At 64.8% G+C, this 56,123-nt stretch carries 52 protein-coding genes; 35 read left to right on the top strand and 17 right to left on the bottom strand.

Annotated elements, in window-relative coordinates; all coding sequences use genetic code 11:
• The first annotated feature begins 190 nt into the window (after positions 1-190).
• The 3 genes from E8M79_RS01130 to E8M79_RS01120 all read left to right on the top strand — a co-directional run bounded on the left by E8M79_RS01130 (position 191) and on the right by E8M79_RS01120 (position 3,107).
• Positions 191-679, top strand: a complete 489-nt coding sequence (locus E8M79_RS01130; protein WP_248304852.1) for a TRAP transporter small permease — start codon at positions 191-193, stop codon at positions 677-679.
• Positions 676-1,998 carry a TRAP transporter large permease gene (locus E8M79_RS01125; protein WP_137150090.1) on the top strand — a complete coding sequence of 441 codons (1,323 nt, stop codon included), beginning with the start codon at positions 676-678 and terminating at the stop codon, positions 1,996-1,998. The genes E8M79_RS01130 and E8M79_RS01125 overlap by 4 nt, the downstream gene beginning before the upstream one ends.
• 86 nt (positions 1,999-2,084) lie before the next feature.
• Positions 2,085-3,107, top strand: a complete 1,023-nt coding sequence (locus tag E8M79_RS01120; protein ID WP_137150089.1) for a TRAP transporter substrate-binding protein — start codon at positions 2,085-2,087, stop codon at positions 3,105-3,107.
• 69 nt (positions 3,108-3,176) lie between these two features.
• Here the strand turns inward: E8M79_RS01120 and E8M79_RS01115 are convergent, their stop codons facing one another.
• Complete coding sequence (locus E8M79_RS01115; RefSeq protein WP_137150088.1) at positions 3,177-4,940, bottom strand: sigma-54-dependent Fis family transcriptional regulator; 1,764 nt, start codon at positions 4,938-4,940, stop codon at positions 3,177-3,179.
• 438 nt (positions 4,941-5,378) lie between these two features.
• Here E8M79_RS01115 and E8M79_RS01110 point away from each other — a divergent pair, with 438 nt between their 5' ends.
• From E8M79_RS01110 to E8M79_RS01080, 7 genes are all read left to right on the top strand, one after another.
• The gene (locus tag E8M79_RS01110) at positions 5,379-6,851 is read left to right on the top strand and encodes a benzaldehyde dehydrogenase (RefSeq protein ID WP_137150087.1); all 1,473 of its coding nucleotides are present in this window, start codon (positions 5,379-5,381) and stop codon (positions 6,849-6,851) included.
• Between the two features lie 23 nt (positions 6,852-6,874).
• Positions 6,875-7,642, top strand: coding sequence for a coniferyl-alcohol dehydrogenase (locus E8M79_RS01105; protein WP_137150086.1), 768 nt, complete (start codon positions 6,875-6,877; stop codon positions 7,640-7,642).
• Positions 7,643-7,780: 138 nt separating this feature from the next.
• A complete protein-coding gene (locus E8M79_RS01100; RefSeq protein WP_171015712.1) occupies positions 7,781-9,115 on the top strand; it encodes an ABC transporter substrate-binding protein in 1,335 nt (444 codons plus the stop codon).
• A 21-nt stretch (positions 9,116-9,136) separates the two neighbouring features.
• Positions 9,137-9,865 (top strand): ATP-binding cassette domain-containing protein, encoded by a 729-nt coding sequence (locus tag E8M79_RS01095; protein ID WP_137150084.1) that lies wholly within the window; start codon positions 9,137-9,139, stop codon positions 9,863-9,865.
• Positions 9,862-10,587 carry an ABC transporter ATP-binding protein gene (locus E8M79_RS01090; RefSeq protein WP_137150083.1) on the top strand — a complete coding sequence of 242 codons (726 nt, stop codon included), beginning with the start codon at positions 9,862-9,864 and terminating at the stop codon, positions 10,585-10,587. Before E8M79_RS01095 ends, E8M79_RS01090 begins: the two co-directional genes overlap by 4 nt.
• Entirely contained in the window at positions 10,580-11,524 is a 945-nt protein-coding gene (locus E8M79_RS01085; RefSeq protein WP_137150082.1) for a branched-chain amino acid ABC transporter permease, read from the top strand. Before E8M79_RS01090 ends, E8M79_RS01085 begins: the two co-directional genes overlap by 8 nt.
• On the top strand, positions 11,521-12,525 hold the full coding sequence (locus tag E8M79_RS01080; RefSeq protein WP_137150081.1) for a branched-chain amino acid ABC transporter permease: 1,005 nt from the start codon (positions 11,521-11,523) through the stop codon (positions 12,523-12,525). Before E8M79_RS01085 ends, E8M79_RS01080 begins: the two co-directional genes overlap by 4 nt.
• Here the strand turns inward: E8M79_RS01080 and E8M79_RS01075 are convergent.
• A complete protein-coding gene (locus E8M79_RS01075) occupies positions 12,522-13,604 on the bottom strand; it encodes a hypothetical protein (RefSeq protein ID WP_137150080.1) in 1,083 nt (360 codons plus the stop codon). The genes E8M79_RS01080 and E8M79_RS01075 overlap by 4 nt on opposite strands.
• 285 nt (positions 13,605-13,889) lie before the next feature.
• Here E8M79_RS01075 and E8M79_RS01070 point away from each other — a divergent pair, with 285 nt between their 5' ends.
• Together E8M79_RS01070 and E8M79_RS01065 are read left to right on the top strand one after the other, a co-directional pair.
• Positions 13,890-14,126, top strand: coding sequence for a hypothetical protein (locus tag E8M79_RS01070; RefSeq protein WP_137150079.1), 237 nt, complete (start codon positions 13,890-13,892; stop codon positions 14,124-14,126).
• Positions 14,127-14,159: 33 nt separating this feature from the next.
• Complete coding sequence (locus E8M79_RS01065; RefSeq protein WP_137150078.1) at positions 14,160-15,074, top strand: tetratricopeptide repeat protein; 915 nt, start codon at positions 14,160-14,162, stop codon at positions 15,072-15,074.
• Between the two features lie 63 nt (positions 15,075-15,137).
• Here E8M79_RS01065 and E8M79_RS01060 read toward each other — a convergent pair whose 3' ends face one another.
• The 3 genes from E8M79_RS01060 to E8M79_RS01050 form a co-directional block, all read right to left on the bottom strand.
• On the bottom strand, positions 15,138-16,133 hold the full coding sequence (locus E8M79_RS01060) for a tetratricopeptide repeat protein (protein WP_137150077.1): 996 nt from the start codon (positions 16,131-16,133) through the stop codon (positions 15,138-15,140).
• A gap of 44 nt (positions 16,134-16,177) precedes the next feature.
• Positions 16,178-16,579: a hypothetical protein gene (locus E8M79_RS01055; protein ID WP_137150076.1), complete on the bottom strand. Its 402-nt coding sequence runs from the start codon at positions 16,577-16,579 to the stop codon at positions 16,178-16,180.
• Between the two features lie 91 nt (positions 16,580-16,670).
• Positions 16,671-16,958 (bottom strand): SH3 domain-containing protein, encoded by a 288-nt coding sequence (locus E8M79_RS01050; protein ID WP_171015659.1) that lies wholly within the window; start codon positions 16,956-16,958, stop codon positions 16,671-16,673.
• Between the two features lie 153 nt (positions 16,959-17,111).
• On the opposite strand from E8M79_RS01050, the gene E8M79_RS01045 reads away from it, so the two are divergent.
• The gene (locus E8M79_RS01045) at positions 17,112-17,750 is read left to right on the top strand and encodes a FecR family protein (protein ID WP_137150074.1); all 639 of its coding nucleotides are present in this window, start codon (positions 17,112-17,114) and stop codon (positions 17,748-17,750) included.
• Here E8M79_RS01045 and E8M79_RS01040 read toward each other — a convergent pair.
• Together E8M79_RS01040 and E8M79_RS01035 are read right to left on the bottom strand one after the other, a co-directional pair.
• Positions 17,734-19,605 carry an adenylate/guanylate cyclase domain-containing protein gene (locus E8M79_RS01040; RefSeq protein WP_137150073.1) on the bottom strand — a complete coding sequence of 624 codons (1,872 nt, stop codon included), beginning with the start codon at positions 19,603-19,605 and terminating at the stop codon, positions 17,734-17,736. The two genes, E8M79_RS01045 and E8M79_RS01040, sit on opposite strands and share 17 nt — an antisense overlap.
• Positions 19,602-20,309, bottom strand: a complete 708-nt coding sequence (locus tag E8M79_RS01035; protein ID WP_137150072.1) for a Crp/Fnr family transcriptional regulator — start codon at positions 20,307-20,309, stop codon at positions 19,602-19,604. Before E8M79_RS01035 ends, E8M79_RS01040 begins: the two co-directional genes overlap by 4 nt.
• A gap of 159 nt (positions 20,310-20,468) precedes the next feature.
• On the opposite strand from E8M79_RS01035, the gene E8M79_RS01030 reads away from it, so the two are divergent.
• From E8M79_RS01030 to E8M79_RS01015, 4 genes are all read left to right on the top strand, one after another.
• Complete coding sequence (locus tag E8M79_RS01030) at positions 20,469-20,768, top strand: SH3 domain-containing protein (RefSeq protein ID WP_137150071.1); 300 nt, start codon at positions 20,469-20,471, stop codon at positions 20,766-20,768.
• 262 nt (positions 20,769-21,030) lie between these two features.
• Complete coding sequence (locus tag E8M79_RS01025) at positions 21,031-21,789, top strand: hypothetical protein (protein ID WP_137150070.1); 759 nt, start codon at positions 21,031-21,033, stop codon at positions 21,787-21,789.
• A 51-nt stretch (positions 21,790-21,840) separates the two neighbouring features.
• Entirely contained in the window at positions 21,841-22,368 is a 528-nt protein-coding gene (locus E8M79_RS01020; RefSeq protein WP_137150069.1) for a hypothetical protein, read from the top strand.
• Between the two features lie 322 nt (positions 22,369-22,690).
• Positions 22,691-24,301, top strand: a complete 1,611-nt coding sequence (locus E8M79_RS01015) for an alpha-L-fucosidase (RefSeq protein WP_205747853.1) — start codon at positions 22,691-22,693, stop codon at positions 24,299-24,301.
• A 21-nt stretch (positions 24,302-24,322) separates the two neighbouring features.
• On the opposite strand, the gene E8M79_RS18280 is transcribed toward E8M79_RS01015, so the two are convergent.
• Entirely contained in the window at positions 24,323-24,463 is a 141-nt protein-coding gene (locus tag E8M79_RS18280) for a hypothetical protein (protein WP_171015658.1), read from the bottom strand.
• Between the two features lie 320 nt (positions 24,464-24,783).
• Between E8M79_RS18280 and E8M79_RS01010 the strand changes: the two genes are divergently transcribed.
• The 7 genes from E8M79_RS01010 (at position 24,784) to E8M79_RS00980 (ending at position 34,360) form a co-directional block, all read left to right on the top strand.
• Complete coding sequence (locus tag E8M79_RS01010; protein WP_137150067.1) at positions 24,784-26,076, top strand: extracellular solute-binding protein; 1,293 nt, start codon at positions 24,784-24,786, stop codon at positions 26,074-26,076.
• On the top strand, positions 26,076-27,038 hold the full coding sequence (locus tag E8M79_RS01005) for a sugar ABC transporter permease (protein WP_248304851.1): 963 nt from the start codon (positions 26,076-26,078) through the stop codon (positions 27,036-27,038). Before E8M79_RS01010 ends, E8M79_RS01005 begins: the two co-directional genes overlap by 1 nt.
• Positions 27,035-27,856: a carbohydrate ABC transporter permease gene (locus E8M79_RS01000; protein ID WP_137150066.1), complete on the top strand. Its 822-nt coding sequence runs from the start codon at positions 27,035-27,037 to the stop codon at positions 27,854-27,856. Before E8M79_RS01005 ends, E8M79_RS01000 begins: the two co-directional genes overlap by 4 nt.
• 4 nt (positions 27,857-27,860) lie before the next feature.
• Complete coding sequence (locus tag E8M79_RS00995; protein ID WP_137150065.1) at positions 27,861-29,879, top strand: alpha-amylase family protein; 2,019 nt, start codon at positions 27,861-27,863, stop codon at positions 29,877-29,879.
• A gap of 109 nt (positions 29,880-29,988) precedes the next feature.
• Positions 29,989-31,062: a LacI family DNA-binding transcriptional regulator gene (locus E8M79_RS00990; RefSeq protein ID WP_248304850.1), complete on the top strand. Its 1,074-nt coding sequence runs from the start codon at positions 29,989-29,991 to the stop codon at positions 31,060-31,062.
• Positions 31,044-32,105 (top strand): ABC transporter ATP-binding protein, encoded by a 1,062-nt coding sequence (locus E8M79_RS00985; protein WP_137150063.1) that lies wholly within the window; start codon positions 31,044-31,046, stop codon positions 32,103-32,105. The genes E8M79_RS00990 and E8M79_RS00985 overlap by 19 nt, the downstream gene beginning before the upstream one ends.
• 5 nt (positions 32,106-32,110) lie before the next feature.
• Positions 32,111-34,360: a glycoside hydrolase family 95 protein gene (locus E8M79_RS00980; protein ID WP_137150062.1), complete on the top strand. Its 2,250-nt coding sequence runs from the start codon at positions 32,111-32,113 to the stop codon at positions 34,358-34,360.
• Here E8M79_RS00980 and E8M79_RS00975 read toward each other — a convergent pair.
• Entirely contained in the window at positions 34,336-35,361 is a 1,026-nt protein-coding gene (locus tag E8M79_RS00975; protein ID WP_248304892.1) for a LacI family DNA-binding transcriptional regulator, read from the bottom strand. The two genes, E8M79_RS00980 and E8M79_RS00975, sit on opposite strands and share 25 nt — an antisense overlap.
• Before the next feature lie 149 nt (positions 35,362-35,510).
• On the opposite strand from E8M79_RS00975, the gene E8M79_RS00970 reads away from it, so the two are divergent.
• The 6 genes from E8M79_RS00970 to ugpC all read left to right on the top strand — a co-directional run bounded on the left by E8M79_RS00970 (position 35,511) and on the right by ugpC (position 42,121).
• The gene (locus E8M79_RS00970) at positions 35,511-36,470 is read left to right on the top strand and encodes a glycoside hydrolase family 68 protein (RefSeq protein WP_137150060.1); all 960 of its coding nucleotides are present in this window, start codon (positions 35,511-35,513) and stop codon (positions 36,468-36,470) included.
• Positions 36,467-37,624 carry a serine hydrolase domain-containing protein gene (locus tag E8M79_RS00965; protein ID WP_137150059.1) on the top strand — a complete coding sequence of 386 codons (1,158 nt, stop codon included), beginning with the start codon at positions 36,467-36,469 and terminating at the stop codon, positions 37,622-37,624. Before E8M79_RS00970 ends, E8M79_RS00965 begins: the two co-directional genes overlap by 4 nt.
• 107 nt (positions 37,625-37,731) lie before the next feature.
• Positions 37,732-39,033 carry an extracellular solute-binding protein gene (locus tag E8M79_RS00960; protein ID WP_137150058.1) on the top strand — a complete coding sequence of 434 codons (1,302 nt, stop codon included), beginning with the start codon at positions 37,732-37,734 and terminating at the stop codon, positions 39,031-39,033.
• Positions 39,034-39,262: 229 nt separating this feature from the next.
• Complete coding sequence (locus tag E8M79_RS00955) at positions 39,263-40,198, top strand: sugar ABC transporter permease (RefSeq protein WP_137150057.1); 936 nt, start codon at positions 39,263-39,265, stop codon at positions 40,196-40,198.
• Entirely contained in the window at positions 40,195-41,019 is an 825-nt protein-coding gene (locus E8M79_RS00950; protein ID WP_137150056.1) for a carbohydrate ABC transporter permease, read from the top strand. The genes E8M79_RS00955 and E8M79_RS00950 overlap by 4 nt, the downstream gene beginning before the upstream one ends.
• A gap of 16 nt (positions 41,020-41,035) precedes the next feature.
• Positions 41,036-42,121 carry a sn-glycerol-3-phosphate ABC transporter ATP-binding protein UgpC gene (gene ugpC, locus E8M79_RS00945; RefSeq protein WP_137150055.1) on the top strand — a complete coding sequence of 362 codons (1,086 nt, stop codon included), beginning with the start codon at positions 41,036-41,038 and terminating at the stop codon, positions 42,119-42,121.
• 22 nt (positions 42,122-42,143) lie between these two features.
• Here the strand turns inward: ugpC and E8M79_RS00940 are convergent, their stop codons facing one another.
• The 5 genes from E8M79_RS00940 to E8M79_RS00920 all read right to left on the bottom strand — a co-directional run bounded on the left by E8M79_RS00940 (position 42,144) and on the right by E8M79_RS00920 (position 46,780).
• The gene (locus E8M79_RS00940) at positions 42,144-44,024 is read right to left on the bottom strand and encodes a VCBS repeat-containing protein (protein WP_137150054.1); all 1,881 of its coding nucleotides are present in this window, start codon (positions 44,022-44,024) and stop codon (positions 42,144-42,146) included.
• A gap of 655 nt (positions 44,025-44,679) precedes the next feature.
• Entirely contained in the window at positions 44,680-44,931 is a 252-nt protein-coding gene (locus tag E8M79_RS00935; RefSeq protein WP_137150053.1) for a hypothetical protein, read from the bottom strand.
• The gene (locus E8M79_RS00930; protein ID WP_137150052.1) at positions 44,928-45,224 is read right to left on the bottom strand and encodes a hypothetical protein; all 297 of its coding nucleotides are present in this window, start codon (positions 45,222-45,224) and stop codon (positions 44,928-44,930) included. The genes E8M79_RS00935 and E8M79_RS00930 overlap by 4 nt, the downstream gene beginning before the upstream one ends.
• 111 nt (positions 45,225-45,335) lie before the next feature.
• Entirely contained in the window at positions 45,336-45,542 is a 207-nt protein-coding gene (locus tag E8M79_RS00925; RefSeq protein ID WP_137150051.1) for a cold-shock protein, read from the bottom strand.
• Between the two features lie 350 nt (positions 45,543-45,892).
• Positions 45,893-46,780: an MBL fold metallo-hydrolase gene (locus E8M79_RS00920; RefSeq protein ID WP_137150050.1), complete on the bottom strand. Its 888-nt coding sequence runs from the start codon at positions 46,778-46,780 to the stop codon at positions 45,893-45,895.
• A 139-nt stretch (positions 46,781-46,919) separates the two neighbouring features.
• Here E8M79_RS00920 and E8M79_RS00915 point away from each other — a divergent pair, with 139 nt between their 5' ends.
• Positions 46,920-47,309, top strand: coding sequence for a helix-turn-helix domain-containing protein (locus E8M79_RS00915; RefSeq protein WP_137150049.1), 390 nt, complete (start codon positions 46,920-46,922; stop codon positions 47,307-47,309).
• 56 nt (positions 47,310-47,365) lie between these two features.
• Here E8M79_RS00915 and E8M79_RS00910 read toward each other — a convergent pair whose 3' ends face one another.
• Positions 47,366-48,445 (bottom strand): ABC transporter ATP-binding protein, encoded by a 1,080-nt coding sequence (locus E8M79_RS00910; protein WP_137150048.1) that lies wholly within the window; start codon positions 48,443-48,445, stop codon positions 47,366-47,368.
• A 375-nt stretch (positions 48,446-48,820) separates the two neighbouring features.
• On the opposite strand from E8M79_RS00910, the gene E8M79_RS00905 reads away from it, so the two are divergent.
• From E8M79_RS00905 to E8M79_RS00890, 4 genes are all read left to right on the top strand, one after another.
• The gene (locus E8M79_RS00905; protein WP_137150047.1) at positions 48,821-50,077 is read left to right on the top strand and encodes an extracellular solute-binding protein; all 1,257 of its coding nucleotides are present in this window, start codon (positions 48,821-48,823) and stop codon (positions 50,075-50,077) included.
• A 71-nt stretch (positions 50,078-50,148) separates the two neighbouring features.
• Entirely contained in the window at positions 50,149-51,081 is a 933-nt protein-coding gene (locus E8M79_RS00900; RefSeq protein WP_137150046.1) for a sugar ABC transporter permease, read from the top strand.
• Entirely contained in the window at positions 51,081-51,923 is an 843-nt protein-coding gene (locus E8M79_RS00895) for a carbohydrate ABC transporter permease (RefSeq protein WP_137150045.1), read from the top strand. Before E8M79_RS00900 ends, E8M79_RS00895 begins: the two co-directional genes overlap by 1 nt.
• A gap of 71 nt (positions 51,924-51,994) precedes the next feature.
• Positions 51,995-52,984 (top strand): oxidoreductase, encoded by a 990-nt coding sequence (locus E8M79_RS00890; protein ID WP_137150044.1) that lies wholly within the window; start codon positions 51,995-51,997, stop codon positions 52,982-52,984.
• Here E8M79_RS00890 and E8M79_RS00885 read toward each other — a convergent pair.
• Positions 52,981-54,855: an ABC transporter ATP-binding protein gene (locus tag E8M79_RS00885; protein ID WP_137150043.1), complete on the bottom strand. Its 1,875-nt coding sequence runs from the start codon at positions 54,853-54,855 to the stop codon at positions 52,981-52,983. The genes E8M79_RS00890 and E8M79_RS00885 overlap by 4 nt on opposite strands.
• Before the next feature lie 171 nt (positions 54,856-55,026).
• Complete coding sequence (locus E8M79_RS00880; protein WP_137150042.1) at positions 55,027-56,016, bottom strand: aldo/keto reductase; 990 nt, start codon at positions 56,014-56,016, stop codon at positions 55,027-55,029.
• Positions 56,017-56,123: the final 107 nt, after the last annotated feature.

Here is a 56,123-nt window from a genome sequence, read left to right as displayed (position 1 = left end):
GGCTGGTATATGATAACTCAGGGGTTATCGATTGGCCATGACTTATCATTTTACATTCCGGGCCTGACGGCGTCTATATCAGACCAAGAGGGCCTCTCCAGACGAAAAATCGTTGGCGGGGCAGGGAGGATTGGCTTTGTTCGAGGACACGTCTGTACTCGGCCGCCTGGCCACCGGAATGGCGAAAGCCATGGCCGTTGCCGGTGGGCTGGCGCTGGTCGCCATGGTTGTTCTGGTTGTCGCCAGCGTGGTCGGCCGCGCCCTGATCTTTATCGGGCTCAAGCCCATCCTGGGCGACTATGAAATCGTCTCGATCGGCATGGGCTTTGCCGTCTTTGCCTTTTTGCCCTGGGTGCATCTCGAGCGTGGCCATGCCATGGTCACCCTGTTCACGGACAGTCTCCCAAAGGCCTTCAACCGCTGGCTGCTGGTGCTCACCGACCTGATGATGCTGCTGGTCAGCGCCTTTCTGGCCTGGCGTCTTTATGATGGCACGCTCGACAAGCTGCGCTACGGCGAGACAACCCTGCTGCTCGGCTTCCCGCTGGGCTGGGGTTATGCCCTGGGCCTGGTTGGGGCGGTGGCCTTCGTGCTGGTCTCGATCTATGTGCTGGGCCGCTCCCTGACCGACGCGCTGGCCGGCCGCGACGAACCCCGGCGTGCAGGAGCAGACCTGTGACCCCAGTCCTTCTCGGTATTTTGTCGTTTCCCGTCGTGCTGGGGCTGATCGCCTTCCGTGTGCCCATCGGGCTGGCCATGCTCGTGGTCGGCATCATCGGGTCCTGGCTGGTCACCGGCACCATCAATCCCGTTATTGCCCAGTACAAGAACGTCACCTATTCCACCTTTGCCTCCTATTCGCTCTCGGTCGTGCCGCTGTTTCTGCTGATGGGCCAGTTCGCCAGCCTTGGTGGCCTGTCGTCGGGGCTGTTCAAGGCCGCCGCCAGCTGGCTGGGCCATCGCAAGGGCGGCGTGGCCATGGCGGCCATCGGCGCCAGCGCCGGCTTTGGCGCCATCTGTGGCTCGTCGCTGGCCACTGCGGCCACCATGGGTCAGGTATCGCTGCCCGAGCTCAAGAAATATGGCTATTCGGACGCCCTGGCGACCGCGAGCGTGGCTGCCGGCGGCACGCTGGGCATTCTCATTCCGCCCTCGATCATCCTGGTCATCTATGCGGTGCTGGCCGAGCAGAACATCGCCAAACTCTTCATTGCCGCCTTCATCCCCGGCATCCTGGCGGTCATTGGCTATATCATTGTCATTGCCATCTATGTCCGCGTCTGGCCCGAAGGCGGCGGCTTGCGCGAGCGGGTGCCCTATGCCGAGCGGCTGCGCAATCTGGCGGAGATCTGGCCGGTGCTGGCCATCTTCCTGCTGGTCATCGGTGGCATCTATGGCGGGCTCTTCACCCCCACCGAAGCGGCGGCCATCGGCGCGGCCGGCACGGGGATCATGGCGCTGCTGTCGCGCCAGCTGACCTGGCCCAAGATCGTCGAGGCCATGGTTTCAACGGCGTCCTCCACCGCGATGATCTTCATGATCGTGCTGGGTGCCATGTCGCTCAACAGTTTCCTCGCGCTGTCGCATCTGCCGCAGGAAGCCGCCGCCTGGGTCTCGTCACAGGGCTTCAACCCCTGGCTGGTGCTGACCATCGTGCTGCTGCTCTATCTGGTCATGGGCTGTGTCATGGACTCCCTGTCCATGATCCTGCTGACCGTGCCGATCATCTATCCGATCATGTCCGCGCTCGATTTCGGCCTCACGCCGGACGAGTTCGGCATCTGGTTCGGCGTTCTGGTCCTGATTGCCGTGGAGGTGGGCCTGATCACGCCACCAGTCGGGATGAACCTGTTCATCATCAATTCGATGTCGCCGGGCACGCGCATCACCGAGACCTATCGCGGTGTGCTGCCCTTCGTGGCCAGCGACATCATTCGGACAGCCCTGCTGGCGGCATTTCCGCCGATCACGCTGTGGCTCGTCTGGGCGCTGTTCTAGGCGCCATCGGCAAGCGTCCGGCGCTACGGGGAGGTAGGGCCGGACGATTTGGGAACGGGCCATTGGCCCAAAACTGGGAGGAGACTATGAAGAAAAGGTCTATTGTGCTGGCAGGGCTCGTCGGGCTGGCCATGACCGCTTCGGCGGTCGCACAGGATGTCACGCTGCGCCTGCATCAGATGCTGCCGGCGCAGGCCACCATTCCGGCCAAGGCCATCGAGCCATGGGCGGCCAAGGTGGCCGAGGAATCGGGCGGCCGGATCAAGGTCGAGCTCTATCCGGCCATGCAGCTCGGTGGTGCGCCGCCGGAGCTCTATGACCAGGCCAAGGACGGCGTCGTCGACGTCATCTGGACCGTGCTCGGCTATACGCCCGGCCGGTTCCCCAAGTCCGAAGTGTTCGAGCTGCCCTTCATGATCCACAATGGCGAAGAGGGCTCTGCGGCCTTCTACAGCTATGTGATGGCCAATTCGGCCGAGGAGTTCGAGGGCGTCAAGGTCATCGCCCTGCACACCCATGGTCCTGGCCTGTTCCACACCAAGCGCCCGGTCAACACGCTCGAAGACCTCAAGGGCATGAAGATCCGGGGCGGTTCGCGCATCATCTCGGGCATGCTGGCCGAACTGGGCGCCGAGCCCGTCGGCATGCCGGTGCCCCAGACCACCGAGGCCCTGTCCAAGGGCGTGATCGAAGGCACCACCGTCCCCTGGGAAGTGACGCCCTCGCTCAAGATCTCCGAACTGGTGACCAACCACACCGGGTTCTCGGGCCAGTATGGCCTCTATACCCAGACCTTCGGCTTTGTGATGAACATGGACAGCTACAACCGGCTGCCGGACGATCTCAAGAAGGTTATCGACGACAACTCCGGTCTGGAGACCTCGCGTCAGTTCGGTCGGGTGATGGATGAGGGCGATGCCGTCGGTCTCAAGATCGCGCAGGATCGCGGCAACACCATCATCACGCTCGATGATGCCGAGACGGCCCGTTGGCAGGCTGCCGCACAGCCCACCATCGACAAATGGGTCGCCGACATGAACGCGGCCGGCAGTGACGGTGCCGCACTTCTGGCAGCGGCACGCGCCGCCATCGCGGCTGAAGCCAAATAGGCCGGCAAGCCATCGCAGAATAAGACGGGCGCCGCGAGGCGCCCGTTGCTTTTTTGTGGCCGGCTCTCGCTAAGGGCGTTTGCGAATGCCCAGCTTGCCCAGCCGATAGTCGAGGCTGGCCCGCGTCAGCTTGAGATCGCGGGCTGCGCGGCTGACATTGCCGCCATGGCGGTCCAGCGCCGCCAGATAGGCGGCGCGCTCGATATCCTCGAACGATCCCGAGCCGATCGGCGCGCTCTGTCCGGCGTCGTCGGCAAAGGGGCGTTGATCAATGCGACCGTCTTCGGAAAGCCGGACCGAAAAGGGCGGCAGCAGTTCCGAGCCGCTGAACAGATGCACGACATCGATATGGCCGTCATTGTCCGCATAGACCGTGCCGCGTTCGATCAGGTTCTGCAGCTCACGGATATTGCCCGGATAGTCATATTTGAGCAGGGCCTCGGTGGCGCGGCGGGTGAAGCCGCGGATCTTGCGGCCATGCCGTGCCGCATAGAGCTGCAGGAAATGCGCCATCAGCAGCGGAATGTCGTCGCGCCGCTCGCGCAGCGGCGGAATGGCCACCGGAAAGACGCACAGACGGAAGTAGAGATCCTGCCGGAAGCGCCCCGCCGCCACCTCCTGCGCCAGATCGACATTGGAGGCAGCCACCACCCGGACATTGACCGCAATGGTGTGGCTGCCGCCAACGCGTTCGATCTCCCGCTCCTGCAGGGCGCGCAGCAGCTTGCCCTGCGCCGAATAGGCGAGCGAGGCGACCTCGTCGAGAAACAGCGTGCCGCCCGACGCGCGCTCGAAATAGCCGGCGCGCGAGCTGGTGGCGCCAGTATAGGCGCCCTTGTCCACGCCGAAGAGCTCGGACTCCACCAGATTGTCGGGAATGGCGGCGCAGTTGATGGCAATGAACGGGCCATCAGCCCGCGCGCTCAACTCATGCAGCTGCCGGGAGAACAGCTCCTTGCCCACGCCGGATTCGCCCACAAACAGCACCGTCGCATCGGTGGCGGCCACTTTTTCCAGCAGGTGCCGCGTGCGCATGAAGCTGGCCGAAACGCCCACCGCCACATCGCTGGCATTGCCCGCGGGCACTGCGCCGTCGTCGGCTTTCGGAGCCTGGCGCGGAACCGAATAGCTGCGGTGGTTCTTCCAGCCGAGCCCGAAGTATTCGCGCTCGGGCGCATCCTTTTCCCAGGCCTCGGCATTCTGGCCGATCACGGTGCAGCGCTTGGCGCCCATGCCCACGCATTCCACCTCGCGGAAGATCACCGGCTTGCCAAACAGCTTGCTGGTATAGCCGGAGGGATAGCCGGTCTGCAGCCAGCACACCGGCTGGGTGGAGACGCCATAGCTCGCCAGATGCTCGGCAGCCTCGGAGGAATCGTCCCACAGGAACTCGCCGAAATAGGTGCCCCGGTCGCTGTCGAACTCGAAATGCTTGGTGGTGACCTTGACGAAGCCTTCCAGTGTATGGACGCGCGGCCCGGCCGCCAGCGCATGGGTCAGATCTTCCTGCGGCCAGCGCTTCTGGATCAGCTCGGCATCGCGCACGCCCTGCATATAGCCAATGCGCATGAACATGGCGCGGGCGGTATCGGTGCCAAAGGCGTCGATGATCTCCTGGCGAATACGGCCCAGCACCGAGGACTGCATCAGCACCACGCGCTGGTCATTGAGCCAGATGCGCCCGTCACCCAGCGCGAAATGCAGTATTTCGGTAAGGTCTTCAAAGGTTGGCGACGCGCCGGTTTCCAGCTCGCTGCTGGCGCCGCGGCTGATAATGCCCTGCGCCTGGCGCGACGCCTCGGCCAGCGAGATCAGTCGATCGGCCCGTTTCATGATTCACCCCTCCCAGATTGAATTCATGATTTGAGCAAGCACTTCAGCACAGTTTCATCAAATCAGTAAGTCCAATCTGACTGTCTCCGCTGGGGCGCGCCGGGCCATTCTGCGGCGCCCAGCGCTAAACCGCTCGCACGCAAGGTTTTGGCCGCCGGACTGCCCCCAATTGCGTCCATCGTGGGCCTCCCGGCGCCAGTTGGCATGGCCCTTGCAATGATAGCTCCAAGCCCGTTTGAGGAAGCGGGCGTGGGAGGACATCGACCAATCTGGTCCTGGTGACTGGAGGTGTGCACGGCGGAAAACTGCTGGCGCGCCAACGCTATCGGCTTGCCCTGCGGCAGGCCGTGTCCCCGCACGCCCCCTCCCTGACGCGGCAAGCCGGCACAAGCCGGCCCGAAAAACCAGGCCGCATGGCGGCACAAGGAGGAGCACGACATGAACATCCAGGGCCCCAATTTCATTGCAGTCGAGAAATGGACCGGCAAGGCGCTGTTCAGCGACTGGCAGGCGACCGGCGCCGGCGCCATTGAGGTGCGCGACCCCGCCACCGATGCGCTGCTGGCCAGCGTTGGCCTGGGTGGCCCCGCCGACATTGCCCGTGCCGCCGCCGAAGCGCGCCAGGCGCAGAAGGCCTGGGCCAAGACCCTGCCCACCATGCGTGCTGCCATTCTCAACAAGGCCGCCGACCTGCTGGTGGCCAATGGTGAGGAACTGATCGGCTGGATCATGCGCGAAAGCGGCTCCATCCACCCCAAGGCCAGCATCGAGATCGAGCACGGCGCGCTGTTCATCCGCCACGCCGCCAATCTGGCGACCCAGCCGATGGGCCTGGTGCTCTCGGGCTTTGACGAGCGCACCAATTATGCCCGTCGGGTGCCCCATGGCGTGGTCGGCGTCATTTCGCCGTTCAACTTCCCGCTGGTGCTGTCGGTGCGCGCCATTGCCGCGGCGCTGGCGCTGGGCAATGCGGTGGTGCACAAGCCCGATCCGCGCACGGCCATCAGCGGCGGCATCATCATCGCCCGCATCTTTGAGGAAGCGGGCCTGCCCAAGGGCGTGCTGCAGATCGTGCCCGGTGGTGCCGATGCCGGCGAGGCGCTGTGCACCGATCCCAATATCGCCATGGTGTCCTTCACCGGCTCGGCGCGCGGCGGCTCCAAGGTGGGCGAACTGTGCGGCAAGCACCTCAAGAAGGTGCAGCTCGAACTGGGCGGCAAGAATGCCCTGATCGTGCTCGACGACGCCAATCTCGACATTGCCTCCTCCAACGCCGCCTGGGGCGCCTTCCTGCACCAGGGTCAGATCTGCATGGCGACCGGGCTGATCCTGGTGCAGGACAGCATCGCCGACGCTTTGACCGAGCGGCTTGTCACCAAGGCCGGCCACCTGCCGGCGGGCGATCCGTCCTCCGGCCGGGTTGCCCTGGGGCCGATCATCTCGGACGGCCAGGTCGCCATGATCCAGGCCATTGTCGATGACGCCGTGGCCAAGGGCGCCCGGCTCCTCGCCGGGGGCACCCATGATGGTCGCTTCTATGCCGCCACCGTGCTCGATGGCGTCAAGCCCGGCATGCGCGCCTTCGAGGAAGAAATCTTCGGGCCCGTGGCCTGCATTGTGCGCTTTGCCACTGACGAGCAGGCCGTCGAGATCGCCAATATGTCGGACTATGGCCTGGCCGCCGGCGTGATCTCGGCCAATGTCGGCCGCGCCATGGCGCTGGGCGAACAGCTCAATGTCGGCCAGCTCCACATCAACGATCAGACGGTCAATGGCGGCCCCTTCGCGCCCTTTGGCGGCCGCGGCAAATCCGGCAATGGCAGCCGTATCGGCGGCCCGGCCGACATCGAGGAGTTCACCCAGTGGATGTGGATCTCGGTCAAGGACCAGGCCGCGGCCTACCCATTCTGATCTGCAAACAAAGGACTGCTGCCATGACCCTTTCAGGCAAGACCATCGTTGTGACCGGCGCCTCCTCAGGCATCGGCGGGGAAGTTGTTCGGCTCGCCCGCTTCTCGGGCGCTCGCGTCATCGGTCTCGACCGCAACGACCCACTCATCACCATGGACGGCTTCGTCAAAGCCGACCTGGGTGATCCCGCCAGCATCGATGCGGCGATCAAGGCGCTGCCAGGGTCGTTCGACGGCCTGGTCAACGCCGCCGGCGTTCCCGGCACGGCCGACAAGGCCCTGGTCGCCCGGGTCAACTATCTCGGCCTGCGCCACCTGACCGAGGGCGTCATCGACCGGCTCACCCCCGGCGCATCGATCGTCAACTTCGCCTCGGTGCTGGGTGGGGAATGGCCGCAACGGCTCGACCAGCACAAGACGCTGGCCAAGGTCGCCGGCTTTGCCGCCGGCGAGGCCTGGCTGGCCGCCCATCCGGTGCCGCAGGAGACCTGCTACCAATATTTCAAGGAAGCGCTGATCGTCTGGACCTTCGCTCAGGCCCAGCAGTGGTTCCTGGCGTCCAACGTCCGCATGAACTGCGTGGCGCCCGGCCCGGTCTTCACCCCCATCCTGGGCGACTTCGTCACCATGCTGGGCGCCGATCGCGTCGCCAGCGATGCGCCGCGCATGAAGCGCCCCGGCTTTGGCGACGAAATCGCGCCGCCGGTGGTCTTCCTGCTCTCCGACGCCGCCCGCTGGATCAACGGCATCAACCTGCCGATCGATGGCGGATTGGCATCAACCTACGTCTGAGCCGGGCCACCCCGTCCAGGCAACAGGCCGCACGGCACAGACCGGCGGCCTGGGGCGGCCGCGTGCCGCCTGATCCATCAACTGACGCGGACCGGTTGGGAGGCCGATCCGCAGCAGGCTCACAATCCAGGGAGGATAATCATGAGCATCTACAAGACCCTTGCGAGCAAGGGCGTCACCCGGCGCAGCTTCATCAAGACGGCGGGGGCCGTCGCAGGCGGTGCCGCAGCAGCCCTGACGCTGCCGGCCAGCGTGCGCTCGGCCTTTGCCCAGGGCGAAGACGTGATCCGCGTCGGCTTCATTGGGCCGCGCTCCGGCCCGCTGGGCGTGTTCGGCGAGGGCGATAGTTTCCTGGTCGAACAGTTCAAGAAGCACATGGCCGATGGCGTCCAGGTGGGCGACAAGCGCTATGGCATCGAGCTGGTGCTGGCCGATACCCAGTCCGATCCGGTGCGCGCCAGCCAGGTGGCCAAGGACCTGATCAATGGCGAGGCCATCGATCTGATGCTGGCCTCCTCGACCCCGGAAACCGTCAATCCGGTTGCCGATGCCTGCGAGGCTGCCGGCGTGCCGTGCCTGACCACCACGGCGCCCTGGGAGGCCTTCTACTTTGGCCGCGGCGCCAAGCCGGGCGAGCCATCGCCGTTCAAATGGACCTACCACTTCTGCTTTGGCGTCGGCAATTTCGCCAAGCTCTATGCCGACCAGTGGAGCAAGGTGGAGACCAACAAGAAGGTTGGCGTGCTGCTGCCCAATGATGCCGATGGCGGCGCCATTCGCGGCCTGCTGCTGCCTGAGCTGGAAAAGGCTGGCTTCACCGTTGTCGATCCCGGCCCATATGAGAACGGCACCGCGGATTTCTCCACCCAGATCAACCTGTTCCGCGACGAAGGCTGCGAGATCTTCAACACCTTCCCCTTCCCGCCGGACTTCCCGGTATTCTGGCGCCAGGCCGCGCAGAAGGGTCTGGCCCAGCAGATCAAGATCTGCCAGCTCGCCAAGGCCGGGCTGTTCCCCGCCGAACTCGAAGCCATGGGCTCGCTCGGCTATGGGCTGCATGCCGGCGCCTATTGGCACAAGGACTATCCGTTCAGCTCGTCCTCAACCGGCCTGACCAGCCAGGCGATTGCCGCCGGCTATGAGGAGAGCGTGGGCAAGCAGTGGAACCAGCAGGTGGGTGCCAATGCCTCTCTGCTCGATGCCGCCGTTGCCGCGCTGGCCAGCGCCAGCAATCCCAAGGACAAGGCTGCCCTGGCCCAGGCGCTCTCGGTACTCAAGACCGAGACGGCGGTTGGCCTGGTCGACTTTACGGCCGGCCCGGTGCCCAATTGCGCCACCACCGGCCTTGTGGGCGTACAATGGGTGAAGGCGGCCGAGGGGCCCTGGCAATTCGATCTCCCCATCGTGGCCAATGCCGACAATCCCCTGGTGCCCACCACGGGCGAGATGACCGCCTATACGGTGCAGGGCTGAGCCATGAGCGGTGAACCGGCAATGACCCCGCCCGTGCTCGCATGCTCCGGGATCGACAAGCATTTTGGCGCCCTCAAGGTGCTCAATGCCGTCGATTTCGCGGTTGCCTCGGGTGAGGCCGTGGGCATTGTCGGTCCCAATGGCGCCGGCAAGACCACGCTGTTCGGCGTGCTGGCCGGGGCCATCCCCCCGTCCGGCGGCAGCGTCCGCTATGGCGGCGTCGACTTGACCGGCACCGGGGCAGCTGCCCGATGCCGGTCGGGCATTGCCCGCACCCATCAGGTGCCCCGGCCCTTTCTGGGCATGTCGGTGTTCGAGAACACCATGACGGCGGCGCAGTTCGGAGCGGGGCTGAGCGGCCGTGCTGCCGCCGATTGCGCGGCTGAAGCGCTGGAGCGCACGGCGCTGCTGCATCATGCCAATCGGCCGGCGGCGGCGCTGGGCTTGCTGGATCGCAAGCGGCTCGAACTGGCGCGGGCGCTGGCCACCTGTCCCCGCGTCATTCTGCTCGACGAGATTGGCGGTGGGCTGACCGAGGCCGAGTTGGGCCTGCTGATTGCGCTGATCGGCAAGCTCAAGGGCGACGGACTGACCATTGTCTGGATCGAGCACATCCTGCACGCGCTGCTCAAGGTGATCGACCGTCTGGTCTGCATGAGTGCGGGCACCGTCATCGCCGAGGGGCATCCCGACGCGGTGATGGCCGACCCCGAAGTGCGCCGGGCCTATCTGGGAGGAGCGGTGGCATGACCATGCTGGCGGTCAACAATCTGGTGGCCGGCCATGGCCTGCTCACCGCCGTGCGCGATGTCTCCTTGCGTGTGCACACCGGCGAGGTCCTGGGCGTCATCGGCGCCAATGGCGCCGGCAAGACCACGCTGTTCCGCACCCTGGCCGGCGTGCATCCGGCGACATCGGGTACCATTCTGCTCGATGGCGAGGACGTCAGCGCCCTGTCGCCGTCGCGCCGCGTGGCCAGCGGCATTGCCATGGTGCCCGAGGGCCGGCGGCTCTTCGTCGACATGACGGTGCGGGAAAACCTGCAGATTGCCGGCGAGAATGGCCGGGCTGGCCCCTGGACGCTGGAGAGCGTTCTCGATGCCCTGCCGTCCCTGTTGCCACTGCTCAAGGTTCTGACGGGCGGGCTGTCGGGCGGCCAGCGCCAGGCGGTGGCCATCGGCCGGGCGCTGATGAGCAATCCCAGAGTGTTGCTGCTCGATGAAGTCTCGCTGGGCCTGTCGCCCGTGGCCATCGAAGGGCTCTACGAACAACTGGCCGGGCTCAAGGCGCGCGGCGACACCGCCATGGTCGTGGTGGAACAGGACCTTGATCGCGCCATGCAGTTTTCCGACCGCGTCGTCTGCATGCTCGAGGGGCATATCGCCCTTGAGGGCCTGCCGCAGGTGCTCGGCAAACAGGCCATCACGGACGCCTATTTCGGTCTCGCGCAGGGGGATATTGCTTATGCTTGACGCATTGATCCAGGGCATATTGCTCGGCGGCTATTACGCCATTCTGGCAGCCGGGCTGTCGCTGATGTTCGGCGTCGTCCGCTTCATCAATCTGGCCCATGGCGATCTGGCCATCCTGGGCGCCTATCTGGTGCTGTTTGCCGTCGAGGTGCTGGGGCTCTCGCCCTGGGTGGCGGTGGCCGCCGTGCTGCCGGTCATGGCCCTCTTGGGCTGGGTGCTGCAGGCAACGCTTTTCGCCCGCACCATCAAGGGCGGCTTCCTGTTGCCGCTGCTCACCACCTTCGGCCTGGGCGCCGTGCTGCAGAACGGCATGTTTGGCCTCTTCGGTTCTGACGCCAAATCGCTGGGCAATCACATCGGCAATCTCTCCTGGGCCAGCTGGCAACTGCCGTTCGGCATCACGCTGGGGCAATTGCCGGTGATCACCTTCGCGGTCGCCGTCGCAGTGCTGGGCTCGCTGCAACTGGTGCTGAGCTTTTCCAAACTCGGCCGCGCCATTCGCGCCACCGCCAGTGATCCGGAGGCGGCCGAGCTTAGCGGCATTGATGCGCGCGCCGTCCATCGTGCAGCAGCGGCCATTGCCACCGCGCTGGCTGGGCTGGCGGGCGCCTTTCTCGCCATGCGTGCCCTGATCAGCCCCTATGCCGGCCCCACCCAGCTGATCTTTGCCTTCGAGGCGGTGGTCATCGGCGGCATTGGTTCGCTGTGGGGCACGCTGATCGGCGGTATTGTGCTGGGTGTGGCGCAGAGCTTTGGCGCCACCATTTCGGCACAGGGCTTCCAGCTGGCCGGCCATCTGGTGTTCCTGGGCGTGCTGGCCGCCCGGCTCTATCTGGCCCATGGCCGCAATCACGGCGGCTGGCGCGCCGCACTGCGCCTGCCGAGGCGGGCGCCCAGCGCTCAGATCCCATCAACTGTCACCGAGGGTCAGCCATGATCGCCTATGAAATCGAGCGCTGGACGCGATCCGGGAAGGCCACGCTGGTCGCTGCCGCCGCTGTGCTGCTGGTGCTGGCCATGCTGCCGGCCCTGGCCAATGGCCTGTTGATCGACAAGCTCACAACGCTGTTCATCTACATTCTTCTGGCGGTGATGTGGAACCTGCTGGCTGGCTATGCCGGCCTGGTCTCGGTGGGGCAGCAGGCTTTTTTCGGCGTTGGCGGCTATCTGGCGCTGCGCCTGGTCGATGCCGGCATGACGCCCTATCTGGCGCTGGTCGTCGGCGCCGTCGGCGCCGGCATCGTCGCCATCCCGATCTCGAGCTTCGCCCTGCGCCTCAAGGGCGGGGAATTTGCCATCGCCATGTGGGTCATCGCCGAGGCGCTGCGCATCGTGGTGATGTTCGATCCGCTGGTGCAGGGCGAAACGGGCACCTCCCTGCTGGCGCTCAATGCGCTTGACCCCGATCTGCGGCGCAATCTGACCTATTGGCTGGGGCTGGGCAGCCTCGCGCTGATCCTGAGCGTCACCTATTGGCTGCTGCGCAGCCGTATCGGCGCTGCGGCCCAGGCCATTCGCGACGACGAGGAGGCCGCGGCCTCCATCGGCATTGATGTGATGCGGATCAAGCAGATCATCTTCGTGCTTGCCGCCTTTGGCTGCGCCCTGGCCGGCACCATCTGGCTGGCCAGCGCCATCACCTTCCTGCCGCGCACCAATTTCGGCGTGCAATGGACCGTGTTCATGCTGTTCATGGTGCTGGTGGGTGGCCTGAGGACCTTCGAAGGCCCGATCATCGGCGCGGTGATCTTCTTTCTGCTGCAGACGGCCTTCGGTGGTCTGGGCGTCTGGTACCTCACCGGCCTGGGCGTGATCGCGGTCTGCTTCGCCCTCTATCTGCCGGAAGGGCTCTGGGGCCTGTGGCGGCAACGCATCGGCATCGACCTGCTGTCGGTCGGCGTGTTGTTCAGGCCATCGGGGGACCGGCCCACCCCCTAGCTGAATTCATGCAGCAGGCGGACCAGGTCCGCCTGACGCCGCACGCCGGTCTTGTCGAAAATCGCGGTCAGCTGGCTGCGGGCGGTGGCATCCGACACCCCGCGCCGCTGCGCCACATCGGATCGGCTGCCGCCGCGGGAAATCTCCACGGCGATCCCCAGCTCGGCTGCGGTCAGGCCAAAATGCCTGCCGAATTTCTGGTGCCGTTGTGCCAGATCGGCCTCGGGATCGCTGATGACCAGCAAGAGCCGCGCATAGGATGGCACCCAGGCCTCGTCGCGCGACACAGGCACGGCCAGGATGCTCAACGGCGAGCGGTTCGCCCGGGTGATCGTCAGCGCGGTGCCGCCGGGGCGCCCCGCCTGCGCCGCCTTCAGCATGCGGCGCAGCTCGCCATTGTCGGCGGCTTTGGCGGCCACCAGCAGGCCGGCCTCGATCGACAGGCCCGATCCCTCTGACAGCATGCGTTCCGCGGCCGGGCTGGCCAGCAGCAACCGGCCCTTGTCATCGATCAGCAGGGCGGATTTGCCAGTGCGGTCCAGCGCCGACAGCAGATCGGCGGCATGGGCCTGGGCCGAACTGAGCAGGCCCGTCAACTGCGCCGAGCGGGCGATATGCGGCGCCAGCAGCTGCACCAAAGCCCACTTGTCGGCGTCAAACGGGCGGCTGGCGGGCAATTGCAGCTCATAGCGCTGGGTCTCGCTCAGGCCCAGAGTGACGCCCATCACTGTGCTATAGCCCTGTGGCGCGGACCATTCGTTGAAGAACGGACTGCTCTCAAGCTCATCGCGAGACAGCAGCATATCGTCGGTAAACACCTGGCCGACGCGCTCGCGCTGCAGGCGCCGCCAGAACAGGTTGAGCGGGTGGTAGTGCAAGGCATAGCTGGCCTGGAATTCCGGATTGGTGCGCGGCGCCACCAGGAACGGCGGGGCATTGGTGCTGATTACCCCCAGGGCCGCATCGCTGGCGCCGGCCGCATCGGCGATCTGCATCAGCACCGCGGGCCATCGGCTGCGATCCAGCGCGGCCGCATAGATCGCGTCGATCAGCTGCAACAGCTTGTCATGGTCAATCATGCATCTTCCAGGGCTCATCATGGGCCTTCCCAATCACGGTAGCGCGGCACCTAAGCCTTGCCAATCTCGGCCGACGCCGCTGTTCCCTGGGGAACGCGGCCAAAGTCTCGCTGTGCGGCCGCGCCGCGCTATACTTTTGATTGCAGTGCGCTTTTCCCTTTCGCGACCTGGAGCGGATTGGCCATTGCAGCGCGGGCCGGCGCGCCGTGTTTCGCGCGGAACAGCGCCGGCCCTCGGGGCGCTCTAGACATGAGCCATCGCAACGCCAGCCCCATGGACAGACAAATGATCCGCACCGCACTCGCCATCGTTCTCATCGCTGCTTCCGCCAGCGTCGCCCATGCCAATGTGCCGGCCCAGGCGCAGGTAACCGTCATGCCCCGCACCACGGTCATCGCCGACAGCACGGCGCAGCACAGTATTTCCCAGGACCGCCAGATGCACCAGATCAGCCGCGGCCACGCCGATCTCGACCGCCGCCTGCAGGTGCCGACTCAGGTCGACACCATCGCAACCGCCTGATCCCCAATCTCACCCCATCGCCAGGAGAAAGTCATGATCCGCACCAGCCTGCTTGTTCTCGGCCTTGCCCTCTGCGCACCGGTCGTTCCCGCCTTCGCCACGGCCAGCGCCGATGTGCCCGTGCTCAATGCCCTCGAAGCGGCCTGTGCCGATCAGGCCGCCTCGGCCTTCGAGCCCGGCTTTGAAAGTATCGGCCGGCCTGTGCAGGAACTGGACCTTGAGGCCACGGTCGATGCCTGCTGGGCGGCCATGGGCACCGGCGAGAACGACTTCCGCATGAATGCCTGGATGGCCCGCGCCTATTACGCTGCCGGCCAGTATGAAGATGCCGTCTACTTCGCCGACCGCGCCGCCGAGAATGACGTGCCGCTAGGGCTTTATGTGGCCGGCGTGCTCTACAGCACCGGCCAGGGCGTCGCCGCTGATCCCGGCAAGGGCGCGGATCTGCTGATGCAGGCCGTGGCCGCCGGCTTCACCCCGGCCTTTCATGCGCTGGCGCTCAATCTGATCAATGGCCTGGGTGTCGAGGAGGATGTGGCCCTGGCGGTGGACTTCCTGCAACTGGCCGCTGATGAGGGCTTTGGCCCCTCGGCCACCGTGCTGGGCTACATGTATTTTGACGGTGACCGCCTGCCCAAGGACGACGAACAATCCAGGCGCATGATGGAGCTGGGCGCCCACAATGGCGACGCCGAGGCTTACGCGGTGCTGGGTCGTTTCGCTGAGCTGGGGATCGCGGGGCCTGTCGATATGGCCGCCGCCGCGCTGCACTACACCAGCGCCGCCGAGCTGGGCTACACCGAAGCCCTGCTGCCCCTGGCGCGGCTCTATCTGGCAGGGCGTGGCGTCGATAAGGATGTCGGTTTCGCCCGCGACCTGCTGGCCATCGCAGCCGAACAGGGCGATGGCGAAGCCCGCATTCTGCTCCATCGCATTGACCGCGGCTGAGGCGCGGTTTCACCCGAGCAAAGACTGGGGGCGCAGGACAACCTGCGCCCCTTGTCACGTCTATCAGGGCATGGTGGCGTAATAGCTGCGCAGGGCAGCCAGTGCCGCTTCGTCCATGCCTTCAGCGCCGCCGGTCACCCCAAGCTCGGTCTTGATAGCGGTCAGGTTGCGGGCCGACAGGCCCGTCTCGGCCAATTGCAGGAAGCGGCCCAGCTCGGCATCGCGCGCCTTGAGCGCTGCCAGCACTAGGCCTTCGCTTTCATCCTGCTCTGCCGCGCTGCCATCCTGCAGCATGATGCCCAGTTGCAGCCCGGCATTGACGTCGCCGTCATCGACGGTCGCCGTGCGGAACAGGGCCAGCGCCTGTTCGCGTTCGGCGGCATCGACATCGCCTTCGAGCAGCACATAGCCCAGATTGATCCGCGCCCAGGCATGGTCCTTGGCGACGGCCTGTTCATAATAGGACTTGGCCTTGGCCGCATCGCGCAGCACCAGCTCGCCCTCGTCATAGATCACGCCAAGATTGTAGAGCGACCAGGCATCGCCCTGACCGGCGGCCTTTTCATAGAGCGCGATGGCCTTGGCGGTGTCCTGCTCAACGCCGCTGCCTTCGGCATACATGATCGCCAGATTATAGGCGGCATTGACGCTGTCGGCGTCGGCCGCTTCCTGCAGCAACGCCGCCGCATGGGCGCGCGCCAGTTCCAGCATGGTCTGGGCCATGCCGATCTTGGCTTCCACGTGACCGGCGGCGGCCGCCTGGCCGAACAGCACATTGGCCTCTTCGATTCTGTTGTCCTGGAACAGCACGCGGGCCAGCTGGAAGCCGATGCGCGGGTCGGAGGTCGCCTCCCAGGCGGCACGGCAGGCCGGCTCGGCCTTGGCGATGTCGATCTCCTCAAAGCTCACCCCGGTGACATCGGCCGGACGCGCCGTATCGAGCGGGCTGGACGCCAGGGCATCGCACACCGCTACATTGTCATCGGCAAGGGCGGGCAGGCTGAAGCTGGCGGCGGCCAGCAGGACGGCGGCGGCGCTCAAGGCAAGTCTGGAAAGCATGTCAGGAACCTTTGCTGAAACAAGAAGATGCTGCGGCCGATCACTCAAAGACAGGCGAGCAGGGCCCGTGCGCGGTGATACCCGGTGTGTGGCGCAAACAGGGTCCCTTTCAGGTCGACAGCCTGGCCCGGCACGATGGGCATATCTGGACAGGCCAGTTGCACCAGGTCAATCCCGGCCTGCGCCGGTGTGTCGGTGGCCGGATCGGCGATCATGCAGATCGGCGTTGCAAGGGCGACAAACTGGGCGGTAAAGGCCGCGTCGCCGGCCGGGACGCTGGTGAACTCGGGCGGGCCGGGAAACACGCCCTCCACCACAAAGCCTGAGAGCGTCACCGGATCGGTCGTGTTGAGGCATTGAGGCTCTTCGGCAAATGCCGACATGTCCGCAGCGGCGAGGCCGACTGCGGCAGCGAGAAGGGCGATGGGGGCAAGGCGAACGCGCATGGGGCTGGCCTTTGGTTGGCAATCGGCAATCGCAGTCTGGATTGCAGGGGGGACCGGTGCCGGGAGCGAGCCGGGCACCGGTCCCAGGCGGTCAGTAGCTCTTTTTGGTGGTGCCGCCCGAGCAATAGCCGGCGTCGGCCGAGACGTAGCGGGCTGCGACCCAGCCCCAATTGCCGTTCCACTCGACCTTGTACCAGCCATCCTTGCTGTCCACGATGCTCACCTGGATGCAGCGGCCAATGGTGCCCAGCTTGGCATAATAGGTGCCCGGGCCATCGCGGAAGTTCACCGAGCCTGTGGTCCAGCCGGTGCTGGCGGCCAGGGAGGCAGTGCACATGCCGGCAAACAGCACGAGCGCGATCGTCGCTTTCTTGAACATTCTGATATCCTCCGAATAGACTGCAACCTGACTAGGGCCGTGGGGTGGCGGAGTCATCGAACAGGTGTTCGATGACAAGGTTGCGCGGGCCCGCCATGACAGGCCTGCGCAGAGTTAAACTGCGCGAGCGCAGTTTGCCGGAGATGAACCAAGATGCGTGCTGATCCCCCTCATTCGCCGGCCCGCTTTGGCCGCCGCACTCTGCTGGCCCTGATGGGCGTGGCCGGCGCCAGTGCCCTGGTCCGCCCGGCCCAGGCCGCCGTGCCGGTGGGCAAGGTGGTCTCGCTTGATGGCACGGTGGCGTTGGAGCGTCAGCGGGCGCAAATGCCCATCTCGCCCGATGATCCCTTGATGCTCGAGGACCGGGTGGAGACGCGTGAGGATGGCTTCGCGCTACTGCTGCTCGCCGACCGGACCCGCATCAATCTGGGCGCCAGCAGTGACCTCACCATCGATCAGTTCATCGTCGATCAGGGCGGCGTCATTTCGGTCGGCGGCGCCATGCTGTTCGACCGGCCGGCCGGCCTGCCGCCCACCAATATCTCGATCCTGACGGCCTTTGGCCGCATCGGCGTGCGCGGCACGCGCTTCTTTGCCGGGCCGAGCAAGGGCAAGTTCTCGGTGTTTGTCGACCATGGCTCGGTCTCGGTGACTGGCGCGGGCGTAGAGCGCATTCTCAATGCCGGCGAAGGCGTCGATTTCGCCGCGCCCGGTGACAAGCCCGGCAATGTTGTCAAATGGGGCGAGCCGCGCATCCTGGCGGCCTTTGCCAGCGTCAAGGTGAAGCGCTAGTCGCGTCCACTCTGGACAGGGCGGCGGGGGTGAACACCGTCAGCTCACCGAAGCTGCGCAGATCGATGGTGCCCAGGCTGACCAGCGGCAGGGTTGCAGCAGCCGCTGCCGCCGGCCCGATGCAGATACTGCTGCCCAGCGCCTTGTTGGCCTGTTCCAGCCGCGCCGCCATGTTGATGGCGGCGCCATGGGCGGTATAGTCGATCTTGTCGGCGGCGCCGACGTCGCCCAGGATTACCATGCCGGTCTCAATGCCGATGCGCGTGCGCCCGAAATTGCGCGCCACCATCTCGGGCTGCTGGCGGAAGGCCTCGGCGAACTCATGCAGCGCCAGGGCGCAAGCAATGGCCTTGTCCACATGGCCATCGAGGTTGGCCGGCGCATTGAACAGGGCATGGAGGGCGTCGCCCACCAGCTTGTCGATCATGCCGCCATGCTCAAGCACAATGCGGGTCATGCCGGTGAAATAGGCATCCAGAATGCCCACGAATTCGCGCGGCGTGACGCCACGTAGCGACTGGGTGAAGCCCTCGATATCGGTGAACAGCGCCGTCACCTGCCGCTCTTCGCCCTCAAGCCGCAGGAGATCGGGTTCGCGCACCAGTCGTGTCACCACATCGGCGGGCAGCAATTGTCCGATACGGCGGCGCAGGGCTGTCTCGGCCCGCCGGGTGCGCGCTGCCTGGGTCAGCATGGCGGCGAGCCCCGCCAGCAGCACTATGGTTGCCGGCGCCACCGGATCGAGCAGCCAGCCGAGCTCGAGCGCCAGGCCCAGCGTGGTGCCCAGCCAGACGAGGGCCATGCCGACAATCAACAGACCCGCAAGGACGGGCGCCAGGGCGGCGCCGGCGAGGCCGGCGATCACCCCGCCCACCAGGGCCACGCCGGCCTCGGCAGCATCGGCTTGGATGGGGCGCAGCGGCAATACGCCCGCCAACAGGCCCGCCGCGAGATCGGCATGGATCTGCACCGAGGGATGTACCGGGCTGGCCGCCGTCGCCCGCAGCGCGCCGTTGATCGGATCGCTGCTGCCCACAAAGACAATCTTGCCGGCCAGGGCCAGCGCGGAATCCGGCTCGGCCAGCAGCTTGGCCGCATCCAGCGTCCGCGCCTGCCAGCGTTCGGGTCCGCTTGGCTGGAAGCGCAGCATGGCAGCGGCGCCGATCTCGACCGGCGCGCCCCGCAGTCGCATCCAGGCAGGGTCACCGCCCAAGAGCACCGAACTGGTGCGGCCGGCCAGCCGCACCGCATCGGCGGCGAGGCCGAGATAAGCGCTCTGGCCCACCACCACCAGCGCCGGCACCTGGCGGATCATGGCATCCATGCCGCCGGCCAGCGCCGCCGCGGCACTCCCCGCCGCCACCTGTTCAAAGGCCGGGCAGGCATGTTCGGCCCCGGGTGCCTGCCAGATCTCCGGCAGAGCCAGGCCCTGGCTTGCCGCTATGGTCAGCTCGGGCCGCGGCACCGCTTGTTCGCTGGGTGACAGCAGGAAGCCCAGAGTCGTGGGGACGCTGGCCATGGCGTCGGCCAGCGACTGGTTGGTGGGGCTGGTGATGCAATCGGCGCCCAGGACAATGTCAAAACCCACCACCAGCGGGCGGGCCGCGGCAATGGTGGTCAGCAATTGCGCAGTATCGGCCCGCCGCCAGGGCGCGCCGCTGTCCGAAAGCGGCCCGATATCGACGACTGCTACGGTGCCATCGGCGGGCAGGGGCATCAGCCCGATCAGCCGGTCAAAGGCCGGTTCGCGCCAGGGCGTGGCCGTATCGGGCAGGGTGAAGACGAGCCCGGCGCCGATGGCGGCGATCACCGCGGCCACGCCCAGGCCGGGCCGGATGCGGCGCCAGTCGATCATCCTGCCCCGCCCGGCTCGGCAATCAGCTCCAGCTGCTCCACATCGCAGCGCAATACGGCACCATCGCGTTCGATGGCGCCGGCATCCTGCAGCGCCATGATGGCGCGATTGACCTTGGGCCGGCTGGCCCCCAGCACGCCGGCCAGTTCGCCCTGGCTGAGGTCGAGGCGCAATTGCGGCTCGTCGGGCAGGTCCTCGCCGAACACATGCCGCAGGGTGACCAGCAGGAAGCGCGCCAGCCGCGCCTCGATTTCGAACAGGGCGATGGATTCAAGCTGCTCGGTGGTGTCGCGCAGGCGCTGCACCAGATAGGTGATCAGCGATTGCGCCGTGGCCGGAAACTGGCTCTGCAGCCGCTCGAAATCGCGGCGCAGCAGCACCAGGCCCTCGGTGGACACAGTTGCCGTGGCATCGGCCGAGCGCGGCGCGCCATCAAGCAGCGCCAGCTCGCCCAGCGTGTCGCCGGCCTCGGCATAGCGCAGCACCAGTTCGCGCCCCGTGGCGGTCAGCAGCGACAGCTTGATGCGGCCGTCGGTGACCACCACCATATAGTCGCCATCCTCGCCGCGCTGGAAAATGGTTTCCCCCATCGACCAGCTGCGGGCGATGGCCATGCTGTCGAGCAGGGCGACGGCCTCGGGCGCAAAGCCCTCGAACATCGCAAACGATCGCCAGAACGCCACGCCAGTCTTGTTGGGCGCCATGCCGGTCCCCTGTCCTCGCCACCGCTGCCGCACAATTGTCCATCAACACACTGTTCGGCAAGCCTGTTCCTTGGGGAACTGCGGCAACGCTCGATCACCGGCATTGTGGACCCATCGGATCGCACAGGGCGCTCCGCACAGCAAACCGGGAAGTGCATCATGTTCAAACGCATTCTGTTCACCGCCGCCGTCCTCGTCGCCACCACCACCGCCAGCATGGCCGCCGGCACGGGCTGGACCACGGGCTCGATCAATTTCCGCGATGGTCCGGGCGCCTACTACGCCAAGATCGGCAGCATCGCCCGCTGCGCCAGCGTCCAGCTCGACTATGTCCAGAACGGCTGGTACCGCGTGCAGTGGAATGGTCGCTGGGGCTGGGTTGCCCAGCGCTATATCACCACCGACTCCGGCTACTGCAGCGGCGGCGGCTATACCAAGCACTCCACTGGCAGCTACTGAGTGCCGCGACACTAGCCTGCCGTTCCTCTGAACGCCGCTCTGCCAATCCATGGCAGGGCGGCGTTCGCCATTTGTGCATCGGACAGGTGTTCGACGCGCACCCGCGCGTGGGCCGCTAACCTGGCCAAGCGGCCAGGAGGGGCGTGTCGGACAGACCGGCGCGCCCCTGTCCCCTGCGGAACAGCGCTGGCACCGGCGCAATGGCACTCTGCACCCATCGGCCGACGCAGCAGGCGGACGGCAAACCAGTTGAGGATCTATCATGGCACCTGTTTCTTCCCGTCGTTCCCTGGCCCGCATGCTGGTGGCCGCCACCGCACTCTCCCTGGCCCTGCCGCTGGTTGGCCAGGCCCAGGCGCAGACGGCCACCCCCGTTGTCCCCGCAGCGCCCGCCCTGACCGAAGCCCAGCTGATGGAGGTGGCACCCGAACTCTTCGGCTTCCTCAAGAGCAATTTCCCGCAGGAATTCACCGCCTTCGTGCCCCAGGCCCAGGCTGCCGTGGCCGGCGGGGCGACGCTGGATGGCGTGGTGATGGATCTGCTGGGCGGCCTGCGCCAGAAATATGGTTCGAGCCTGGGTACGGCGCCCGACAATCTCCTGACCGCGCTGATGACCACCACGATCGATCTGCAGAAGGCCGTGTTCGAGGGCGAAGGCGCGCTGGCCTGCAGCAATTTCGCCATCAACGGTCCAGCCGTGTTTGACGGCACTCCTGCGCAGGCCAAGTATCAGGATCTGGTCATGGCGCAGTCCGTGCTGCTGCTGGCAGCGGCCAAGGCCGGCTTTGACGCCCCGGTGGCGCGTGACGCCGCCAGCCAGGACGACTGGAAGGTCATCACGGACCTCACCATGCAGGCCGGCGCGACTCAGGCAGGCTTTGAGGCCATCTCCAAGCTCGACGTTGCCTCACCCGAGCTGTGCCCGACGCTGCGCGGTCTGCTGGAAGCCATGAACACCGAAGCCACTGGCGTCGGCGCCCGCGTCCGTGCCGCCTATCTGGTGTCGGTCAGCGCGATGTAGCATCGTCCAAACGCGCCAGCCTCTCACCCCTTCGCCCCACAGGAGACCGCCATGAACCACACCCGTTCCCTCTTCCTCGGCACCGCCTTTGCTCTGTTTTCCCTCGGCGTGATGGCCGCAGAGCTGGACGCCTTCGTGGCGGCCAGCGATGGCGCCACCGCCTGCTGGTCGCGCCAGTATGACGCCGCCCATCTGGCGGCCCATCCTGACCAGCAGGTGGCTGCCATGAGCATGGCCGTCACCTATTGGGACGAAACCGCCAACGGCCCGGCGCAATATGTGTTCCGCATGGAAGCCGATCTGCGCGACGGCACCCATGGCACAGCTGTCGGCCCCTGCCGGCAGGAGGGCGGCGATGTCTGGTGTGGCGTTGAATGCGACGGCGGCGGCGTGCTGCTCAAGTCGCGCTCGGGCGGCGACGTGCTGATCGATCTGGAACATACCGGCTATATCGCCATGACCACCGGCTGCGGCGAAGACACGCTCGACGAGGGCTTCCCGCTTGAATCCGGCCGCGACGACAAGCAGTTCCTGCTGCACGCCTTGCCCGTGCGCCAGTGCGTGCCCGCCACCTATTGATCGGTTGATACGACGGTCTCTGATCAGCACGCAGCGCAGTCGGGAAAACCCCGATAGCGCTGCGGCTGTAGTGTTGGCGGCAGCGGCCTGGGATGCGCCATCGCCCGCTGGGCAAGCTCTGTGCTCCGCCCAATGCCCCCAGACGGCCACGCCTGGGCGGCACAGCCATCTTGCCAGCCGCAGTCTATATGATAACGTTTCATTCTAATTGTGTGCCATTGGGCCTGCTGACGGCGGATCAGGCGATCCGGCCGGGCAGGGCCTGATTGGCATTTTCGCCGTCGGGCCGGTCTGGTCGGCGGTTCTCACATTGGACATGACGATGACAGCAGCCGGCCGCCGCCCGAACCCCTATCGCGACGCAACCGATCCAATCGCCGAGGGACCGTTCCAGCCCACCTGGGATAGCCTGATCGCCCAGTACAAGGCGCCGGATTGGTTCCGCGACGCCAAGTTCGGCCTGTGGGCGCATTGGGGGCCGCAATGCCAGCCCGAGGCTGGCGACTGGTATGCAAGGCATATGTATGTCCAGGGCCACAGGCAATATGACCAGCACCTGGCACGCTATGGCCATCCAGCCGACACCGGCTTTATCGACGTCATCGGCCAGTGGAAGGCCGAGAACTGGAACCCCGACGAGCTGCTCGATCTCTATCAGCGGGCCGGGGCCAAGTATTTCGTCGCCATGGCCAACCACCACGACAATTTCGACAATTACGCCTCCCGCTGGCACGACTGGAACGCCACGCGCGTGGGGCCCGGCAAGGATATCGTCGGCATCTGGGCGCAGAAGGCGCGGGCCCGCGGCCTCAAGTTCGGCGTCACCAACCACGCCGCTCACGTCTGGCACTGGTACCAGACGGCCTATGGCTATGACCCCGAGGGGCCGCGCGCCGGCGAGCGCTATGATGCCTGGAAGCTGACCCGCCACGACGGGGCCGGCAAATACTGGGACGGGCTCGATCCGCAGGAGCTCTATGGCGGCGCAACCATGCCCATGCCCGATGGCTTGACCAGCGCGGACGAGGCCTGGGCCTGGCACGAGGCACATGACCGCGTCTGGGACGAAGCGCCGCCGCTGACCAACCCGATCTTCGTGCGCAACTGGTTCCGCCGCTGCAAGGACCTGATCGACAGTTACAAGCCGGACCTGCTGTATTTCGACAATTTCGACCTGCCCCTGGGCCAGGCCGGGCTCGACATCGCCGCGCATTTCTACAATGCCTCGCTGCAATGGCACGGCGGCAAGATGGAAGCCGTGCTCAACACCAAGGAACTGCCGCCAGAACGCTTCGGCGCCTTGGTCGAAGATGTCGAACGCGGCTATCGCGCCGAGATCGAACCCCATCCCTGGCAGACCGACACCTGCATCGGGGAGTGGCACTACAAGCGCGAGATTTTTGACCACAAGGCCTATATGAGCGCGGCTGCCGTGGTCCATCGCCTGTGCGATGTGGTGGCCAAGAATGGCAATCTGCTGCTGTCCATTCCGCTCCGCGGCGATGGTACGCTGGACAGCCAGGAGCGGCAGATTCTAGAAGATGTCGGCGCCTGGAATGCCCGCTTCGGCGACGCCATCTTTGCCAGCCGGCCCTGGCGCGTGGCGGGCGAAGGCCCCACCCAGGTGCAGTCCGGCCAGTTCGGCGAGGCGGCCGCAAAGCCCTTCACCGCCGGGGATATCCGCTTCACCACCAAGGCCGAGGCGCTGCATGCCATCACGCTGGGGCCTCAGTCCGGTCGGCTGACCATCCAGTCCATGGCCGAGGGCACCAATCTGGGCCAGGGTAGTGTCGAACGTGTCGAGGTCGTCGGACACACTGCACCCCTCGAGTTCACCCGCGATGCCCAGGGCCTGCATGTCAGCGTGCCCGAGGGCGCCAGCCACGACTTCGGCATCGCCCTCCGCCTGATCGGCAAGGGTCTGGTGGATTAACTCGCTGGCCCTGCCCGGCAGTCAGCTCTCGAGCAGGGCAGTCATTCGCGCGGCATAGGCGCCATGGTCGACGACCTGGCCAACGCCATCGGTGCCGCTGGCGCCGAGCCCGGCCATCACCGGGCCCCAGCTAGCCTCGAAATAGCGGACCACCCATTTCATCGCCAAAACCACTCATGCTCGCCCTGCGGGCGGCCTCGGCCACGCTGGCGATGCGACCCTCTTCGGCGGGGTCGATACCCAGATATTGCCGCCCGCGCGGGCTCCCCAGTCGCAGGTCCAAGCGCTGGCCATCCGCGCACAAGCAGGCAAAGCGCTGGTGTTCCACAATCTCCGACACGCGCCGCAATAGCGGCGTCCAGGGGCGCCGGGACATCGGAATCTGGCAGCTTCCCTATTGTCATTCCCAATCTAGATGATAACGTTACGACATACTTGACGATGACGGCCGACAAGCGCCGGGTCAAGAGGAGGAGAAAGCAATGATCAAATTCAAGGGCGTCCTTGGACGCCGTGCCCTGCTGTCTGGCATTGCCGCTGCGGCGATGCTGGTCATGGGTGGTGCTGCCATCGCGCAGGACATCAGTGGCGAACTGGCGATCCTGCAGTGGCAGGGTGGTGTTGACGCCGAAATGTGGAAGAAGCTGGAAGCCGATTTCGTCGCCCAGCATCCCGGCGTCACCGTGCGCGAACTGGCCATCACCGCTCAGGGCGATGCCCGTGGCGGCATCCGCACCGCCATCCTGGGTGGCGAAAAGGTCGACATCATCATCAATACCTGGCCCGCCTTCCGCAAGGAACTGGCCGATGCCGGCATCCTGCGCGGCCTCGATGACCAGTGGAGCGCGCTCGGTCTCGACACCACGCTGACCCAGTCCTGGCGTGATCTGGGCGTTAGCGATGGCGTGAGCTATGGCGTGCCCTATACCTATGGCGACCGTTCGGGCATCTGGTACAAGACCAGCCAGCTCAAGGATGCGGGCGTGGAAGTGCCCAAGACCTGGGACGAATTCCTGGCTGCCATCAAGACCCTCAAGGCGGCTGGCTACGACACACCCATTCCGATGCCAGGCAAGTATTGGGCGCATGGCGAATGGTTTGAATCGCTGCTGCTGCGCACCGGCGGTGTCGAAGCGGCGGCCAAGTTGGCGGCTCATGAGATCCCCTGGACCGACGATGTGGTCAAGACCACGCTGCGCAAATACGCAGAGCTGCTCAATGCCGGTTGCTGCGGCACGCCCGAGCAGATGTTCGCCGGCGACTGGGACCTCTCGGCCGACCAGATCTTCAAGGCCAATACCGGCAACTTCCTGCTGCTCGGCATGTGGATGAACGCCCGCGCCAAGGGTGAATACGGCCTGACCGAAGGCGTCGATTATTCGCTGTTCCAGTTCCCTGCGCTGGGCCTGGGCCACGACGACACCTCCAGCGTTGACGCCAAGGAATTGCTCGCCACCTCGAACGGCGAAAACCCCGCGGCTGCAGATGCCTTCCTGACCTATATCGTCTCGCCCGAAGCCACCAAGATCCTGGCTGAATACGGCTATGCCTCGCCCAGCTCCAATGCTGATACCGCCCTGCTCGGGCCGGTGCAGCAGCAGGCAACCGCTGCCGTGGCTGCCTCCAAGGTGCAGTTTGTTCTCGGCGATCTGCTGCCGGGCGATCTGGTGGATGAATACCGTGTCCAGCTGCAGAAGTTCCTGCAGGACCCGTCCGACGCCAATATCGATGCTGTCACCGCAGCCATCGAAGCCAAGGCTGCGGAATCCTACTGATGAGCATGTCCGCTGCAGACGCGGCGGCGCGCTCGTCCCAACTGTCCTCCCCCGTGGGCGGCGGCCGGCGCAAGCCGGTTGCCGTCCGCCGGAGGCGGCTTGGAGAGACGCCGGCTGCCTGGCTTTTGATCATCCCAGTGCTGATCCTGTTTTCCATCACGGTGATCTATCCGCTGATCGAAACCATCCGCCTGAGCTTTTTCGACATCAAGGGCCTGGGCAAGCCGAAGTTCATCGGCTCCGGCAATTATATCAAGCTTTTCACCGACCCGGCCTTCCGCAACACGCTGTGGACCACGCTGATGTTCACCCTGGGCACCACCACAATCACGGTGAGCCTGGGCTGGTTCCTGGCCATGCTGTGTTCCTTTGCGCCGCAGCGCACGCTGCCCTTCCGCGTCATGATCTTTGCGGCCTTCGGCATTTCCGAAGCGGTGAGCGGCTATATGTGGATTTCCATGCTGCGCCCCGACCAGGCGGGCCTGCTCAATTCGGTCATCGGCCTGTTCTCGCCCGGCTTCGCCCATCCCTGGCTGGGTGACCCCAACACCGCGCTGTGGATGATCATAGTTGCCGCGTCCTGGAGCGGAGTGGGTCTGCCGCTGATGCTGTGCTTTGCCGCCGTGCAGGCCATTCCCAAGACGGTGCTGGAAGCCGCCTATATGGACGGAGCCAAGCCCTTTGCCATCATGCGCTTCATCATGGTGCCGCTCTCTATGCCCGGCGTGCGCGTCGCCATCTTCATCAATCTGCTCGGCGCGCTGCGCGCCTTCGACATCATCTATGTGCTCACCGGTGGCGGCCCCGTCCGCTCCACCGAAACCGTGGGCTACTTCATGTATCGCGAGTCCATGACGCAGTTCAAACTTGGCTATGGCGCTGCTGCCACGGTGATCCTTCTGGTGGCTGTCATGGTGATCTCCATTCCCGCCATCATCCAGCGCACGGCAGGTGCCAAATGATCGGTCGCGTTCCCAACTGGATCGTCTGGGTGGTGGGCATCATCGCCTGCATCTGGGTCATCCCCATCATCGGTATCGTGGTCACCTCCGTGCGCCCGCCGGCCGACGTGACGCTGGGCTGGTGGCGGCTGGACAATATTCGCTTCACCCTCGATGCCTGGATGCGCGTCTGGGATGAATATCCCCTCGCCAATGCCTTCTGGACCACGCTGTGGATCACCCTGATCGGCACTGGCGCCACCATGCTGCTGACCCCTGCGGCGGCCTATGCCTTTCACTTTCTCAAGTTCCCGTTCCGCCGCACGATCCTGGTCATCATCATCAATGCCTTCGTGCTGCCGGTGCAGGTGGTGGTCATCCCGCTGTTCCAGCTCTGGCGCGACACCGGGCTGATCGACAATATCCTGGCGGTGCTGATCCCCTATGTCGGCCTCAGCTTTGCCTGGTCGATCTTCCTGGTCAAAAACTTCATGGAGGATTTTCCCAAGGAGCTGATCGAGGCCGGCAAGATCGACGGCTGCGGCCCCTTGGCCACTTTCTGGTTCGTGGTGCTGCCCAATTCTCTCTCGGCCATCTTTGCGGTGGGGATTTTGCAGTTCCTGTGGTGCTGGAACAGCCTGCTGCTGCCCATGCTCTACCTGCGGACCACCATTCCGCTGCCGGTGCTGCTGACCCGCGTGTCGGGCACCTATGACCTCAACTGGGACCTGCGCAGCGTGGCGGCCATCGTCACCACCATCGTCCCGCTCTTCGTCTTCCTCATCTTCCAGCGACAGTTCGCCGCCGGGTCCCAGACCCGCACCGGTGCCAAGGAATAGCCCTATGCCTGTGACCAATAACCCGATCCGCTACCGTCAGATCCATCTCGATTTCCACACCTCCGAGCATATCCCCGGCATCGGTGCGGACTTCGATCCCGACCAGTTCGTCGGCACGCTCAAGGCGGCCAATGTTGACAGCATCACCATCTTCGCCAAGTGCCACCACGGCTGGTCCTACTACCCCTCCAAGGTCGGCGCACCGCACCCCAATCTGGCGCGGCCCGACCTGATGGGCGACATGATCAAGGCCCTCTCGGCGGCCGATATCGAAGCCCCGATCTATATCTCGGTGCAGTGGGACGAGCGCAATGCACGCCTGCATCCGGAGTGGCGCGTGCGCGCCGCCAGCAAGAGCCGCTTCGACCCCGCCCAGTTGCAGGCCGGCTGGCACACGCTGTGCCTCAATCACAAGGCCTATCGCGACGAGCTGCTCGAACACGCCCGCGAAGTGGTGCGCAACTACGATACGCCCGGCCTGTTCTTTGACATCGTGTTGGCCACCGACTGCGTCTGCCAGCAGTGCCTGGAGTCCATGGCCGAACATGGCCTCGATCCCACCAAGGCCGAGGATCGCCTGACCAATGATGAATGGGTCAATGAGGTGTTCCGCACCGAAATGACCGCGGCGCTGCATGCCGAATTCCCCGGCCTGCGCATCTTCTACAACTGCGGCCATATCCATAAGCAGGGCCGCAAGCGCTTTGCCCCCTATACCCATCTCGAGCTCGAAAGCCTGCCCACCGGCGGCTGGGGCTATGATCATTTCCCGTCCAGCGCCCGCTATGCGGCCACGCTCGGGCTCGATTTCCTCGCCCACACCGGCAAGTTCCACCTCTCCTGGGGCGAGTTCGGCGGCTTCAAGCATCCCGATGCGCTCGAATACGAAGCCGCCCAGATGGCGGCGCTGGGCTCGAAATGCCTGGTCGGTGACCAGCTCCATCCCAATGGCGCCATCAACCCCGACACCTATGCCTCCATCGCGCCGGCCTATGCCCGCATTGCCAAGCTCGAGCCCTTCCTCGACGGCGCGCGCCAGCATTCGCAGGTGGCGATCCTGTCCTCGGAATATTTCCACCATGCCGGCGACCGCAACAGCGCTGCCGACAATGGCGCGGCCCAGATGCTGCTTGAGCTCAAGGTGCCCTATGACGTCATCGACGGCACCTCGGATTTCAGCCCCTATCAGGTGATCATCCTGCCCGATGACATCCCGGCCGATGCGACCACGGCGGCTCAGCTCAAGAGTTTTGTCGCCAATGGCGGCAGCCTGATCCTGTCCGGCGCATCCATGCTGGGCAGCGATGGCCGCTTTGCCGTCGACACCGGCGTGCGCAGCACCGGCACGGTGGGGTTCACGCCCAGCTATATCGGCGCGGCCAAGGCGCTCGACCCGGCTATGACCACCTCACCCTTTGTGGTCTATGGCACAGCCCAGCAGATCGTGGCCGAAGGCGCCCAGGTGCTGGCCGAAGTGGTGCCGCCCTATTTCAACCGCACCTATGCGCATTTCTCTTCGCACGCCCATGCGCCCGACGATGTCGATGCCAGCCCGCTCGGCGCGGCGGTGACCCTGGCGGGTCGCATCGGCTACATCGCCTATCCGCTGTTCACCATCTACCACAATGTCGGCCAGCCGCTGTACAAGCACGTCTTCCGCGGCCTGCTCAACCGCCTGCTGCCCAAGCCGATGCTGACCACCGACCTGCCATCGTCCGGCCGCGCGACCGTAACCCATCAGGCCGAGCGCAACCGCACCATCGTGCACCTGCTCTATGGTCCGCCGCAGGTGCGCGGCAAGTCCGTGCCGCAGGGCGAAAGCACGCGCGTGATGGAAATGATCGAGGATATTCCGGCAATTGGCCCGGTCAGCGCTTCGGTGCGCCTACCCTCGCCGCCAAAGCGGGCGTATGAAGCGGTTTCCGGCGAGGACCTCGACGTCCGCGACCTTGGGGACGGAACCTATGGTGTGACGCTCGGTCGGCTGCGCATTCACGCAGCGATCGTGTTCGAGCAGGCCTAGCATGACCGTCCGCCATCACGCGGTGGCGTACCACGAGCCCGCTGGTTTGACACACGCACGGCGCACCGGTTTCGGTCGGGCGCCGGCAAGGGCGATTGGGACAAGAACGGTGCACAGCAGAAACGCGGACAAAAGCGCAAAGAAACAGCCCACCATTGTGGAGGTGGCCGAGGCTGCGGGCGTCGCCATCGGTACCGTCTCGCGCTATCTCAACGGCCTGCCCGTGCGCGGGTCCAACCGTGCCCCGATCGAAAAGGCCATCAGCGAACTGGGCTATCGCCGCAACATGGTTGCGGTGTCGATGAAGCGGCAGACCACCCATATCGTTGGCTTCATGGTGCCGGCGCTGAGCGAGTTCCATTCGGGCCTGCTCGACCAGCTGACACGCCGCATGCGCCGCACAGGTCGCGCCGTGCTCTGCTATTCTCACGACATGGAGGCCCGCTCCATTGAGGAAGGGCTGGAGTTCTTTGCCTCTCACCGGGTCGATGCGGTGGTGATGGACGGCGTCATCCAGGCCCAACCCGCCCTGGAGCGCTATATTGAGGATGGCCTGACCGTCGTGCTCTACGACAATGACGTGCCCGGCCTATCGGCGGACCGCGTCTTCTCCAACAATCGCAAGGCCAGTGAGCGGATGGTCAACCATCTGATCGACCTGGGTCACACCCGCATTGCCACCATTCACGGTAGTGAGGACAATTCCGCCGGTCAGGAGCGCCTGCAGGGCTATACTGACGCCATGGAGCGGCATGGTCTGGCCATGCCCGACGCCTATGTCACCTCCGGTTACTGGAGCGAGGAAGGTGGCCACGCCGCCATTCGCGACCTCATGGCACTCGCCGAGCCGCCCACGGCCGTGTTCAGCGCCAACTACAACATGACGATCGGCGCCCTGCGCTGGCTGCGCGAACACGACCTGGACGTGCCCAATGACCTGTCCCTGGTCAGCTTCGACGATGTGCCGGCCTTTGCCGTGCACCGCACCGGCATTACCGCCGTCGGACAGTCCATCGACCAGCTGGCGGACTCTATCGCAACTGTATTGCTGGAGCGCCTGGAGGCCGGACCGCAGTCCGGACGGCGCACCCTGCGCATCGACGCCAACATCATACTCAGGGGCTCGGCACGAAGCCCCAAGACTATCGTCCGGGAGGAGAGACTATGGCCACCGTCACGCTGAACAATGTAAGCAAGTCCTATGGCACGCTGGAGGTCATCGACAACCTCAATCTGCAGGTGGAAGACGGCACCTTCACCGTCTTTGTGGGGCCATCGGGCTGCGGCAAGTCGACCCTGCTGCGCATGATCGCCGGGCTCGAACCGATCACCAAGGGTGATCTCGTGATTGACGGCCGCCGCGTCAACGAAGCCGATCCCATCGAACGCGGCGTCGCCATGGTGTTCCAGAACTATGCGCTCTATCCGCACATGACGGTGGAGCAGAACATCGGCTTCTCCCTGCGCATGGCGGGGCTCGAAAAGAGCGACATTGATGCCCGCGTGGCGATTGCCGCCCAGACCCTGCAGATCGAACCGCTGCTCAAGCGCAAGCCGGCCCAGCTCTCGGGCGGCCAGCGCCAGCGCGTTGCCATCGGCCGCGCCATCGTGCGCGATCCCGAAGTGTTCCTGTTCGACGAGCCGCTGAGCAATCTGGATGCCGAGCTGCGCGTGTCGATGCGCGTCGAGATCGCCAAGCTACACAACAAGCTGGGCTCCACCATGATTTATGTGACCCACGACCAGACCGAGGCCATGACCCTGGCCGACAAGATCGTGGTGATGCGCGATGGCAAGATCGAACAGTCCGGCTCGCCCGACGACCTCTATGACAATCCGGACAATCTCTTTGTGGCCGGCTTCATCGGCTCGCCGCGCATGAACTTCCTGCGCGCCGATCTCACCGCTACCGGCCCCCGCCTGGTGGCCGGGCCGACGCTCTCCATGGCCGGGCTGCCCAGCCAGGGCGAGGTGCTGGTTGGCGTGCGGCCCGAGCATTTCCTGCTCGGCGGCGGTGATGCCAGTGTTGCGGTCAAGGTCGATGTGGTCGAGAACCTGGGTGGCACGCGCTATCTCTATGGCGCCACCATCTCGGGCGAGAATGTGGTCGTCGAAGTGCGCGACCGGCCCGGCATCAAGGCCGGCGACACCGTGCATGTCGGCATCGACCCTGTGCGATCCATGATCTTCCGGGCCACTGGCGAACGGCTGCGGCAGGGACACTGAACTCCATGACCAAACATAGTCTGTGGTACCGGTCCCCCGCCGTGGAGTGGACCCAGGCCTTGCCGCTTGGCAATGGCCGTCTCGGTGGCATGCTGCATGGCGGCGTCGGGCGCGAGGAGATCCAGCTCAATGAATCCACCCTGTGGTCTGGCGGGCCCTATCAGCCCACCAATGCCGAGGCGCTGCCCAATCTGGCAGCGGTGCGTGCGCTGATCTTTGCTGGCCGCTATGTCGAGGCCCAGGCGCTGGCCAACCGGCACCTGCTGGCGCGACCGCACATGCAGATGAGCTATCAGCCGGCGGGCAATCTGTTTGTCGAATTCACCCACGAGCCCGTACCGGACAGCTATCGGCGTGAACTCGATCTGACCACGGCCATCGCCACCACGAGCTACCGCCTGCTGGGTACCGGCATCAGCGATGATGCCGCGACGTTTACTCGCGAGTGCTTCGTTTCCAGCGTGGACGATGTGCTGGTGCTGCGGCTCGAAAGCTCGCGGCCTGGCTCCCTGTCCTTCGAAGTCTGGCTCGACAGCCCGCAACCGGGCGATATCGAGCCCGGCGATGCCACGACGCTCAACTATCGCGGCACCAATTTCGACAAGCATGGCATCAAGGGTCAGCTCCGTTTCGGCATCGGCCTCGACATGCGTCTCGAAGGCGGCTCGTCCGAACGGCGCGGTCGGCGTCTCGTGGTGCGCGGCGCCACGGCGGCGGTGTTTGTGCTCGATATCGCCACCTCCTTCCGCCGCTTTGACGATGTCTCGGGCGATCCCGAGGCGCTGCTGGCGGCGCGGCGCAAAGCCGTGGCCGGCAAGAGCTATGCCCAGTTGCGCGCCGACCACGTCGCGGCCCATCAGCAGCTTTTCAGCCGCTTGGACATCGACCTCGGCCCCGGTCGCCAAGACCTGCCGACCGACCAGCGCATCGCCCGCTTCGCCGATGGGCAGGACCCGGCGCTCGCCGCGCTCTATGTGCAATATGGCCGCTATCTCATGCTGGCCTCCAGCCAGCCCGGCACGCAGCCGACAACGCTGCAGGGCATCTGGAACAAGGAAACCCGGCCACCCTGGGGCAGCAAATATACCGCCAATATCAATATCCAGATGAACTACTGGCTGCCCGATCCGGCCAATCTGGGCGAATGCGTCGAACCCTTGCTGGCCATGGTGGAAGACCTCACCATCACCGGAGCCGAAATGGCGCGCCAGCACTATGGCGCGCGCGGCTGGGTGCTGCATCACAACACCGACCTTTGGCGCGCCACGGGGCCCGTAGATGGGGCGCAATGGGGGCTCTGGCCCAGCGGTGGCGCCTGGTTCTGCGCCCAACTGTGGGACCACGCCGTGTTTGCCGGCCGGCCCGAGGCGCTGGTGCGCCGCCTGCTGCCGGTGATCGCGGGCAGCGTGCGCTTCTTCCTCGATACGCTGCAAAACCTTCCGGGCACCGACCTTCTGGTCACTGTGCCGTCGATCTCGCCGGAAAACCTGCATCCCCATGGGGCGGCGGTCTGTGCCGGGCCGACCATGGACAACCAGATCCTGCGCGATCTGTTCGATGCCTATCTGGCAGGGTCAGAGCAGCTGGGCCTGGTCGATCCCATGCAGGACGAAGTGCGGGCCGCACGGGCCCGCCTGCCGGACCATCGCATTGGCAAGCAAGGGCAATTGCAGGAGTGGCTGGAGGATTGGGACATGGATGTCCCCGAAATCCACCACCGCCATGTCTCCCATCTCTATGGGCTTTATCCGAGCCTGCAGATTGATCCGGACGGCACGCCTGACCTGGCTGAGGCGGCGCGCAAATCGCTCGAAATCCGCGGTGACGACGCCACCGGCTGGGGCATCGGCTGGCGCATCAACCTCTGGGCGCGGCTGCGCCAGGGCAGCCATGCCCATGATGTGCTTGCGCTTCTGCTCAGCCCGTCACGCAGCTATCCCAATCTGTTCGACGCCCATCCGCCGTTTCAGATCGACGGCAATTTCGGCGGTGCGGCCGGCATTCTTGAGATGCTGGTGCAGTCCACCGCGGACAAATTGCTGCTGCTGCCTGCGCTGCCGCCGCAGTGGCCGCAGGGTCGGGTCAAGGGCATCAGGGCCCGTGGCGGGCTCGAACTTGAGCTCGCCTGGTCGGCCAAGGGTCCGACACAGGTCCAGCTTAAGTCCGTCGTCGACCGCACCTTTGCGGTGCAGTGCCAAGGCAAGACCGAGAGCGTGGCGCTGCGCGCCGGTCAGACGGTCGAGCTGAGCTTTTGAACCGCGTCCGGCTGGGTGGGCGCGATCAGCGAACCGCGCAGCACGGTCGGCATGGTGATCAGCTCTTCCTGTCCAGGCTGACCCTCGAGCAGCATCTGCACCGCGCGGCGCCCCATGGCCTCGTGCGGCAGGCTGATGGTGGTCAGACCGGGGCGGAGGTAGGAGGCCAGCTCGTCATTGTCGAACGACACCAGCGAGACGTCGCCCGGAATGGTCAGCCCGGCCTCGCCCAGCGCCTGATAGGCGCCGAAGGCCAGCCGGTCGTTGAGGCACAGAATGGCCTTGGGCCGCCGCTTGCGCAGCAGGCCCTTGGTCAGGTCATAGCCGTGATTGGGCTCCCAGTTCCAACAGCTCAGTTCGGCGTCAAAGCCCAGCCCATGCGCCGCCATGGCATCGCGAATGCCAGCCAGGCGCCGCGCGATGGACTGCGAGCGGAACAGGCCCTTTTCGTCAGCCGGATTGTGACCGAGCAGGACAATGCTGTCGGTGATGCCGGTCTCGGCCAGGAGGCGCACCGCCGTGCGGCCGCCCTCATATTCATCAGGCAGTACGGCCGCGGGAAACCGCGCGCTGGTGCCGTTGAGCATGACCACCGGCACATTGCCCGACAGCGGCGGCACAAACACTTCGCGCGCCCGCATGGCAGCAAAGATCAACCCATCAACCTGGCGGTCCAGCGCCGCCTCGACGGCCTGCAGCTCACGCGCCGGCTCGCCGCCGGTTTCGAGCAGCAGCATGACATGCTTGGCCTCCTCGGCCGCCGCCAGGGCGCCGCGGATCAACCCGCTGGCAAAGCGGGTGGTGGCCACATAGTCCGAGATAAAGGCAATCGAGCGCGAGCGGTCGGTGCGCAAGGCGCGGGCCGCAACATTGGGCCGATAGCCCAGGCTGGTGGCGGCGGCATGCACCTTGGCATGGGCCTCGGCCGAAAGGCGCGTATCATGCCGGCCGGTCAGGATCATCGATGCGGCGGTGGGCGAGAGGCCGGCAAGCCGGGCCACATCCGCCAATGTTACGCGCTTCTTTTGCAAACGGTGTTGCCCCTCGTCCCCAAGACGGTCTTGTTGCCGCTCTGGATAGCTACGCCGCCGCCGCTTGACAACCTTTGCGCGACGCGGCAATTGCTAAATGGTTTTAGCAGGGGATGAGCATGGGTTTCAATCTGCCCGATCACTGGGTGTGGGATTTCTGGCTGGCTGATGACGGCGAACAGCATCACCTGTTCTACCTGCACGCGCCCAAATCGCTCGGCAATCCGGACTTGCGCCATCGCAACGCCCGTATCGGCCACGCGACGTCCGCCGACCTGCGGACCTGGACCAACCATGGCCAGGCCTTCGACGCCGGCGCACCGGGCAGCTTTGACGGCAGCGCCACCTGGACCGGCAGCGTGGTGCGCGGCCCTGACGGGCTGTGGCGCATGTTCTACACCGGCTCGCGCTTCCTCTATCCCGACCAGTTCGCCAATATCGAGACGGTGGGCCTCGCGACCTCGCCAGACCTCTTCACCTGGACCAAGCAGCCCGGCCCCATCGTCACCGCCGATGCCAATCTCTATGAGACGCTGGGCACATCGAGCTGGCCGGAAGAATGCTGGCGCGACCCCTGGGTGTTCTTTCAGCCGGCTGACCAGCGCTGGCACATGCTGATGACGGCCCGCGCGCGGCACGGCACCGAGCCCGATCGCGGCGTGATGGGGCATGTCAGTTCGCCCGACCTCATCACCTGGACCCATGAGGTCGCCCTGAGCGAGCCGGGCGCCGGCTTTGCCCATCTCGAAGTGTTCCAGCTCGTCGAGATCGACGGTCGCAACCAGCTGATCTTCTGCTGCGATACCGCCAAGCTGGTCGGCCCGCGCGCTGGCCAGACCGGTGGCGTCTGGTCGCTGCCCGTCGGGGACATGCCCGGCCCGGTCGATTTCAGCCAGGCGCGCCTGCTGGTCAACGAAGCTCTTTATGCCGGCCGCATCGCCATTGACCGTGCTGGCGCGCCCTGGCTGCTGGCCTTCCAGAACCAGCGTCCCGGCGAGGCCTTCCAGGGCGGCATCAGCGACCCCATTGCCCTGGTCACCGGCGCCGATGGCTATCTGATTGCGGAGCGCGGCCTATGAGCATCGTCGTCAACGGCATCGTCGCCCCCGGTTTCGAGCCGGTCGCCCAGGCCTTTGAACAGGCCTTTGAAGGTCGCCCTGCCATGGGCGCGGCCCTGCATGTGCGCCAACACGGCGAGACCATCATTAATCTTTGGGCCGGCGTCGCCGATGCGCGCGATAACCGCGCCTGGACCGAGCGCACCCCCTCGGTGGTGTTCTCCTGCACCAAGGGCCTGGTGTCGATCCTGGCCGCCCGGCTGGTGCAGGAGGGGCGCCTCGACTACGCCGCGCCGGTGGCACGCTACTGGCCCGAATTCGCCATGGCCGGCAAGGACCGGGTGACAGTCGGCCAGGCCCTGGCGCATCAGGCGGGCCTTTCAGCACCGCGCCTTGATCTCACTGAAGACGACATCGTCGACTGGGATCGCGTCGTCGCCATCCTGGCGGCGCAGGAACCGCTATGGCCCCTGGGCACAGGCTATGCCTATCACGCCATCACCCATGGCTGGGTGGCCGGCGAGATCATCCGCCGTGTCACCGGCCAGTCGGTCGGTGCCTATTTCCGCGATCTGGTCACCGCGCCACTTGGCGCCGATGCCTGGATTGGTCTGCCCGAGGCCCAGGCTGCCACTTGCGCCCATCTCGCGGTGAGCCCGCCGCTGATCCAGCTCTGGGCTGACGAGGCGGCCAAGCCCGCGCCCAACTGGCCCTACAAGGCCATGACGCTGGGCTCGGCCCTGCCGGCGGACCTCGTCACCGAGGATGGTGGTTTTAACAGCCCGCGCATCCGTGCGGCCGAAATCCCCGGCGCCGGCGGCGTGGCTTCGGCCCGCGCCCTGGCGACCATGTGGTCGGCCACCGTGGCGCCCACCCACGGGGTGCGCCTGCTCGAAGATACCACCATTGCCCAGGCGACGCAGACGCAGAGCCAGGGCGTATCGGTGTTTGGTGGCGAGCCGCCATTCTCCCGCTGGGGCTTTGGCTTCCAGCTCGATTCCGAAGCGCGGCGCTATCTCGGCGATGGCTGCTTCGGGCACGACGGCGCCGGCGGGCAGGTGGGCTTTGCCGACCCGCAGCGCCGGATCGGTTTCGGTTTCGTCACCAACTGGATGATGGGGCCGGAAGACCAGCGCGCAACGCGGATCATCGACGCGCTGCGCCCGCTGGTCTAGTCGCCGCGCGGGGCAAAGGGGTCTATTGACAGACCCCACTGTCCATGCGCTAAATCCATTTAGCAGGCGGAAAGATCCGCTGCAGATTGACCCTGGAGGAGGTTGTCATGAGAGCCCATTCTCGCCATGCACTTCGTATTGCCCTGTCCCTGACCGTTGCATCGACGGCAGGCGTTGCCCTGGCCGCACCGAGCTGCGGCACGGACCCTGTTGCCCTCAATTCCTATTTCGAGACCGGCTTCCCGCTGCCCAGCAAGCTGGCTGAGGAATTCACCAAGCAGTTCCCCAATGTCACCTTCGACATCAAGGAAGACCAGTTCGCCAATATGATGGAGAACTCGCCGCGCATCCTGTCGGAAGCCAATGCGCCTGACCTGGTGCGTCTGCCCTCGCTGACCGACCTGGTCGCCAACGATCTGCTGCTCAACCTCGATGGCTATTTCACCGAATTCGGCTGGGACAAGTTCCCCGCTGGCCAGCTGGTGCAGCTGCGCGTCGAGCCCGGCGGGCGCCCGCGCGGCACCGGCTCGCTCTATGCCATGGGCCTGAACTATTCCATGACCGGCGTGTTCTATAACAAGGAACTGGCCGCCCAGCTCGGCATGACCGAGCCGCCAAAGACCGTTGCTGAACTCGACGCCCTGCTGGCCAAGGCCAAGGAAGCCGGCATCCAGCCGATCATGCAGTGGAACAAGGGCACGGCAGGCCTGGCCTTCCCGCTGCAGAACCTGATGGGCGCCTATGGTCCGCCCGAGCCGATCAATGACTGGATCTTCCAGAAGGACGGCGCCACCATCAACACGCCGGAAAATCTCAAGGCTGCAGAGCACCTCGAAAGCTGGATCAAGGCCGGCTACTTCCCCTCTGACGCCAATGCCATTGAATACTTCCAGATGATGAGCCGCTTCATCGGCGGCGAAGGCCTGTTCATGTTCAACGGCGATTGGGAATCGGGCAATCTCGATACCAATGCCGCCGGCAAGTTCGGCTTCTTCATCATGCCGACCGCTGAAGAGGGCGGCCGCCACGCCACCATGTCAGCGCCACTGACCTTCGGTATTTCGGCCAATGCCGCCCATGCCGATTGCGCCGCCTTCTTCCTCAATTGGGTGGCCACCAATGAGGAAGCCCGCAAGATCAACGTCGCCGTGGGTGGTTCCAACCCCGGTGGCCCGGCAGACCTGGCCATTCCCGCCGTGACGCCCGGCTCGGTGACCGAGGCCTCACTGGCCGCTGGCCAGACCCTGGCCAAGGACAATGGCGCCATGGACTTCATCGCCAATGCCACCGGCGCCATCTTTGCCGCCGGCTGGACGCCCGAACTGCAGAAGATGGTCGGCGACCAGCAGACCCCCACGGGCCTGCTCGAAGCCGTGCAGAAGGAATACGAGACCCAACTGTCGCGCTAAGACCGGTCGCGTCGGTCGGCCTGCAAAGGCTCCTTCGCCCTCTCACCCCAAGGGGAGGGCCATGGCGGGGGCGTTCGGGATAACCCGGCGCCCCTCTCCCACGCCCCATCCCGTCAACGGGACGGAGGCACAGAAGCCAACGATGCGGTAAAGTCCCCAAAGACCCGCCGCCTGTAACGCAGTCGTCGATGCGCCTTCATCCTCCAAGTCTGATCGGCCGGAATGAACCATGAGTGAAACCACACAGTCCGTTCCGGACGCTTCCAAGCCCGCCTTGCGCCGTCCTCCCTCCCGCGGACGGCGCAAGGCGCGCCTGATTGCCTGGGCCTTTGTCGCCCCGGCAGCCATTGCCTATGCCGCCTTCGTGCTCGTGCCGCTGTGCATGAGCGTCTATTATTCCTTCCTGCGCTGGGACGGCATCGGCAAGGCCCGCTTCCATGGCCTGACCAATTACATCACCGTGCTCACCGATTCCGATCTGCTGCAGATCATCGGCAATGCCTTCCAGCTGGTGATCTATTTTTCGCTGATCCCGGTCGGCCTGGGCCTGGCCGTGGCCTCGGCCATTCGCAGCCACATGGCCGGCCGCTTCGGCACCATGACGCGCACAGTGCTGTTCCTGCCCCAGGTCATCCCCCTGGTCGCCGCCGGCATCGCCTGGAGCTGGATGTTCGCCTCCTCGGGCCTGGTCAACCAGACTCTGAAAGCCATCGGCCTCAGCGACTGGGCGCGCGGCTGGCTGGGCGATTTCGTCTGGGCCCTGCCGGCTGTGGGCGTCATCGGCGCCTGGGTGCAGCTTGGCCTCTGCACCATGCTGCTGGTGACCGGCATCACCAAGATCGACCCCAGCCTCTATGAAGCGGCGCGGCTCGACGGCGCCCGCGCCTGGCATGAATTCCGCTACATCACCCTGCCGGGCCTGCGCCAGGAAATCGGCGTCTGCATCACCGTCACGGTGATCGCCGCGCTCGCCAGTTTTGACATCGTCTATATTTCCACCCAGGGCGGCCCGGGCATCACCACCACCGTGCCGGGTCTGGAAATCTATCGCCTGGCCTTTGCCCACCGCCAGGTCGGCCTCGCCTCCGCGCTCGCCATCGTGCTGATGCTGCTGGTGCTGATTTCCATTGCCCCGGTGCAATGGCTGACGCGGGACAAGAAATGAAGATCGCTACCCCCAATACAATGCTCGCCCGCGGGCTGATCGTCCTGCTCATGGTGGTGACGCTGCTGCCGTTCCTGAGCATGCTCTCGGCCGCCTTGGCGCCGCAGGGCACCTATCCCAATGGCTTGCAATGGCCCGCCGATCCACAATGGGGCAATTTCATCAAGGCGTTTGAAGTCGCCAAGATGGACCAGTTGCTGCTCTCAAGCGTGCTGATCGTTCTGGGCGTGGTGCCCATCTCGGTAGCGATCGCTACCATGGCCGGCTATGGTCTCGCCAAGCTGACCAGCGCCAAATACAAATGGATCTATCTGGTCTTCGTCTTCGGCCTGACGCTGCCCTTTGAGGCGGTGATCACCCCGCTCTACTACGAAGTGCGGGCGCTCGGCCTGCTCAACACGCGCTTTGCAATCATCCTGCCGCTGATCGGGCTCTACATGCCCTTCGGCGTCTATTGGATGCGCGCGCATTTCCTCAATGTGCCGCTCGATCTCAGCGAGGCCGCCCAGCTCGATGGCGCCACGCGCTGGAAGGAATTCCTGCTCGTGCAGGTGCCCCTGGCGCGCCCGGCCATCATGTCGCTGTCGATCCTGCTGTTCCTGTGGACCTGGAACCAGTTCCTGCTGCCCGTGGTCTTGGTGCAGGACCCCATGCAGCGCACCATGGCGGGCGCCCTGGGCGCCTTCCAGGGCCAATGGGGCACCGATATTCCGCTGCTCTGCGCGGGGTCGCTGCTGATCCTGGCGCCGACCGTCCTGCTTTTCCTCATCTTCCAGCGCCAGTTCGTCGCCGCCCTCATGCAGGGCGCGGTGAAGGGCTAATCCGGAGACGTCCATCATGGCCGGCCTGACCCTGCGATCGGTTATCAAGAACTATGGCGAAGTGCCGGTGATCAAGGGCGTGGACCTTGATATCGAGCATGGCGAATTCGTCGTCTTCGTCGGCCCCTCGGGCTGCGGCAAATCCACTTTGCTGCGCATGATTGCCGGGCTCGAGGACATCACCGACGGCGAGATCAAGATCGGCGACCGCGTGGTCAACGATGTCGAGCCGCGCGACCGTGGCGTCGCCATGGTGTTCCAGAGCTATGCGCTTTATCCGCACATGAGTGTCTATGATAACGTCGGCTTCGGGCTCAAGCTCGCCGGCACGCCCAAGGATGTGCGCGACAAAAAGATCCGCGATGCAGCCAAGGTGCTGCAGATGGAGCATCTGCTCGACCGCCGCCCGGCCCAGCTCTCGGGTGGCCAGCGCCAGCGCGTCGCCATCGGCCGCGCCATCGTGCGCCAGCCCGACGTGTTCCTGTTCGACGAGCCGCTGAGCAATCTCGATGCGGCGCTGCGCGTTGACATGCGCATGGAACTGGCGCGGCTGCATCACGACCTCAACGCCACCATGATCTATGTGACGCATGACCAGGTCGAGGCCATGACCCTGGCCGACAAGATCGTGGTACTCAATGCCGGCGTGGTGCAGCAGGTGGGCTCCCCGCTCGACCTCTACAATACCCCGGCCAATCTGTTCGTCGCCGGCTTCATCGGCTCGCCGCGTATGAACCTGATTGCCGGCACGCTGGCCGAGGTGGCCAATGATCGGCTGCGCATCGTGGCGGGGGCGTCGTCCTTCTGGCTGGCGGCCAGCGGCCACCATCTGAACGCGGGCGAGCAGATCACCCTGGGCATTCGCCCGCATGCGCTAACGGTTGATCCCGCCGGCAGCCTCACGGGCATCGTGCAACTGGTCGAGCAGCTGGGTAATGAAACCGTGATCCGCGTGCACCTGGCCGGCGGCACCGACGTCACCGCCGTGTTGGCCGGGCAGGGTGCTTATGCCGTGGGCGCGCCAATTGCGCTGGGCTTCGATGCCGCTGCGGTGCATCTGTTTGGCGCCGACGGTCAACGCATTGCGGTGACCGCCGGCTAGATCTGCAAGTCAGGCCAATCAATCAGGCGATGAGCATGTCATTGCCCATATTGGTGCCGAAATCGGCTGAGACCAGGGCCTGGCCGTTGAGATTGCCAAAGGCTATGGCCGTGGCGGCAACAGCGCCGGAGAAGACGGTCATCGCCCCGGTGGACCCATTGGCAAACAGCAGGTCGGAATCGCCGTCGCCGTCATAGTCGCCGATGCTGCGCAGCGTTGTGCCCGAGGGCGCAAAGCCGACGTTGACATTGGCGCCGCTGTCGCCGTCCAGATAGCTCATCCAGCCGCTGGCGCGAGCAAACAGCATGTCGCTGCGCCCGTCATCGGTGAAATCGCCGACGCCGAGCAGCGTCTGGCCGGTTCGATAGCCCAGGTTCACATTGGCCCCGGTGGCGCCCTGGGCATAGCTCATCCAGCCGCTCGATGTGCTGCGGAACAGCAGGTCGTCCTTGCCGTCGCCGTCAAAGTCCCCGATGGCCAGCAGGTCCTGTCCGGACCGGAAGCCGACGTTCACATTGGCAAAATTGCCGCCCCGCACATAGGACAGCCAGCCGCTGCCGCTGCGGAACAGCATGTCGTCTTGGCCATCGCCATTGAAATCGCCCACGCCCACCAGCGTCTGGCCGCTGCGATAGCCCAGATTCACGCCGGTGGTGGCGCCCTCCAGGATGGAATACCAGCCCGAGGCATCGGTGCGGAACAGCAGGTCATCCCGCCCATTGCCATTGAAGTCGCCAACCGCCAGCAGGGTTTGCCCGCTGCGGAATCCGATATTGGTGTTCACGCCTGCGGAGTCGATGCGACCATACCAACCACCGCTGGTGCGATAGAGCACGTCGTCGGTGAAGTCCGCCGAGAAATTGCCGATGGCCACCTGGCTGACCGCACCTACGCTGCCCAGCGTGGTAACCGCCGCGCCGCCGTCGAGTTCCTGGTAGCGGAATGTGCCCGTGCCGGTGTTGAGCAGCAGAAGATCATCGCCCGCCCAGCGCCCGAAACTGACAAACTCCTCGGTGGCGATCACCGCATCGCCAAAGACCAGGAATTCAGCCTCGTTGATGTGGTCGGCGTCGCCCGTGGCCAAATGCGTGATGCGCCCCAGCGCCAGGTCGATGCTGAAACTGGCGCGGCTTTCGCTGTAGCGGACGAAGTCGATGCCCTTGCCCATATTGGCCGTATCATTGCCGGCGCCGGGCTGAAACTCGCTCCAGCTATCACCGCCAATGAACAGGTCGCCTTGGGCCGTCCCCACGACGATATCGATATTGTCCACCGTGTCGGCATCGCCGAACGTGTCAATGATGATGCCTACAGCCAGATTGGCGAGGATGCCGCCCGGCCCGCCCTCACTGGCGTAATAGGCGACATCGAGCGCATTGTTCGACGTGCTGCCGATGAAGTGGTCCGCGCCAGCCAGCCCGATATAGACATTCTGGCCCCAGCGTCCGGTCAGTTCGTCGTCATACATGCTGCCGACCAGCAGGTCATTGCCGTCGGGCGCCGAATAGCTGACGCCGCCGGTCGCCGAGTTGGCATAGAAATCAACGTCAAAGCTCTGAATGAATTGGTTGAACAGCGTGAAATCGCCAGCCGATACCTGTTGCAGTGCCGGTAGCATGGACGAGAAGAGTATTGGCTCACTCAGCGATGCGGAGACAACGGCCTGATTGTTCTGCACCACATAGATGGTTGCCACATTGCCGTCCGGCATGCCGCCGGGACCTGAAGGCGCATAGTTCAGAACACGGATGGCGAGGGCTAGCCCCTGCGCATTGTTGAAGTAGATGTAGCCTTCGCCCCCAGTCGTGCCGCTGGAGCTGGAATAGCTCAGTCCGGCCAGTACGGCGTCGACGATGTCGCTGGTGTCGCCGCCAATAAACTGAACGATTGTCATTCTGCTCATGTGGTCCCCCTGGCCATGATTAGAAGTCACGCAGCCCCAAACAATTGTTGTTGGTCAGCCTGAACAGTAACGTTGCCCGGCAATCGGCTCGCGTCAACAATAGTTTGTTAATCATCTGCTATGCGCGGCCGCGAGCGCGTGTCCGGAGGGCGGAGGGGCGGCCGCAGCGTCTATTCACCGGCCTTGTAATAGATCCGGGCGAAACGCTCGATAGTAGGGCTGGTCTGCTGTTGCACCAGGGCACGCAGCACAACGTTCTCGGGGGGTGGAAGCTTTGTCTCTCGCCCCTGCCGCCGCAGCAACGACCACAACTTTCGCAACATAGTCTTCTCCGCCTGCAATCGCATTTATGCAGACGATACGGCCGCGGGCAATAGAAACAAGACCATAGATCAGTATAGTTTGTCAGTTGACTGAGCATAAATCGTTGATTGATAATCAAGATTCAAATCGATGCGGGTTCTGGAGTTGCATTGATTCATTGATTATCATCCGAATTGGCATCAATAGGCTCACCGGAATCCACGGTATCGCAGAAGGATTGGGGTGCTGTCGCGATGACTGCGGAATCCGGATACGAAAATGCCGGCCCCGAGGGACCGGCAGATGCATATTTGCGGCAGGGCGGGCGGCAGGCCGATCGGCCCGGCGAGCGTCAGGCGTCGGCGGCGTTGCGCGGCAGCGGATAGGCCTCGTCGGCATAGAGCTTGCGGATGTCGTCGCCATCAAAGCGCGCTTCGTTGACTTCGAGCACCGTGCCGGCCAGGCCGGCCTCGGGTAGCTCTTCCATGCAGAAGCGGATGGCTTCGGCGGCCTTGGGAAAGCGGCGGTACTGCGTCTGCTGCGATTTCGCGTAGCGGCGGCTGGGAAACAGCTCAGCGCTGGCGTTGTAGTTGAAGGCGCTCATATCAACTCCTGTGCGGCATGGGCCCGCACGCGGGCCGGGGACGGCTTGTGCAGCTTCTTGCGGGGCAACGGATAGCTCGGGCTGCGATAGAGCCAGATCATCGCGTCATTGCTGTGGCGCTGGCCGGCGACCATCAGGCTTGCGCCTTTCAGGCTGACCGGAGCGGCTTCTTCCAGGGCGAAGCGGATGGCCTGGGCGGCAGTGCGAAAGGCCTTGGGGCCCTGCGCGGCGGCGGTATGCCAGTCGCTGCCGAGATAGAGCTCGGCAGGCGCCTGGAAATCAAACTGTGTCATTGTCTCTCTGTCGGTCCGTCCTGGGACGGGACCATTTCTATGTTGGGGCCTCGACCGCAACTGCGGGAGGCGGCGGGGGCGGCTGGTTGAGCCACCCCGGCCCGGATTAGCCTAGAGCAGCGTCAGGTTCGTGGCCGAGAGCTTGCCGTCGCGGCCAGTCTCGAGCTCGTAGGAAACCTTGTCGCCTTCATACAGGCCATTCAGGCCCGAACGCTCGACGGCGGAAATGTGGACGAACGCGTCCTTGTCGCCGCCTTCGGGCGAGATAAAGCCGAAGCCCTTGGTGGTATTGAAGAATTTTACGGTGCCGTTGATCATGGCTGAAGTCTTTCCTTGGCGGACGCGTCATCGGCAAGACCAATGGCGTCGCTTTCCGTCCAGCACCATGCTGGTCGGATCTAACACGCTCGCAAAAATCAGGAAGAAGCCAGAAATCCGGTAACCCGGCGATCGGACAGCTATCATGCGCTGAAACGTATGGTGCCTATATAGGCCGTCCGGCCGACAATAACAAGGCTTGGTGCCCGGAGGGAGCCGATGGGGCCCGCGCGAGCCGGTCGAGACGGCCCCGCTTTGTCCGGTTTCGGCGCACCATGGGCCCGTCTACACCCCAGGCATGGGTGGCTAAAGCAATAGCCACCCATGCCTGTTGCTCGCGCTGCGATGGCTCACTTCGGATAGATTGCCGCCACGCTGCGATCCACTGCAGAGGCAAAGCCGAGGTCCTGCGCGCCGTCCAGCAGGGCGGCCTTGAGTGACTCGGCGCTCGTCGTTTCGGCCAGGGCCTTTTCCCAGCGCGTGAGATAGGCGCGGGACGCGTCAAAGACCGCAGTGCCGCCGACACTGCCGGCCTTGCGGTGGCCCGGAATGATGGTCTTGGCGCCCAGGGCCTCCAGCGTATCGATACTGCTGCGCCACAGGGCGATCCGCTCGGCCGTGGTGTTCTCTTCCATCCACAGATGGGTGTCGATATAGGCCACGTCCGAGGTGATCAGCGTATCGAGCGCCGCAATATAGAGCGGGGTGATCAGGTCGGTGTCGCCGTGCATCGGCCCCAGCACGTCGATGCGGTTGCCATCGAGCAGCAGGTGGTCGTCCTCAAGCGCTTCGGGGATAACGAAGCGATCGGCAAACATGCCCGCCGGCGCGCCACCGGCAATCCGCTGCCAGATCGGCTCGACTGTCTGCGCCAGCTGCCCCTGCACGTCCTTGTGCGCGACGGCCCGGGCGCCGGGGAAGCGATCGAGTAGGATCGGCAGGCCCAGAATGTGGTCGGGGTGGTAGTGGGTGATCAGGATGGTCTGCACCGACCGGCCGGTGGCGGCGATGAGATCGGCCAGCGCTGTGGCGTTCTCGGTGGTGAACTGGGCATCGATCACCACGGCTTCCGTCTCGCCCAGGATCACAGTGCTGTCGACCAGAAGGCCGGCTTCGTCGGCGGTGAAGAGTTCCGTGCCGGCGGTCTCTGCGGCATGGGTGAGGCCGGGCGCCAGCAGGCTCATGACGCCCGTTGCGGCTGCTGCCTTCAGGACGGTTCTGCGGTTCAAGATTTCCATTGTGGTCTCCTTTGTAAAGCTGGTATCTTTTGGATACCGTGATTACATAACCACTCGCGAACACGTCCGGAAGACGGCACGTTTTCGTAACCACCTCAAACCGGTTGCCACCGGCAACACGACTGTCTCTGGAGGCAAGATGGCAAGACTGCACACTGTTCCAAGCGCACCCCTGGTGCCGGAAACCTGTCCCGTCCGGCAGGTGCTCGACGGCATCGGCGACAAATGGTCAATCCTGGTGCTGACCGCCCTGCACGTCTCCTCGCGCCGCTTCTCCGAGCTGCGCCGGGATATTCCGGATGTGTCGCAAAAGATGCTGACCTATACCCTGCGCAAGCTCGAGCGGGACGGGCTGCTCGAACGCATCGTCACCCCGACCACGCCGCCGCGCGTCGACTACAGACTGCTCCCCATGGGGGAGACACTGTTCGAGGGTTTGTCGTTTCTGGCCTCTTGGGCGACCGTCAACCGGCCCGGCATTGACGCGGCCCGGTCCGCCTTTGATAGCCGCCCCCGCGACGATGCCTGAAGTCCGCCGCGCCGCCTGATAGGCGCCGCGAGCCATGGGCCTGTGCCAGGCCGATATCAGAGCCGCGCGCCGGCCGTGTCAAAGGCCAGGCATGCCGCCGGATCGATGCCGATGGTGATCTCCGAGCCCGCCGGAATGCGCGAATGGCCCTTCTGCTGGATGGTGATCTTGGCATCGTTCCGGCCGGTGGCATAGACATAGGATACCCCGCCCAGTTGCTCGACCACCTGGGCGGAGGCCGTGAGGCTTGTGGCGCTCTCGTCGACGAAATGCTCGGGGCGGATGCCGATGGTGACCGTGTCGCCCGGCTTGGCGCTATTGCCGCGCAGACGCACGGCAATGGTGCTGCCCTCAAAGTCCTGAGTCTTGATCTCGGCGGTCTGCCCGGCGACGCTGACAATCTGCCCGGCCAGGAAATTCATGCGCGGCGACCCGATGAAGCCGGCCACGAACAGATTGTCCGGCTCGTCATAGAGTTCGATGGGGCTGCCCTGCTGCTCGATGCGGCCATCGCGCAGCACCACGATCTTGTCGGCCAGAGTCATGGCCTCGACCTGGTCATGGGTGACATAGACCATGGTAGCGCCCAGCTCCTGATGCAGCTTGGCGATCTCGATGCGCATCTGCACGCGCAGCTCGGCGTCCAGGTTCGACAGCGGCTCGTCAAACAGGAAGGCCTTGGGCTGGCGCACAATGGCGCGGCCGATGGCGACGCGCTGGCGCTGCCCGCCCGAGAGCTGGCGCGGCTTGCGATCCATCAGCGGCGCCAGTTCGAGCACGCGTGCCGCATCGGCGACGCGCGCCGCCACCTGGTCCTTGGGCATGCCGCCCATGCGCAGGCCAAAGCCCAGGTTCTGCTCCACCGTCATATGCGGATAAAGCGCATAGCTCTGGAACACCATGGCGACCCCGCGCTCGGAGGGGTCGAAATCGGTGACGTCCTCGCCTCCGATCAGCACTGAGCCGGCGCTGGGCTCTTCCAGGCCCGATATGGTGCGCAGCAGGGTGGATTTGCCACAGCCTGATGGCCCGACAAACACCACAAAGGATCCATCGGGAATATCGAGATTGATGTCATGCAAGACCGGCACGACGCCGAAGCTCTTGGTGATGCCGCGCAGTTTGAGCTCAGCCATGCTGTTCCTATCCTCCTCGTTTCGGCGCCGGGGACGGTCTTTGCCATCCGCCAGGCCCGCCATGTCCCGTGGGCACATGGTCCGTCTTATTTAGTTGGTCATCAGTATTAAAACGCAAGCCGTTTTGAGCATGATCGGCGCAATGCTGCGGCGGCAAATGCGTGAAACACCTGCCAGTCCACAAGAAAACACGTTAACCACTTCGGTCAGTCCTGCTGACCATTCCCTGAGGCACGTTCCTCTTGTATATCTTTTACGGAATGCGTAGAAAGTATCAAGCGGGGATTGTGCCAGAGGGCGCACGGGCCCCGCCGCAGCCGGGAAGGTCCATAAAAGGCGCCTCGGGAGCTGTCGTGAGGACATGAGGAGAAACCTATGAAGCGTCTTGCGCTCGTCGCAATGCTGGGGCTGGCGGCTGCCATGCCGGTCCAGGCCCAGACCGTTGTCAAACATTTGCACATCACGTCCATCCCGGCCGAGGTGGAGCTGATGAACAGCATCGCTGCCGATTTCATGGCAGCCAATCCCGATATCAAGGTCGAACTGCCGTTCCTGGAAAACGAGGCTTTCAAGGCCAAGCTGACGACGCTGTTGCAGTCGGCTGATGCGCCCGACGTCTTCCACTCCTGGGGTGGCGGCGTGTTCTATGAGCAGGCGGCGGCTGGCGTGCTGCGCCCGGTCGAGGACGTGCTCAGCGATGAGGCCAAGGCCAATGTCGGCACCGCCGGCGTCTCGGCCTTCACCGCGCCGGACGGCCATATGTATGGCGTCGCCCGCGACGTCAGCGAGGTCGTCCTCTGGTACAACAAGACCCTGTTCACCCAAGCCGGTGTCGACCCGGCCAGCATGGGCACCTGGGATGGTTTCCTGGCCGGCGTGCAGAAGTTCAAAGATGCCGGCATCACCCCGATCGCCATTGGCGCCAAGGACAAGTGGCCAGCGCACTTCTGGTGGTCAAAGCTGGTGGTTCGCCTGGCCGGCAAGGACGGCTTTGAAGCCGCTGCTCGCGGCGAAGGCGACGGCTTTGCCGGCGAGGACTTCGTCAAGGCTGGCGAATACTTCCTGCAGCTGTCCGAACTCGAACCCTGGCAGGAAGGCTTCCTGGCGGCCAGCTATGGCGATGCCTCGGGCCTGTTTGGCGATGGCAAGGCCGCCATGCACCTGATGGGCGACTGGGACTACGGCGCCATGAAGGACAATTCGGCCGACAAGGACGGTATTCCTGATGACGAGCTGGGCATCCTGCCCTTCCCGACCATCGAAGGCGGCAAGGGCGACCCCACCGACACGCTCGGTGGCCTGGGCGGTGTGCTGTTCTCCAAGAATGCCTCCGACGCGGCCGTCAAGTGGATCGAGTTCTTCAACTCGACCGAGAACCAGGCCAAATATGCCAAGGACGCCTATTACATCCCGATCGCCAAGGGCGCGGCCGATGTGATGACCAACCCCTTCAAGGTGCAGATCGGCCAGAACATCTCGGGTGCCCATTGGCACGCCCTGTTCTTCGATCAGGCCCTGGGCCCCAATGTGGGTGGCGTGGTCAATGACATCTCCGCCGAGCTGGCTGGCAACTCCATGAGTGCCCAGGAGGCCGCCGAGATGATCAAGGAAGCCGTGGACGACTCGCTCTAGGTCGCCATGTCCACAGTCGGCGGGTGTCACCCTTTCACCCGCCGACTGCATATTCGGGGAGTATTACGGCCATGGCCAGCCTTGCCACCAGCATCGATCTCGGCGCCACCGCGGGATCGCGCAAGCGCCGCTTTATCGAGCGCAACAGCCTGCCGGCGCTGCTGCTGTTCCTGCCGCCCGCGCTGATCCTGTTCACGCTGTTCGTCGTGCTGCCCATGGTGGATGCGGCCACCTTCTCGTTCTTTGACTGGAACGGCTATGGCCCGATCACCGATTTCGTCGGCTTTGAAAACTATGCCGATGTGCTGACCCATCGCAATTTCGGCACCGCCGTGCGCAACAGCCTGATCGTTGTGGTGGTGTCATTGGTGGTGCAACTGCCGCTGGCCATGTGGTGCGCCATCGCGCTGGCCGAACGCGGCGTGCATATCAACGTGCTGCGCACGCTGTTCTTTCTGCCCTTCATGCTGGCCGAAGTGGCCGCCGGCCTGATCTGGAACTTCGTCTATGACGGCAATTATGGCCTGCTGCCGGCCATTGGCGATGCCATTGGCGTCGACATGCCCTTTGTGCTGGGCGACAAATTCTGGGTCATTCCGGCCATCATGCTGGTGATCACCTGGAAGTATTTCGGCTTCCACATGATGATCTTCATCGCCGGGCTGCAGTCCATTCCCAGCGAAGTGATCGAGGCGGCGCGGCTCGACGGCGTCAAGCGCTGGCAGATCGTGCGCCACATCAAGATCCCCATGATCCGCTCGGCCATCGTCATCTCGGTATTCTTTGCCATCACCGGCGCGCTGCAGCTGTTCGATCTGATCATCCCGCTGTCCAATGGGGGCCCCAGCCACTCCAGCCACACCATCGTCACCTTCCTCTACCAGTTCGGCATCCTCCGCATGAAACTGGGCTTTGGCGGCGCGATCAGCGTGATCCTGTTCATCGCCTGCGTGATCGTGGCGCTGGCCTATCGACGCATTCTCTTCAAGGTGGAGCAGAACTGATGGCCACATCGTCCCGCAAGCGCCAGCCCGTCACCACGCCTATCCAGTGGCTCACCCTTTTGGTGGTGGCGCTGTTCGTCATCGTGCCCTTCTACACCACCGCGCTGGGCGGCTTCAAAGAGATCGGCGAATTGCGCGTCAATCCCTTTGGCCTGCCTGCCAGCTGGGACCCCATCCGCTTTGTCGAAATCATGGGCGGGCCGCGCTACTTCGCCTCGCTGTGGAACTCGCTGCTGATCGCCGGCGGCACCGTGCTGCTCTCGACGCTTGTGGCCTCGATGACGGCGTTCGCTCTGGCCCATATCAAGTTCTTCGGCAGCAAGTTCATCCTGGGCTATCTGATGCTGGGCCTGCTGTTCCCCTCGGCCACCGGCATCCTGCCGCTGTTCATCAAGATGCGCGACCTGGGCATGCTCGATAGCCACTGGGGCATCATCGTGGTCCAGGTGGCCTTCAGCGTGTCCTTCTCGGTGCTGCTGTTCCACAATTTCTTCAAGGAACTGCCCAAGGAGCTGATCGACGCCGCGCGCATGGACAACTGCGGCTACATCAAGATCTTCTGGTACATCACGCTGCCGCTGAGCCTGCCGATCATCGCCACCGTGGGCGTGTTCAACTTCGTGGGCAGCTGGAACAGCTTCCTCTTGCCGCTGATCGTGCTCAACTCCGAGGACAAATACACCTGGCCGCTCGGCATCATGCAGTTCAAGGGCCAGTTCGGCTCGGACTGGCCGCGCATTCTGGCCTTCCTGACGCTGTCCATCATGCCGGCAATCGCCTTCTTCCTCTTGGCCCAGCGCTACATCATTTCCGGCCTCACCGGCGGCGCCGTCAAAGGCTAGCCACACGGTTGGAAAGCGCGCCGGTTCGGGGCACACTGCCGTCCAAAGCAAGACGGACGGGAGGACGCTTCATGACATTTCGCGCGCTGGTGACCAAACGCGACGCCGAGGGCAAGGTCAGCTCGGCGGTCGAGACGCTGGACGATGATCGCCTGCCCGTGGGCAGTGTTACTGTGGACATCGCCTGGGCCGGGCTCAACTACAAGGACGGGCTCTGCGTCACCGGCGCCGGCGGGCTGGTGCGCAGCTATCCCCATGTCGCCGGCATCGATTTTGCCGGCACTGTGCGCGACAGCGCCGACCCGCGCTATACGGCTGGCCAGCCCGTGGTGCTGACCGGCTGGCGTGTGGGCGAGGCCCATTGGGGCGGCTTTGCCGAGCGCGCCCGTGTCGACGCCGATTGGCTGGTGCCGCTGCCCGAGGGGCTGAGCCTGCGCGACGCCATGATCGTGGGCACCGCCGGGCTCACCGCCATGCTGGCCATCAATGCGCTTGAAGCCCATGGCGTAACGCCGGCTTCGGGCGAAGTGCTGGTCACCGGCGCGGCCGGCGGCGTCGGCTCGATCGCCACCGCCATGCTGGCGCGGCTCGGCTATGGCGTGGTGGCGCTGTCCGGCCGCCCGCAGCAGGCCGAGGCGCTCAAGATGCTGGGCGCCACCAGCGTTCTTGACCGCGCCGAATTCCTCGCCCAGCCCGACAAGCCGCTGGAATCGGCGCGCTGGGCCGGAGTCGTCGACTGCGTCGGCGGGCCAGTGTTGGGCAAGCTCTTGCGCCAGGTGAAATATGGTGGCGCGGTCGCGGCGCTCGGCAATGCCGGCGGCATCGGGCTTGAAACCAATGTTCTGCCCTTCATCCTGCGCGGCGTGACCCTGATCGGCATCGACAGCGTCATGCAGCCTTTTGCAGCGCGCATCGCCGCCTGGGACCGTGTGGCCACAACCTTCGATATCGCCGCCTATGGCAACATGGTGCGCGAGATCGGGCTCGAGGATGTGTCGGCAGCGGCGGCCGAGATTCTGGCGGGGCAGGTGGCGGGGCGGACGCTGGTGCGCCCGCGCTAGCGATAGCCCGCGGCTTGCAGCTCGAACAGTTCAGCATAGCGGCCGCGCTGGGCCAAAAGCTCTTCGTGCGAGCCGGATTCGAGAATGCCACCATGCTCGAGCACCAGAATCCGGTCGGCCATGCGCACGGTCGAGAAGCGGTGTGAGATGATGACCGCGGTCTTGCCGGAGGCCAGGCTCTTGAAGCGCGAGAACACTTCCGCCTCGGCCTTGGCATCGAGCGCTGCGGTGGGTTCATCCAGGATGATCAGCCCCGCATCGCGCATATAGGCGCGGGCGATGGCCACCTTCTGCCATTCGCCGCCGCTGAGATCGCGCCCCTTGTTGAAGAGCCGGCCTAGCGGCTGGTCATAGCCCTTGGGCAGCTTGGCGATCACCGCATCGGCCAGGCTCCGCTCGGCTGCGTCGCCAATGCGCGCCATGTCATGCTGTTCCTCGACGCGACCGACGCCGATATTCTCGCGGGCCGACAGGCTATAGCGGATGAAATCCTGAAAGATCACGCCGATATGGGCGTGGATATCGGCGATGGCGAAGGCCCTGAGGTCAGTGCCATCGATGGTGATGCGCCCCTCGTCGGGGTCATAAAGTCGGGTCAGCAGCTTGACGATGGTGGTCTTGCCCGCGCCATTTTCGCCCACCAGCGCCAGGGTTTCGCCGGCGGTGAGGGTGAAGCTGAGATGCCGCAGCGCCCAGGTGTCAGTATCTGGATAGCGGAAGCCGACATCTTCGAACACGATGCCCCTGCCGATCGGCTCGGGGAAAGGGCGCGGCTGGGCCGGCGAGGTGATGTTGGGGGTGATCTCGAAGAACGAGAACAGATCATCGAGATACATCGACTGCCCGGCGATCTGGGTAAAGCCGAGCAGCAGCTTCTGGAACAATCCATTGAGCCGCAGGAACGAGCCCGAGAGAAAGGCCAGATCGCCAATGGTGAAATCGCCGGTGATGGTACGCCAGACGATAAAGCCATAGGCGCCATAATAGGTCAGCGTCGAAATGGCCGAGAACAGCGCGCCCCAGAACGAGCGCTGCAGGGCAATGCGGCGATTGTCCTGGAAGATGCGCTCGGCCAAGGTCTTGAAACGGGCGATGAGGAAATTGCCCAGGCCGAAGAGCTTGATCTCCTTGGCCGTCTCGGCGCTGGCACCGACCTGGCGGATATATTCGAGTTCGCGCCGCTCCGGCGTGCGCCAGCGGCTGACCATATAGGCCAGCGTATTGAAGCGCGCCTCGCCCCACACGGCAGGCACAAAGCTGAGCGGCAGCAGCAGGATCAACCAGGGGGCGTAGATGAACAGGCCCGCCGCCAGCGTCGCCACAGTGATCATGTCCTGCGCCTGGCCGAACATCTGGCTCAATAGGGCATTGCGCCCCGCCGCCTGGCGCCGGGCCCGCTCGAGCCGGTCCTGATATTCAGCTGATTCGAAATGCACCAGATCGAGGCGCGCCGCATGGGCCATCAACTCCACGCTGACAGTATTGGAATGCAGTTCCGCCAGCACGGAATCGACCAGGCCCGTGATGCGGTTGAGCAGATCCGAGCCCAGCACCAGCGCCAGCTCTGTTGCGAGCAGCAGCACGATGGGACCGAGCGCCCCGCTGGCCCACCAGGCGGCAAAATCGGGGCCGGGGGCGCTGAGCCCGGTGAGCCGCACCACCTCGTCCACGATCAGCTTGCCGACATAGAGCATGGCAATCGGCTGCAGCGAGGCGAGCAGGCGCAGCCCGATGCTGGCCGCGGTCAGCGGCGCACTCGTCCGCCAGATCTGCGCAATCAGGCGGCCAAGATGGCGCAGATTGTCGAGGCGCTGGCGGAAACTGGGAGGTTTTTCGGCAAGGGGCGGACGACGCCCGGGCAGGTCGGTCATGCCCCAATTGTAGCGCTGCGGCGCCCGGCGCGGAACTAAATTCGGTGTAAGATTGCCAACACATAAACCGGGCGCTTGGGCGGTTCGGCCGGCAAGCGCAGCCCGATGCGGGCCCCATCAGTGCCCTTGGAGTGTCCCTCCCCAAGAGGGGGGGAGGGACAGGCGCGAGTGTCAGTAGCGGTCGAAGGGCTTGGGCTTGTTGCCCATTATGGCTTCGATTTTCTCGATGACATCGGGCGTGAGCTTGTCCTTGGACTTGAGCGCCGAGAGATTGTCGGCCAGTTGCGCCTTCTTGGACGCCCCCAGGATCACCGTCGAGACATGCGGATTGCTCAGGCACCACAGCAGCGCCAGATGGTGGATCGGCAGGCCGACCTCCTTGGCCAGCACAGCGAGCTGCTTGATGGTTTCCAGCTTGGCCTTGCCGGCTTCGCTGGTCCATTCCTTCTTGAGCCACTCATAGCCGGGCAGGTTGAAGCGGCTATCGTCGGGAATGCCGTCGTTATATTTGCCGGTCAGGGCGCCCGAGGCGAGCGGCGACCAGATGGTGGTGCCCAGGCCCATCAGCTCATAGAGCGGCAGATAGTCATGCTCGACCTTTTCGCGCACGAACAGATTGTACTGCGGCTGCTCCATCACTGGCGGGCTGATCTTGAGATCCTTGGCCACGGCCCAGGCTTCGGTCAGCTGCTGCGCATTCCACTCCGAGGTACCCCAATAGAGGATCTTGCCCTGGGTGATCAGATTGTGCATGGCCCACACGGTTTCCTCGATGGGCGTATCGATGTCGGGGCGGTGGCAGAAATAGAGGTCGAGATAGTCCACCTGCAGGCGCTTGAGCGCGGCATGGCAGGCCTCGGTGACATGCTTGCGGCTCAGGCCCTTCTGCGTCGGCTTGCTTCCACCCCAGAACACCTTGGAGGAGACCGAAAAACTGTCGCGGCTCCAGCCGAGCTGCTTGAGCGCGGCGCCCATCAGGGCTTCCGATTCACCGGCCTCATAGCCCTCCGCATTGTCGAAGAAATTGACGCCTTCGTCATAGGCGAGACTCATCAGCGCGAGAGCCTCCTTCTGGTCCACCTGCTTAGAAAAGGTCACCCAGCTGCCAAGCGACAACTCGCTGACCTTGAGGCCGGTTTTGCCCAAGCGACGATATTCCATGACACTGTTCCTGTTGTTTTTGCGGCGCCAGGCCGCCAGATAAGCATCGGCATTCACCGATGAATATTATGGTTCATACGATTGCTTTGTGGCGCTGTAAAGTCAGG

The organism is Devosia sp. FKR38, from assembly GCF_005222805.1.
In the GTDB taxonomy this organism is placed as follows: domain Bacteria; phylum Pseudomonadota; class Alphaproteobacteria; order Rhizobiales; family Devosiaceae; genus Devosia.
Note: the sequence above shows the minus strand (reverse complement) of the source record. Positions and strands in the feature narration are given on the sequence as shown.

Coding starts and splice junctions, on each gene's coding strand:
- E8M79_RS00985 (WP_137150063.1), top strand. CDS start 31,044: ATGGCCACCGTCACGCTGAACAATGTAAGCAAGTCCTATGGCACGCTG.
- E8M79_RS01015 (WP_205747853.1), top strand. CDS start 22,691: ATGACAGCAGCCGGCCGCCGCCCGAACCCCTATCGCGACGCAACCGAT.
- E8M79_RS00930 (WP_137150052.1), bottom strand. CDS start 45,224: ATGACACAGTTTGATTTCCAGGCGCCTGCCGAGCTCTATCTCGGCAGC.
- E8M79_RS00895 (WP_137150045.1), top strand. CDS start 51,081: ATGGCCACATCGTCCCGCAAGCGCCAGCCCGTCACCACGCCTATCCAG.
- E8M79_RS00900 (WP_137150046.1), top strand. CDS start 50,149: ATGGCCAGCCTTGCCACCAGCATCGATCTCGGCGCCACCGCGGGATCG.
- E8M79_RS01105 (WP_137150086.1), top strand. CDS start 6,875: ATGACCCTTTCAGGCAAGACCATCGTTGTGACCGGCGCCTCCTCAGGC.
- E8M79_RS00950 (WP_137150056.1), top strand. CDS start 40,195: ATGAAGATCGCTACCCCCAATACAATGCTCGCCCGCGGGCTGATCGTC.
- E8M79_RS00935 (WP_137150053.1), bottom strand. CDS start 44,931: ATGAGCGCCTTCAACTACAACGCCAGCGCTGAGCTGTTTCCCAGCCGC.
- ugpC (WP_137150055.1), top strand. CDS start 41,036: ATGGCCGGCCTGACCCTGCGATCGGTTATCAAGAACTATGGCGAAGTG.
- E8M79_RS01065 (WP_137150078.1), top strand. CDS start 14,160: ATGATCCGCACCAGCCTGCTTGTTCTCGGCCTTGCCCTCTGCGCACCG.
- E8M79_RS01005 (WP_248304851.1), top strand. CDS start 26,076: ATGAGCATGTCCGCTGCAGACGCGGCGGCGCGCTCGTCCCAACTGTCC.
- E8M79_RS01075 (WP_137150080.1), bottom strand. CDS start 13,604: ATGATTGACCATGACAAGCTGTTGCAGCTGATCGACGCGATCTATGCG.
- E8M79_RS01060 (WP_137150077.1), bottom strand. CDS start 16,133: ATGCTTTCCAGACTTGCCTTGAGCGCCGCCGCCGTCCTGCTGGCCGCC.
- E8M79_RS01030 (WP_137150071.1), top strand. CDS start 20,469: ATGTTCAAACGCATTCTGTTCACCGCCGCCGTCCTCGTCGCCACCACC.
- E8M79_RS00920 (WP_137150050.1), bottom strand. CDS start 46,780: ATGGAAATCTTGAACCGCAGAACCGTCCTGAAGGCAGCAGCCGCAACG.
- E8M79_RS00960 (WP_137150058.1), top strand. CDS start 37,732: ATGAGAGCCCATTCTCGCCATGCACTTCGTATTGCCCTGTCCCTGACC.
- E8M79_RS01050 (WP_171015659.1), bottom strand. CDS start 16,958: ATGTTCAAGAAAGCGACGATCGCGCTCGTGCTGTTTGCCGGCATGTGC.
- E8M79_RS01035 (WP_137150072.1), bottom strand. CDS start 20,309: ATGGCGCCCAACAAGACTGGCGTGGCGTTCTGGCGATCGTTTGCGATG.
- E8M79_RS01010 (WP_137150067.1), top strand. CDS start 24,784: ATGATCAAATTCAAGGGCGTCCTTGGACGCCGTGCCCTGCTGTCTGGC.
- E8M79_RS00890 (WP_137150044.1), top strand. CDS start 51,995: ATGACATTTCGCGCGCTGGTGACCAAACGCGACGCCGAGGGCAAGGTC.
- E8M79_RS00880 (WP_137150042.1), bottom strand. CDS start 56,016: ATGGAATATCGTCGCTTGGGCAAAACCGGCCTCAAGGTCAGCGAGTTG.
- E8M79_RS00955 (WP_137150057.1), top strand. CDS start 39,263: ATGAGTGAAACCACACAGTCCGTTCCGGACGCTTCCAAGCCCGCCTTG.
- E8M79_RS00965 (WP_137150059.1), top strand. CDS start 36,467: ATGAGCATCGTCGTCAACGGCATCGTCGCCCCCGGTTTCGAGCCGGTC.
- E8M79_RS01095 (WP_137150084.1), top strand. CDS start 9,137: ATGACCCCGCCCGTGCTCGCATGCTCCGGGATCGACAAGCATTTTGGC.
- E8M79_RS01120 (WP_137150089.1), top strand. CDS start 2,085: ATGAAGAAAAGGTCTATTGTGCTGGCAGGGCTCGTCGGGCTGGCCATG.
- E8M79_RS01110 (WP_137150087.1), top strand. CDS start 5,379: ATGAACATCCAGGGCCCCAATTTCATTGCAGTCGAGAAATGGACCGGC.
- E8M79_RS00885 (WP_137150043.1), bottom strand. CDS start 54,855: ATGACCGACCTGCCCGGGCGTCGTCCGCCCCTTGCCGAAAAACCTCCC.
- E8M79_RS01055 (WP_137150076.1), bottom strand. CDS start 16,579: ATGCGCGTTCGCCTTGCCCCCATCGCCCTTCTCGCTGCCGCAGTCGGC.
- E8M79_RS00910 (WP_137150048.1), bottom strand. CDS start 48,445: ATGGCTGAGCTCAAACTGCGCGGCATCACCAAGAGCTTCGGCGTCGTG.
- E8M79_RS00940 (WP_137150054.1), bottom strand. CDS start 44,024: ATGAGCAGAATGACAATCGTTCAGTTTATTGGCGGCGACACCAGCGAC.
- E8M79_RS00995 (WP_137150065.1), top strand. CDS start 27,861: ATGCCTGTGACCAATAACCCGATCCGCTACCGTCAGATCCATCTCGAT.
- E8M79_RS00925 (WP_137150051.1), bottom strand. CDS start 45,542: ATGATCAACGGCACCGTAAAATTCTTCAATACCACCAAGGGCTTCGGC.
- E8M79_RS01040 (WP_137150073.1), bottom strand. CDS start 19,605: ATGATCGACTGGCGCCGCATCCGGCCCGGCCTGGGCGTGGCCGCGGTG.
- E8M79_RS01080 (WP_137150081.1), top strand. CDS start 11,521: ATGATCGCCTATGAAATCGAGCGCTGGACGCGATCCGGGAAGGCCACG.
- E8M79_RS01025 (WP_137150070.1), top strand. CDS start 21,031: ATGGCACCTGTTTCTTCCCGTCGTTCCCTGGCCCGCATGCTGGTGGCC.
- E8M79_RS01130 (WP_248304852.1), top strand. CDS start 191: ATGGCCGTTGCCGGTGGGCTGGCGCTGGTCGCCATGGTTGTTCTGGTT.
- E8M79_RS00980 (WP_137150062.1), top strand. CDS start 32,111: ATGACCAAACATAGTCTGTGGTACCGGTCCCCCGCCGTGGAGTGGACC.
- E8M79_RS01070 (WP_137150079.1), top strand. CDS start 13,890: ATGATCCGCACCGCACTCGCCATCGTTCTCATCGCTGCTTCCGCCAGC.
- E8M79_RS00905 (WP_137150047.1), top strand. CDS start 48,821: ATGAAGCGTCTTGCGCTCGTCGCAATGCTGGGGCTGGCGGCTGCCATG.
- E8M79_RS01115 (WP_137150088.1), bottom strand. CDS start 4,940: ATGAAACGGGCCGATCGACTGATCTCGCTGGCCGAGGCGTCGCGCCAG.
- E8M79_RS01085 (WP_137150082.1), top strand. CDS start 10,580: ATGCTTGACGCATTGATCCAGGGCATATTGCTCGGCGGCTATTACGCC.
- E8M79_RS01090 (WP_137150083.1), top strand. CDS start 9,862: ATGACCATGCTGGCGGTCAACAATCTGGTGGCCGGCCATGGCCTGCTC.
- E8M79_RS00915 (WP_137150049.1), top strand. CDS start 46,920: ATGGCAAGACTGCACACTGTTCCAAGCGCACCCCTGGTGCCGGAAACC.
- E8M79_RS00970 (WP_137150060.1), top strand. CDS start 35,511: ATGGGTTTCAATCTGCCCGATCACTGGGTGTGGGATTTCTGGCTGGCT.
- E8M79_RS01045 (WP_137150074.1), top strand. CDS start 17,112: ATGCGTGCTGATCCCCCTCATTCGCCGGCCCGCTTTGGCCGCCGCACT.
- E8M79_RS18280 (WP_171015658.1), bottom strand. CDS start 24,463: ATGAAATGGGTGGTCCGCTATTTCGAGGCTAGCTGGGGCCCGGTGATG.
- E8M79_RS01000 (WP_137150066.1), top strand. CDS start 27,035: ATGATCGGTCGCGTTCCCAACTGGATCGTCTGGGTGGTGGGCATCATC.
- E8M79_RS01020 (WP_137150069.1), top strand. CDS start 21,841: ATGAACCACACCCGTTCCCTCTTCCTCGGCACCGCCTTTGCTCTGTTT.